The sequence below is a fragment of the Enterococcus sp. CSURQ0835 genome (assembly GCF_902706605.1).
Lineage (GTDB): Bacteria > Bacillota > Bacilli > Lactobacillales > Enterococcaceae > Enterococcus_A.
In genome coordinates this window covers 1-48201 of sequence record NZ_CACSLH010000024.1, presented here as the reverse complement: position 1 = coordinate 48201, position 48201 = coordinate 1, and the positions used below count along the sequence as shown (strand labels likewise).

48 protein-coding genes and 3 pseudogenes are annotated in these 48201 nt (G+C 41.2%); 12 read left to right on the top strand and 39 right to left on the bottom strand.

Translation table 11 applies throughout. From position 1 onward, the window contains the following. Nucleotides 1-114 precede the first annotated feature (114 nt). The 3 genes and pseudogenes from GVJ38_RS10180 to GVJ38_RS10170 form a co-directional block, all read right to left on the bottom strand. Nucleotides 115-918 (bottom strand): annotated as a pseudogene (locus GVJ38_RS10180) (aldo/keto reductase); the annotation flags it as partial. Nucleotides 919-1013: 95 nt separating this feature from the next. Continuing rightward, nucleotides 1014-2483 carry a 6-phospho-beta-glucosidase gene (locus GVJ38_RS10175; RefSeq protein ID WP_159723049.1) on the bottom strand — a complete coding sequence of 490 codons (1470 nt, stop codon included), beginning with the start codon at nucleotides 2481-2483 and terminating at the stop codon, nucleotides 1014-1016. Between the two features lie 7 nt (nucleotides 2484-2490). Then, nucleotides 2491-4347, bottom strand: coding sequence for a beta-glucoside-specific PTS transporter subunit IIABC (locus GVJ38_RS10170; RefSeq protein ID WP_159723048.1), 1857 nt, complete (start codon nucleotides 4345-4347; stop codon nucleotides 2491-2493). Between the two features lie 143 nt (nucleotides 4348-4490). Here GVJ38_RS10170 and GVJ38_RS10165 point away from each other — a divergent pair, with 143 nt between their 5' ends. Beyond that, nucleotides 4491-5201 carry a GntR family transcriptional regulator gene (locus GVJ38_RS10165; RefSeq protein WP_200849487.1) on the top strand — a complete coding sequence of 237 codons (711 nt, stop codon included), beginning with the start codon at nucleotides 4491-4493 and terminating at the stop codon, nucleotides 5199-5201. Nucleotides 5202-5258: 57 nt separating this feature from the next. On the opposite strand, the gene GVJ38_RS10160 is transcribed toward GVJ38_RS10165, so the two are convergent. From GVJ38_RS10160 to GVJ38_RS10085, 16 genes are all read right to left on the bottom strand, one after another. Further along, nucleotides 5259-5900 (bottom strand): DUF998 domain-containing protein, encoded by a 642-nt coding sequence (locus GVJ38_RS10160; RefSeq protein WP_159723047.1) that lies wholly within the window; start codon nucleotides 5898-5900, stop codon nucleotides 5259-5261. Between the two features lie 104 nt (nucleotides 5901-6004). Beyond that, entirely contained in the window at nucleotides 6005-6694 is a 690-nt protein-coding gene (gene alsE / locus GVJ38_RS10155) for a D-allulose 6-phosphate 3-epimerase (RefSeq protein WP_159723046.1), read from the bottom strand. Nucleotides 6695-6725: 31 nt separating this feature from the next. Beyond that, a complete protein-coding gene (locus GVJ38_RS10150; RefSeq protein ID WP_159723045.1) occupies nucleotides 6726-7826 on the bottom strand; it encodes a PTS fructose transporter subunit IIC in 1101 nt (366 codons plus the stop codon). 11 nt (nucleotides 7827-7837) lie between these two features. Continuing rightward, entirely contained in the window at nucleotides 7838-8155 is a 318-nt protein-coding gene (locus tag GVJ38_RS10145; protein ID WP_159723044.1) for a PTS fructose transporter subunit IIB, read from the bottom strand. Nucleotides 8156-8204: 49 nt separating this feature from the next. After that, on the bottom strand, nucleotides 8205-8654 hold the full coding sequence (locus GVJ38_RS10140) for a PTS sugar transporter subunit IIA (protein WP_159723053.1): 450 nt from the start codon (nucleotides 8652-8654) through the stop codon (nucleotides 8205-8207). A 15-nt stretch (nucleotides 8655-8669) separates the two neighbouring features. Continuing rightward, nucleotides 8670-8993 (bottom strand): PTS fructose transporter subunit IIB, encoded by a 324-nt coding sequence (locus tag GVJ38_RS10135; RefSeq protein ID WP_159723043.1) that lies wholly within the window; start codon nucleotides 8991-8993, stop codon nucleotides 8670-8672. 12 nt (nucleotides 8994-9005) lie between these two features. Further along, complete coding sequence (locus GVJ38_RS10130) at nucleotides 9006-9443, bottom strand: PTS sugar transporter subunit IIA (protein WP_159723042.1); 438 nt, start codon at nucleotides 9441-9443, stop codon at nucleotides 9006-9008. Then, nucleotides 9433-10926: a BglG family transcription antiterminator gene (locus GVJ38_RS10125; protein WP_159723041.1), complete on the bottom strand. Its 1494-nt coding sequence runs from the start codon at nucleotides 10924-10926 to the stop codon at nucleotides 9433-9435. Before GVJ38_RS10125 ends, GVJ38_RS10130 begins: the two co-directional genes overlap by 11 nt. 240 nt (nucleotides 10927-11166) lie before the next feature. Then, nucleotides 11167-12198: an alpha-L-fucosidase gene (locus GVJ38_RS10120; protein ID WP_159723040.1), complete on the bottom strand. Its 1032-nt coding sequence runs from the start codon at nucleotides 12196-12198 to the stop codon at nucleotides 11167-11169. A 26-nt stretch (nucleotides 12199-12224) separates the two neighbouring features. Continuing rightward, on the bottom strand, nucleotides 12225-13415 hold the full coding sequence (locus tag GVJ38_RS10115) for an MFS transporter (RefSeq protein ID WP_159723039.1): 1191 nt from the start codon (nucleotides 13413-13415) through the stop codon (nucleotides 12225-12227). A gap of 9 nt (nucleotides 13416-13424) precedes the next feature. Beyond that, nucleotides 13425-14300, bottom strand: a complete 876-nt coding sequence (locus GVJ38_RS10110) for an ROK family protein (RefSeq protein ID WP_159723038.1) — start codon at nucleotides 14298-14300, stop codon at nucleotides 13425-13427. A 19-nt stretch (nucleotides 14301-14319) separates the two neighbouring features. Continuing rightward, nucleotides 14320-15273, bottom strand: coding sequence for a N(4)-(beta-N-acetylglucosaminyl)-L-asparaginase (locus GVJ38_RS10105; RefSeq protein ID WP_200849486.1), 954 nt, complete (start codon nucleotides 15271-15273; stop codon nucleotides 14320-14322). A 118-nt stretch (nucleotides 15274-15391) separates the two neighbouring features. Then, nucleotides 15392-16681 carry a Sapep family Mn(2+)-dependent dipeptidase gene (locus tag GVJ38_RS10100; RefSeq protein WP_159723037.1) on the bottom strand — a complete coding sequence of 430 codons (1290 nt, stop codon included), beginning with the start codon at nucleotides 16679-16681 and terminating at the stop codon, nucleotides 15392-15394. Nucleotides 16682-16692: 11 nt separating this feature from the next. Then, nucleotides 16693-17418, bottom strand: a complete 726-nt coding sequence (locus tag GVJ38_RS10095; protein WP_159723036.1) for a GntR family transcriptional regulator, LSA1692 subfamily — start codon at nucleotides 17416-17418, stop codon at nucleotides 16693-16695. A 156-nt stretch (nucleotides 17419-17574) separates the two neighbouring features. Beyond that, a complete protein-coding gene (locus GVJ38_RS10090) occupies nucleotides 17575-18651 on the bottom strand; it encodes an NlpC/P60 family protein (RefSeq protein WP_159723035.1) in 1077 nt (358 codons plus the stop codon). A gap of 265 nt (nucleotides 18652-18916) precedes the next feature. Then, the gene (locus tag GVJ38_RS10085; protein ID WP_159723034.1) at nucleotides 18917-19405 is read right to left on the bottom strand and encodes an RrF2 family transcriptional regulator; all 489 of its coding nucleotides are present in this window, start codon (nucleotides 19403-19405) and stop codon (nucleotides 18917-18919) included. A 128-nt stretch (nucleotides 19406-19533) separates the two neighbouring features. On the opposite strand from GVJ38_RS10085, the gene GVJ38_RS10080 reads away from it, so the two are divergent. Beyond that, nucleotides 19534-19722: a hypothetical protein gene (locus GVJ38_RS10080; protein ID WP_159723033.1), complete on the top strand. Its 189-nt coding sequence runs from the start codon at nucleotides 19534-19536 to the stop codon at nucleotides 19720-19722. A gap of 52 nt (nucleotides 19723-19774) precedes the next feature. Here GVJ38_RS10080 and dagF read toward each other — a convergent pair whose 3' ends face one another. Genes dagF through GVJ38_RS10035 form a run of 9 tightly spaced genes read right to left on the bottom strand, consistent with a single transcriptional unit; the run spans nucleotide 19775 to nucleotide 27190 of the window. Then, nucleotides 19775-20536: a 2-dehydro-3-deoxy-phosphogluconate aldolase gene (gene dagF / locus GVJ38_RS10075; protein ID WP_159723032.1), complete on the bottom strand. Its 762-nt coding sequence runs from the start codon at nucleotides 20534-20536 to the stop codon at nucleotides 19775-19777. A 14-nt stretch (nucleotides 20537-20550) separates the two neighbouring features. Next, a complete protein-coding gene (locus GVJ38_RS10070) occupies nucleotides 20551-21642 on the bottom strand; it encodes a DgaE family pyridoxal phosphate-dependent ammonia lyase (RefSeq protein ID WP_159723031.1) in 1092 nt (363 codons plus the stop codon). Continuing rightward, nucleotides 21632-22738 (bottom strand): amidohydrolase/deacetylase family metallohydrolase, encoded by a 1107-nt coding sequence (locus tag GVJ38_RS10065; protein ID WP_159723030.1) that lies wholly within the window; start codon nucleotides 22736-22738, stop codon nucleotides 21632-21634. Before GVJ38_RS10065 ends, GVJ38_RS10070 begins: the two co-directional genes overlap by 11 nt. Nucleotides 22739-22754: 16 nt before the next feature. Continuing rightward, on the bottom strand, nucleotides 22755-23447 hold the full coding sequence (locus GVJ38_RS10060) for a DUF4310 family protein (RefSeq protein ID WP_159723029.1): 693 nt from the start codon (nucleotides 23445-23447) through the stop codon (nucleotides 22755-22757). 15 nt (nucleotides 23448-23462) lie between these two features. Next, entirely contained in the window at nucleotides 23463-24242 is a 780-nt protein-coding gene (locus GVJ38_RS10055) for a DUF4311 domain-containing protein (protein ID WP_159723028.1), read from the bottom strand. A 27-nt stretch (nucleotides 24243-24269) separates the two neighbouring features. Next, nucleotides 24270-24620 carry a DUF4312 family protein gene (locus GVJ38_RS10050; protein ID WP_159723027.1) on the bottom strand — a complete coding sequence of 117 codons (351 nt, stop codon included), beginning with the start codon at nucleotides 24618-24620 and terminating at the stop codon, nucleotides 24270-24272. 11 nt (nucleotides 24621-24631) lie between these two features. Then, nucleotides 24632-24985, bottom strand: a complete 354-nt coding sequence (locus GVJ38_RS10045) for a glycine-rich SFCGS family protein (protein WP_159723026.1) — start codon at nucleotides 24983-24985, stop codon at nucleotides 24632-24634. A 16-nt stretch (nucleotides 24986-25001) separates the two neighbouring features. Beyond that, nucleotides 25002-25337: a PRD domain-containing protein gene (locus GVJ38_RS10040; protein ID WP_159723025.1), complete on the bottom strand. Its 336-nt coding sequence runs from the start codon at nucleotides 25335-25337 to the stop codon at nucleotides 25002-25004. Then, on the bottom strand, nucleotides 25334-27190 hold the full coding sequence (locus tag GVJ38_RS10035; protein WP_159723024.1) for a BglG family transcription antiterminator: 1857 nt from the start codon (nucleotides 27188-27190) through the stop codon (nucleotides 25334-25336). The genes GVJ38_RS10040 and GVJ38_RS10035 overlap by 4 nt, the downstream gene beginning before the upstream one ends. A gap of 433 nt (nucleotides 27191-27623) precedes the next feature. On the opposite strand from GVJ38_RS10035, the pseudogene GVJ38_RS14475 reads away from it, so the two are divergent. From GVJ38_RS14475 to GVJ38_RS10015, 4 genes and pseudogenes are all read left to right on the top strand, one after another. After that, nucleotides 27624-27872 (top strand): annotated as a pseudogene (locus GVJ38_RS14475) (hypothetical protein); the annotation flags it as partial. Nucleotides 27873-27966: 94 nt separating this feature from the next. Continuing rightward, entirely contained in the window at nucleotides 27967-28404 is a 438-nt protein-coding gene (locus GVJ38_RS10025; protein WP_159723023.1) for a MarR family winged helix-turn-helix transcriptional regulator, read from the top strand. Beyond that, nucleotides 28401-30140, top strand: a complete 1740-nt coding sequence (locus tag GVJ38_RS10020; RefSeq protein WP_159723022.1) for an ABC transporter ATP-binding protein — start codon at nucleotides 28401-28403, stop codon at nucleotides 30138-30140. Before GVJ38_RS10025 ends, GVJ38_RS10020 begins: the two co-directional genes overlap by 4 nt. Beyond that, nucleotides 30124-31884 carry an ABC transporter ATP-binding protein gene (locus GVJ38_RS10015; protein ID WP_159723021.1) on the top strand — a complete coding sequence of 587 codons (1761 nt, stop codon included), beginning with the start codon at nucleotides 30124-30126 and terminating at the stop codon, nucleotides 31882-31884. The genes GVJ38_RS10020 and GVJ38_RS10015 overlap by 17 nt, the downstream gene beginning before the upstream one ends. A 78-nt stretch (nucleotides 31885-31962) precedes the next feature. On the opposite strand, the gene GVJ38_RS10010 is transcribed toward GVJ38_RS10015, so the two are convergent. After that, nucleotides 31963-33597 (bottom strand): SulP family inorganic anion transporter, encoded by a 1635-nt coding sequence (locus GVJ38_RS10010; RefSeq protein ID WP_159723020.1) that lies wholly within the window; start codon nucleotides 33595-33597, stop codon nucleotides 31963-31965. 204 nt (nucleotides 33598-33801) lie between these two features. Further along, nucleotides 33802-34542: a tRNA pseudouridine(38-40) synthase TruA gene (gene truA / locus GVJ38_RS10005; RefSeq protein WP_159723019.1), complete on the bottom strand. Its 741-nt coding sequence runs from the start codon at nucleotides 34540-34542 to the stop codon at nucleotides 33802-33804. Between the two features lie 143 nt (nucleotides 34543-34685). Between truA and GVJ38_RS10000 the strand changes: the two genes are divergently transcribed. After that, nucleotides 34686-35594, top strand: coding sequence for an EamA family transporter (locus GVJ38_RS10000; RefSeq protein WP_159723018.1), 909 nt, complete (start codon nucleotides 34686-34688; stop codon nucleotides 35592-35594). A 22-nt stretch (nucleotides 35595-35616) separates the two neighbouring features. Here the strand turns inward: GVJ38_RS10000 and GVJ38_RS09995 are convergent, their stop codons facing one another. Both GVJ38_RS09995 and GVJ38_RS09990 read right to left on the bottom strand, forming a co-directional pair. Further along, nucleotides 35617-36126, bottom strand: coding sequence for a DinB family protein (locus GVJ38_RS09995; protein ID WP_159723017.1), 510 nt, complete (start codon nucleotides 36124-36126; stop codon nucleotides 35617-35619). Nucleotides 36127-36238: 112 nt separating this feature from the next. Continuing rightward, entirely contained in the window at nucleotides 36239-37402 is a 1164-nt protein-coding gene (locus tag GVJ38_RS09990) for an MFS transporter (RefSeq protein WP_159723016.1), read from the bottom strand. A 188-nt stretch (nucleotides 37403-37590) separates the two neighbouring features. On the opposite strand from GVJ38_RS09990, the gene GVJ38_RS09985 reads away from it, so the two are divergent. Further along, nucleotides 37591-37881, top strand: coding sequence for an ArsR/SmtB family transcription factor (locus tag GVJ38_RS09985; protein ID WP_159723015.1), 291 nt, complete (start codon nucleotides 37591-37593; stop codon nucleotides 37879-37881). A 112-nt stretch (nucleotides 37882-37993) separates the two neighbouring features. Here the strand turns inward: GVJ38_RS09985 and GVJ38_RS09980 are convergent, their stop codons facing one another. The 3 genes from GVJ38_RS09980 to garR are packed head-to-tail and all read right to left on the bottom strand — an operon-like array spanning nucleotide 37994 to nucleotide 41738. Further along, nucleotides 37994-39316 (bottom strand): gluconate:H+ symporter, encoded by a 1323-nt coding sequence (locus GVJ38_RS09980; protein WP_159723014.1) that lies wholly within the window; start codon nucleotides 39314-39316, stop codon nucleotides 37994-37996. Between the two features lie 29 nt (nucleotides 39317-39345). Next, on the bottom strand, nucleotides 39346-40770 hold the full coding sequence (locus GVJ38_RS09975) for a four-carbon acid sugar kinase family protein (RefSeq protein ID WP_159723013.1): 1425 nt from the start codon (nucleotides 40768-40770) through the stop codon (nucleotides 39346-39348). Next, nucleotides 40770-41738, bottom strand: a complete 969-nt coding sequence (gene garR / locus GVJ38_RS09970) for a 2-hydroxy-3-oxopropionate reductase (protein WP_268839987.1) — start codon at nucleotides 41736-41738, stop codon at nucleotides 40770-40772. Before garR ends, GVJ38_RS09975 begins: the two co-directional genes overlap by 1 nt. 119 nt (nucleotides 41739-41857) lie before the next feature. Here garR and GVJ38_RS09965 point away from each other — a divergent pair, with 119 nt between their 5' ends. Continuing rightward, nucleotides 41858-42487, top strand: coding sequence for a GntR family transcriptional regulator (locus GVJ38_RS09965; RefSeq protein WP_159723011.1), 630 nt, complete (start codon nucleotides 41858-41860; stop codon nucleotides 42485-42487). Between the two features lie 233 nt (nucleotides 42488-42720). Here GVJ38_RS09965 and GVJ38_RS09960 read toward each other — a convergent pair whose 3' ends face one another. Both GVJ38_RS09960 and GVJ38_RS09955 read right to left on the bottom strand, forming a co-directional pair. Next, entirely contained in the window at nucleotides 42721-43230 is a 510-nt protein-coding gene (locus GVJ38_RS09960; RefSeq protein ID WP_159723010.1) for a DUF1456 family protein, read from the bottom strand. 99 nt (nucleotides 43231-43329) lie between these two features. Beyond that, nucleotides 43330-43917 carry a TetR/AcrR family transcriptional regulator gene (locus tag GVJ38_RS09955; protein WP_159723009.1) on the bottom strand — a complete coding sequence of 196 codons (588 nt, stop codon included), beginning with the start codon at nucleotides 43915-43917 and terminating at the stop codon, nucleotides 43330-43332. Nucleotides 43918-44036: 119 nt separating this feature from the next. On the opposite strand from GVJ38_RS09955, the pseudogene GVJ38_RS09950 reads away from it, so the two are divergent. The 3 genes and pseudogenes from GVJ38_RS09950 to GVJ38_RS14305 form a co-directional block, all read left to right on the top strand. Then, nucleotides 44037-44261: pseudogene (locus GVJ38_RS09950) on the top strand (ATP-binding cassette domain-containing protein); the annotation flags it as partial. Nucleotides 44262-44378: 117 nt separating this feature from the next. Further along, nucleotides 44379-44948 carry an ABC transporter permease gene (locus tag GVJ38_RS14310; protein WP_235032865.1) on the top strand — a complete coding sequence of 190 codons (570 nt, stop codon included), beginning with the start codon at nucleotides 44379-44381 and terminating at the stop codon, nucleotides 44946-44948. An 86-nt stretch (nucleotides 44949-45034) separates the two neighbouring features. Further along, entirely contained in the window at nucleotides 45035-46123 is a 1089-nt protein-coding gene (locus tag GVJ38_RS14305; RefSeq protein WP_235032864.1) for an ABC transporter permease, read from the top strand. Nucleotides 46124-46204: 81 nt separating this feature from the next. On the opposite strand, the gene GVJ38_RS09940 is transcribed toward GVJ38_RS14305, so the two are convergent. Continuing rightward, on the bottom strand, nucleotides 46205-47314 hold the full coding sequence (locus GVJ38_RS09940) for an ABC transporter ATP-binding protein (RefSeq protein WP_159723007.1): 1110 nt from the start codon (nucleotides 47312-47314) through the stop codon (nucleotides 46205-46207). Nucleotides 47315-47441: 127 nt separating this feature from the next. Beyond that, on the bottom strand, nucleotides 47442-48101 hold the full coding sequence (locus GVJ38_RS09935; RefSeq protein WP_159723006.1) for a Gfo/Idh/MocA family protein: 660 nt from the start codon (nucleotides 48099-48101) through the stop codon (nucleotides 47442-47444). Between the last annotated feature and the right edge of the window lie 100 nt (nucleotides 48102-48201).

Sequence of the window (48201 nt, the reverse complement as noted above, 5' to 3'; positions counted from 1 at the left end):
AGGGTTATGAAACACTGACTTTCGAAGAAAAGCGTAAATTAATCGAGAAAGTAGTAGATCGAATAGAAGTAGATGGTGATAATATAGAAGTTTATTTTTTTATGTGACCATTTAAGCAATCACTTGCATCTTAGCTGGATGGGTCAAGATCCAAGCACTTGCTAAGCCAGTTGGCGTCGTGTGATATTTTTCTGCTAACTCAGTTAACGTTTGATTCAATTCAGGAAATTTTTCATTTCCGATAAAGACCCCTTCAAAAAATCCGTATTGGTAAGGCGACCATGCTTGAATCGTCATCTCATGGAGTCGTGAATATTCCAAGATCCCACCATCGTGATCCACGCTGCGGGGATCAGTCATATTGACATGGATCCCATGATCGATCATTCCCGTATGCATGATCCCAAATTGTAATTGGTTCACTACAAGCGGCTGTTTGACATACTTTTTCAATAATTCGATCTGCCCCGGATTTTGATTACTGACTCCAAAATATTTAACTTTCCCAGCTTGGTGCATCTGATTAAATACTTCAGCCACCTCTGCTGGATCAAATAAAGTATCTGGCCGATGCAGTAAAAAGGCATCTACATAATCGACACCTAAACGTTTCAAACTGCCATCGATTGCTTCAGTTAAATGCTCTTTTGAAAAGTCAAACATCTTTCCGGGCACGATCCCGCCTTTAGTTTGTAAGAAGATATCTTCGCGTTTGATCGAAGTTTTTTTCAACGCTTCAGCAAAAATCGTTTCACATTCTCCTTGACCATAAATATCTGCATGATCAAAAAAGTTGATACCATGATCATACGCCGTTTCGATCGCAGCAACTGGATCAGCGGCTGAATTGATCCGCATGCAACCTAAGACGACTGCTGGAACTTTTTGATCCGTTGTCCCAAAATTGATAGTTTTCATCGTTTTACCTCCAATGTTTTCTTCTATCATACCATATTGGAAAATACTACAGCCGCGAACACAAAATAGTCGCGGCTGTAAATTTAGTTACTTATTTAGTTAATGAATGAAGGAATCGTTGGATCACTCAATTTTTCCCCGTTTGTTTCAATCACTTGTTTAAACCAAGCAAACGAATCCTTTTTGTAACGTTTCATCGTTCCATGACCCTCGTTATCTCGATCAACATAAATCATACCGTACCGTTTTTTCATTTCACCGGTCGTAAATGACACGACATCAATGATTCCCCATGGTGTGTACCCCATCAATTCGACACCATCATAATCGACAGCTTTTTCGATCGCCTCGATGTGTTTGCGTAAATAATCGATTCGTTCAGCGTCATGGATCGAACCATCAGCTTCTAGTTCATCAATCGCGCCAAAACCATTTTCAACGATGAAAAGAGGTAATTGGTAGCGATCATACAACCGATTCAAAGTATAGCGCAAGCCTTCTGGGTCAATCGCCCAGCCCCAATCGCTACTTTCGATAAATGGATTTTCGACTCCGTTTGGCAAACCGCCATTTACGACATTCCCAAGATTATCGTTTTCAACATCCGCTTTGACTACTGTTGACATATAGTAACTAAACGCGACATAATCAACGGTCCCTTTTGCTAAGATGTTTAGATCTTCTGATCGAATATCTAACTGATAAGCTTCCCGCTCAAATTCTTTCAACGCATAATTTGGATAATATCCTCGAACTTGAACATCTGGGAAAAAGAAACGCTGATGCATCGCTTCTTCAGCTGCCATGATGTCAGCCGGATCACAAGAATAAGGATAGATTGGAACGTGTGAGACCATGCAACCGATTTGGAATTCAGGATTGATTTTTTTTCCGATCATCACGGCTTTTGCACTAGCGACTAGCTCATTATGGGCGACTTGATACATCACTTCTTTTGCTCGCTCACCTGGTTTAACGATCACGCCGGAGTTCGTCCATAAAAAGATCGGATTGTTCGTATCCATTTGATTGTTGATTTCATTAAAGGTCATCCAATATTTGACTTTAGTTTGGTAACGCTCAAAACATACTTCTGCAAATTTCGCAAAAAAGTCGATCACTTTCCGATTACGAAATCCACCATATTCCCGCGCTAAGTGCAACGGCATCTCAAAATGTGACAATGTGATCACTGGTTCGATACCATACTTTAATAATTCATCAAACAGGTCGTCGTAAAATTTCAAACCGGCTTCATTTGGTTGTGCTTCATCACCGTTCGGGAAGATCCGCGTCCAAGCGATCGAAGTCCGTAAACATTTCAAGCCCATTTCCGCAAACAAGGCCACGTCTTCTTTATAGTGATGGTAAAAGTCGATTGCTTCGTGGTTCGGATAAAATTTATCTGCTTCGATCGTCTCGGTGATCTCCCGAGGCACACCGTGAGCCCCAGCAGTCATCACATCGATCACGCTAGGTCCTTTACCGGCTGCATCCCAACCGCCTTCAAATTGATGTGCAGCTAAAGCGCCGCCCCATAAAAAATCTTTTTTCATTTTCGTCATCCTCCGATTAATTTTCTAAAATCATGTCATCCATCGTTGCGGCTTTTGTAGGCGTCACGATTTTTTCCGGTGCATTCGTAATGATGACCGGTGTAATAGTCGACAGTCCTGCGTCTTCGATTTGCTTCAGATCGACCGTTAATAGTTGGTCCCCTGCTTTCACACTTTGACCGACTTGGACTTCATAATGGAATGGTTTGCCTTTTAACGTTACGGTATCTAAACCAATATGGATTAAAAGCTCGATCCCTTCAGTTGAAGTCAATCCCAACGCATGTTTTGTTTCAGTGATCATCGTGACCGTCCCATCAAATGGCGCATACACGTTTCCGTCAGTTGGGATGATTCCTATACCTGCTCCCATCGCACCACTAGCAAATACTTCATCTGGTACTTGTGCTAAAGAAATCACCTCGCCTTGAAGTGGTTCCGTGATTCCGTGATCAGTTAAAACATTGACTGTCTGCTCAGAATTGATTTCTGCAGTCAGTTGCTCATCTTCTGTAATCGTTTCGCCAAAACCAAATAATTGAATCAAAAGAACGGCGCCACCAATCGCGATACTGCAACCAATCACAAGACCGATAAAAGAAGTTGGCACTTTGTCGCTGATTCCATTGACGATCGTCAGTAAACTGGGTAAGCCCGCATAGGCAAAATAATAAGGTGTGAAGAAGCTAGCTACGATTGCCCCTACTGCTCCTGAGATACACCCGAAAATAAAAGGTTTTTTAAATCGTAACGTTACCCCATAGATCGCAGGCTCAGTGATCCCAAAGATCCCAGTAATAAAAGCCGACAGTGAGACCCCTTTTAATTCTTTGTTGCGCGTTTTTAAAAAGACACCTAACACTGCACCAACTTGAGCGACGACTGCAATCGTTTGGAACGCTTGAAACGAGTCGCGACCATACATATCAAAATTCGCTAGCACAACTGGTGTGATTCCCCAATGGACACCGAAAATCACGAATACTTGCCAAAATCCTCCGATGATCGCCCCTGCTAAAGCTGGCGCGTAGTTCACTAAAAAGTTATACCCATTTGCTACGCCATTTGCGGCAATCGATGAAGCAGGACCTAAAACTAAAATCGTCACTGGCACCATCACGACTAAACAAATAAAAGGAGTCAGCAATGGTTTGATCACACCTGGCAACCATTTTTCCACAAATTTTTCTAAATAAGATAAGAGCCAAACTAAAATCAATGGTGGTAAAACAGAAGAAGTGTAGACGGTTTGAGTTAACGGAATCCCCATAAAGTCCAGTGCTTGACCACTGGCGATCTCACTTGCCATCTTTGCCCAGTCAGGCGAGACTAAAGCTGAACAACATGCTACTGCAATGTAAGTATTCGCTTTAAAATGTTTCGAAGCTGTAATCGCTATCAAAATCGGTAAAAAAGTAAATGGTGCCCAAGAGATAAAACTAAAGACTTGGTACGTCGAAGTCGCTGCAAATTTCGGATAAACTAAATTGATCAAGATCAATGTTCCTTGCAAGATCCCTGCAGCGGCTAAAATATAGACAAACGGTGCAAAGACCGCAGACATCGTCGCAATGATCCGGTTCATGATCCCACTTTTTGGTTCTTCGATCGTTTGGTCGACCTTCACTAATTGAGTGAAAGCATCGTAGACCTCTCCCACATGTGGTCCGATCACGATTTGAAATTGGCCATTGCTTTCAACTACTGTGATCACACCTGGTAAAGCGGCAATCGCTTCTTTGGCATTTTTTGGTTCTGTTTTTAACACTAATCGTAAACGTGTCGCACAGCGTGCAGCGTTTACAATGTTGTCCTCCCCTAGAATCGTTACGATGTCTTGGGCAAGTTTTTTATAATCTCTAACTTTGCTCATTTTTATTCACCCCAGTGCTTTTTTAGTACCAACTCGAATTGTACATTCACAATTATATTTGTGAATGTACAATAAGTCAATAGCGCTTTCATAAAAAATAAAATATGGTAAAATAAGTCTGGAAAACTTAAAGGAGAATCAACATGCTGAAATACAACGAAATCGCGTTAAATATCGAAAAAAAAATCGTCCAGCAAGATTTAAAACAAGGGACGAAACTACCAAACTTCAATGAAATGATCCAAGAATACGGTGTCAGCAAAAGTACCATCGTGAAAGCGTTGACGATTTTAGAACAACGCGGCGTCATCTATCAAGTGCAAGGTAGTGGCGTCTTCGTTCGGCGCAAAAGAAAATACGGTTATATCAATGTGATTGAAAACCAAGGCTTCACGACTGACTTGGATGATTTTACTATTACCAGTCAAGTGTTAACCGTCGAAAAAATACTTCCGCCAAAAAATGTCCAAGAAAATTTGGCCTTAAAAACTGAGGAGCAAGTCTTTCATGTCAAACGGATTCGCTTCATCAATGAACAGATCTTGTGCTTAGAAGAGTCTTATTTTTGTGAAAGTGTCGTACCTTATTTAAATGAAGAGATCGCAGGTGGTTCGATTTTTCATTATTTGCGCGACGCATTGAAGTTAAATATCGGTTTTTCCGATAAGTATTTAAAAGTTAAAAAGCTAAATGCGGAACATGCTCAGACTTTAAAATTGCAATTAGATGATCCGGCGATGTACAGCGAAGAATTATTTTATCTGACTTCTGGCAAGCCATTTGATTATTCAAAAACGGTTTATCATTACCAGCACTCACAATTCTTTTTGCAAAGCAGCAATTTAAATAATTAAGTAGCTGGAAGACAAAAAAAGAACTTCCTAGATGTCAAATCTATCTAAGAAGTTTTTTTAAGTCCCGCTTTTTATTTTTTGTAGTGCCAAAACTGCTAAGGGTAAATAATTAAAGAAAAAGCTCAGTCGCTGCCAAAAGCCTAACAAATTAAACAGCGGTCGGTGACTAAGAGCTGGAATACGAGCCAAACCATAAATACCGGCAACCAAGATACTCAATCCAAATAAAAAACTGTATAACTGAACCTGACTTAATGCGCCTTGTTTTTGATACAGTAAGATCAGAAATAAAGGAAACAATAAAAAGCCGGCATAGCCTAAACCTGAACCGATATTATGGACCCAAGTCGAGAAATTCCAGGTGGCTTCTCCAGTCTCGACACTGAACAGTCCAGTAAAGATACAATCACCCAATCCATAAAGTCCGACAGCGGCCGAAAGTAAAATTGCTAATGGTCGCGAAGTTGCAGTAAATTGCTGATACAATGCTGGAACTGCCAAGACAAAAAAAGTCCCCGAGACAACGGACCAAAGTAAAAAACTCTGGCGAACCGGACTACCTACTTCTCCAAACAGGCTGATCACCATTTTTAGTTGATTCAGCTTAGGAAAGAAAAATCCTAAAACATACGGCGTCAAAAAGTCACTCAACACGCCAAAAAGCAAAAAATAAAAGCCATACTTTCGTAATAAGAACATCCCCTCAGCTCCTTTACTTTTATTATACGGGAAAATGAACGAGAAGGGTTGTTCGAACGATTTAAAAACGACTTTCCGAGCTGATCTCAGAAAGTCGTTTTATTTTAGGCTAAGACTTTACCCGTCATTTCTTCATAATCTTTTTTCATGATCGACCAAGAAGTGGCAATGTCTTCTGACAGACCGAATAATCCACTGCGACCGATGATATAAATATCCGGACCAGCCGCATCGATTCGTTTGAACGATTTGCGATTTGATGAGCCATCCATCTCGATCACGTACTGATAGCCTTTTTCTGCTCGTAATTGACGAAGTGCAACGATCTTATCTAATGTCCCTTCAATGAACCGTTGACCAGCAAATCCTGGATCGACTGTCATGATGGTGATTTTATCTAGTTGGTCGATATAAGGGAAAATCGTATCGATGGGAGTCTCAGGATTTAAAACGACGCCTGCTTGTAACCCAGCCGCATGGATCTGATCGATCAACCGAAAAGCTAGTCCGTCTAATACTTCAGCATGCATACAGATGACATCACATTTTAAATCGATCAATTGTTGCACCCAAAAACTTGGATCTGTTACCATCAAATGAGCGGACATCGGTAAATCACTGATCTTTCGAACTTCTTCAATAAACCAAGGTGACAATGTAATATTGGGAACATAATGACCATCCATAATATCGATATGATACGAATCAGCATGATCGTTTAAAAAGGTGATCTGTTCTTTAAATTTATCTAGATCCATCGTCATTAATGAAGGTGAGAATTCAACTTTTTCCATTTTTTTCACAACTTTCTATTGAATAGATTTTTTAGAAGATTTGGATATCACCTAAATCGATATCTTCTTCTTCCGCTTCATTTTCTACTTGCATTTCATGTTCTGGCACATCTTTTTTGATTACGGCTAAGACGATCGCCGTCACTAAAATATTGACGACTAAAGCGGCTACCCCAGCCCAAGGACGCGACATTGTTGGTAACATCAATACGCCGCCAAATGGAACCGTGGCATCTGCACCTAAGACCATTGAAACTGCCCCGCCAGCCGCACCGCCAATTGCGGTCGCGACAATACTGCGTACGATGTCATTCATTACAAGCGGAATAACTCCTTCGACGATATTAATGACACCCATCGGTACAGCAGACTTCAACGTTTCGACTTCAACACTCGTATAAATATTTTTCTTAAATAATTTAGCGATGAAAAAGGCCAGTCCAAATCCGATCGGGGTTGCAGTATTGACTAGTTGCAATGCAGTGACCGGACCATTGATGCCTTCTGCTTGCATCGTTAAAACAAACGCGAAAACAGTCTTGTTGATCGGTCCGCCATAATCGACCCCACTTAAAACACCAATGACTGCACCAAACACTAATAATGATGACGAACCTAAGCCATGTAAAAAGTGAGTTAACATTCCGGTAAAAGCGGCAATCGGCGTTCCGATGATATACACCATCGTCAAACCGCCAAGTAAAGAAGCTAAAAACGGAATAATCAAAGTTGGCAGCAACCCTTTAGCCCAGTTAGGTACTTTGACGTATTTTAAAATACCTAGAACTAAAAAGCCGGCTAAGTAACCACCTAAGATCCCACCGATGAATCCGGCCCCGATGGATTTAGCTGTTAAACCAACTACAAATCCAGGTGCGATCCCAGGTTTTGCGGCGATCGAGTAAGCAAGTCCCGTTGAGATAACGACTGGCAATAAACCTAAACCAGCACCACCCATCGTAGCCAATGCATCCCATAATGAGAATTTTCCTTGAACCAATGCATCTTTACTAGCGCCGCCAAATGCCATCCCGATCGCGATCAGAAAGCCAGCACCACAGACGATCGGAATCAAATAGGAGATCGCAGTCAATAAATGACCTTTTAAATTCAATTTTTTAATCGTATCCATGTCAGTTCCTCCTATGCTTGTTGCGCGACAACTTCAGCCGCTTTTTCAATCAATTTATTCGGTGATTTGATCGCTACTTCAGTTGGGACTTGGATGATTCGTTTGCCATCAAATCGTTCACGACCAGAAATTTTCACATCAACTGCTAAAATGACGATATCCGCGGCTGCCACTTCGGCTGGTGTTAATTCATTTTCGACTCCGATCGTTCCTTGGGTTTCCATATGCATGTCATAGCCTGCTTTTTTAGCAGCATTTTCTAATTTTTCTTGCGCGATATACGTGTGGGCGATCCCCACCGTACAAGCTGCGACTCCGACGATTTTCATCTTAAGTTCCTCCTTGATTTACTCGATATTTTTTATCCATTTCTAGCTTTTAAGCAAAAGCTGCTACGACTTCGGCTGAGGTTTTGGCAGCAAGCAGATTCCCCACCACCTCGTCATTGCCTAGTTTACGAGCGAATAATGATAATAATTTCAAATGTTCTTTAGCACTTTCGGTATCATTGCCAACTGCAAATAAAATAATGACTTTCGCACCATGATCGTCTAAACTTTCCCAGGGGATCTCAGTTTCATTGATCCCAATCGCCACACCTACACGATTGACAAATTCACTTTTTCCATGGGGGATCGCGACATAATTTCCGATTCCCGTTTGCCCTTCTGCTTCCCGGGCATAGACATCTTTGACATACCCGTCGACATTTGAGAGATAACCATTTTTTTGTAATAATTCAGCTAGTTCAGTGATCGCCTCACGCTTTGTTTTCGCTTTCATTTGTGTTCTGACGACATTCACGTCGACGATATCTTTGACTTCCATCATGTTCTACTCCTCCTAGTTGGCGCTATTTTCTGCCACGACTTCTTTGGCTTTTTCTAATAGTTTATTCGGTGATTTGATCGCAACATCCGTGGGAACTTGGATGATCCGTTTGCCGTCAAACCGTTCACGGCCAGAAATTTTCACATCGATCGCTAAAATGACGATATCGGCGTCCTCGATCTGAGCTTGAGTCAATTCATTTTCGACTCCAATCGTTCCTTGCGTTTCGATCTGGATCTCATAACCTGCTTTTTTAGCAGCATTTTCTAATTTTTCTTGCGCGATATACGTGTGGGCGATCCCCACCGTACAAGCTGCAACTCCGACGATTTTCATTCTGATCTCCTCCTAATTTTCAATCTTCAGTAATTGAGTGAATGTTGTTTCTTCTGTAGCGGCTGAAAGTTGTGCCAACCACGCTTCATCGGCTAATTGACGTGTGAAACGAATCATCGTTTGTTTCGTCTCAGCTGATTCGTTAGTCTTCAATAAAAATACGATGATCAATTTGATCGCTTTGATTTGCGGATTCCATTGCGCGACAGCTTCTTTTAGATGCATTATGATGATTTTACTGTCCACTAACTGAGCATTCTCAAAATGAGGCATGATGACTGCCGGCGCGATCTGTAAGTCTCCTACCGCTTCCCGCTCTAGGAAAGCTGCTTTGATTTCGGCTGATGACAATTGTTGCGTTTTGATCTTTTGGGCAATGAAGTCGTAGACTGCTTCCCGGGAAGTAAATGGACAATTGAAATAAGACTCGATTAAGTTATTATTTTCCATGGTTGATCGCCTCAATTTTTTGTTGGATGCGCTTTTGATCATCAACAGTCAGCATCGCACTGACCAGTAAACTTTGGACCGGTAAATCTGCTGGCAGCTGAACTGTCGTCAAAATCAGATCTGCATCTGGATGAACAGCTAACTTTTCTTGTGAATATCGACTCGCTGTAACATCGATGATCTCCAATTCAGGAAATTTCTTTTCGACTTTCGTTTTTAATAGTTCAGACGTTCCTACTCCAGTCGTACACATGATGATCGTTTTGATTGGGCGTTGATTCGTCTCTAACATCCGAGCAAAGTAAAGAGTCAAAAAACCATTTTCATCTTGATTGATCGCAGGCAGTGCATATGTTTGACTGATTTGTTTGGAAACTCCCGTCACCTCGCGAAAAATATCTTCATATGTGAGCCGAATCTGATCCAACAAACCATTTTTCACGCGAATTTTATGTTCTAAGCGATTGACCATTGGCTTGATGTGACTAGCTAAGTCTAAAAAATTCACTTCATTTTGGGTCGCGATCTGCAAGCGACGACCCATCTCAGTCAAATACGCTTGTGTGATCTGGACGACTTTAGCCGAAAAATTTGCCGCACTGCCGGCTGGCTTACCTTGCATCCGTGAAGAAAGTAAGTACTGATACAAATAGTAGACTTCAATTTCTGGCAGCGGTTGATGTAAATAATTCTCAACATTTTCGATGACTTTTTTTGAAACTTGTTGCAACTGAGTATTATGTTGCAACTCAGCGGTCTCTTTAGCCGTCAACTCATTCATCGTTTGATTTTTCAACGCGCCCACTTTACGGAAACGAGAGATTAAGATGTATAAATGAGAAAAAATATTGATGTTATACGGATACGGAATCGTAATGCTCAATGCTTTTTCGATCCCGCGCAATTCCCGGATCACAAACAAGACATCATAATTATTTAAATTAGACGCTTTGACACTTTCCAATTCATCTAGATCGATGGTATTAAAAGTCGGGATCAGATCAGCTAATGCTCGGCGAATATCATTTTCAGCTCCCGTAACCGCTAATGTTCGATTTTTGCGTTCCAAGGTCAAATCATATTCTTTCAATTGTTTAGCAATCAGTTGTTCATCTGAAGTGATCACTGAATCCCCGACATAATAATCTTCAAACAAATCATACAAGTTACGAGCTTTCGGCGAACTAAGCAGCAGTTCTTCTAGCACCCGCATGCGGCGTTCGTTGGGTGAATACGCATCGTCTTCTTCGACCGTCCAATTTTTTTGCGAAATATATTTTTCATAATTTAATTGGTAGCCACGCCCCTTTTCCGATAAAATCAATGGACTTTCTTTGACTCCCTGGTTGATCTTTTTGATCAAACGATAGATCGTTTTAGTGGAAGTTTGCAATTGTTCAGCCAATTCTTCGGCCGTGACATAATCTTGTTTTTTCGAAAGAGTCAGTAACAGACGTTGTTCACGGTTATTTTTCTTCGTCATTTAGCTGCCCTCCTTTGATAGTTTTATCATATAGCAAATTTTAGAAAACGCTTTACTGAGAATTGTCCTTTGCAAAGGACAATTCTAGTTTAATAGCTTTTACACACTTAAGTAAAACACAAAAAAACCGCATCCCACTAACAGATACGGTTTTTGCTATCAGTTTAAAATCTTTTTATAGCTTTAGCCTGCACGCTACTCCACTTAAAGGCCATTCGTTTGTTTTCCGTTATGCTTACGTTAAACGTTGGCCACTTGCTCCATTGCGCGTACTTGTTGCAACGTTTGGATCGAAGCCATCGGAATACGACCTAGTCCATCTAATCCAACATTTAACAAGTAATTAATTCCCAGCTCATTCAAATGTTTTTTGTAGTGGTAAATCGTTTCTGGTGTTTTCCAATTTTGATCGTGATAAGAAAAGCCCCACGAATCATTCATCGTTCCGGCTGTTTCATATAAATCATAGGGTGACGGCTTGAATCCCTCAATTGAATTGTAATCGACTTGGTCTACTTGTTCAGCGCCACCTTCAGGAATTTCATTATCCCCTAATGAAACATAATCGTATTTGCCATTTCCTAGCCGTGAGTTGACTAAACAATTTGGTTGCAAGGCTTTGACTGTATCATAAATCTGTTGGCTTTGCGCATCCGACAATGTCATAGGCATATCAAACCAAGCGGTGACGATCTCGCCGTAGTTGGTCATGATCTCTTTGATTTGCGGGATGATCTTTTGCTCAAAACACTGAGTAAAATCTTTTTCGGCTTCATTAGGAAAATCCCAACTATTGTCCCAAGTGGTGCCCGCCGTTTCAATGTCATTGGATAAATAGCCACCGCCATTTGGTTCGTGCCAATCTAAATCTTGTGAATAATAAATCCCTAGCTTTAATCCGAATTTTTGACACGCAGCCGCCAATTCTTTTAAAATATCACGTTTGAATGGCGTCGCATCATAAATATTATATGGATCTACTTGCGAATGATACATTGCAAAGCCATCGTGGTGTTTGGTAGTGATCACTAAATAGCGCATACCACACGCTTTAGCCAATTCCACGATTTTTTCAGCATCAAAATAGAGTGGATTAAATGCCGTTGCCAAATTACCGTATTCTGCATTGGAGATCTGAAATTTTGATTGGATCCATTCCGCATAAGCACTCGACGACTTTCCTTCATATTCTCCAGCTAGTAGGGAATACAGACCCCAGTGGATCATCATGCCATATTTAGCTTCTTTGAACCATTTGATATTTTCGTTCATCTTTTTTCCTCATCTCATTTAAGTTGTTATAAGCTCAGTTGATCTTTTTTAATGACGACTAAATCGTAAAGGGATAACGCGATATAAAATAAACCGGAGAAGAAAATAATGCTACCGGGATTATGATTGTGGATTAAGTTCCCGAAAAATTGGAAGAAGTAAGGTGCGCAGAGAAAACCGATGTTGATCCCGATGATGATGATTGATGTTGTAAAGTTCATCGAATCTTTTGGCGAATAAGCGACCATGCGCGCAGTCAAAGCTGGGTTGATCACCCCATTACAAAAACCGCAGATCAAGACTAGTGCTAAGAGCATCGTCAGCGAATGGGCAAACGGGATGATCATCATAGCAATCGCCGTGATGACCTCAAAAATCGTCACCGTATATTTTCCTAGCACTTTGACAAATTTTTCAAAGGCGATCCCGGAAAAAATCGAACACAACACGAGAAAGCCAAAGATATGCGTGACTTGGGTGGCAGTCCCGATCCCACTGTCTACCACTAACGTCGGCAATTTTAATGAGATCGCTGAATAAAATAAACAAATGAACAGGAACAGGCCTGCCAACTTGATTACACCAAAGTTCGTCGTCGGTTTTGTTTTACTAACTTCAACATCTAATGCCACATCTCCCGCTGTAGCTTGATCCAGCTCTTTTGGTACGAACACCGTGACTAAAATGATCGGCACGATCAAAAACAAGAAAACTAAATAAGTCGTATGCCAACTAATGGAGATCAAAAAGCCTGCAATAAACAACATGATCGCGTCTCCAATGGCACCGATCGAATTTCGCCAGCCTAATAACTTGTTACGTTTTTCTTCAGAAAAGGTATCAGTGATATAAGACACACTCAAAGGCGTAAAGATCCCCATCCCGACCCCAAATAAAGCTCGTGACAATAAAATACTGAAATAGTTAAAGAAAAATGTCGGAATGATCCCAAACAACAATGAGATCGTCAATCCTAGTAAGACCGTATTCTTTTTACCTAATGCATTGGAGATCAAGCCGCTGATGACGGTTCCTAATAACACACCTGCTGTCGGGATCACGATCAACAATTCAACATTTGCAAGTGACATATTCGAAAAATATTTTTCCATCGACGGAATCGTCCCGGAAACAGCATTACTGACAGACATCAAAAATGAAATCGATAAAATTCCGATCGTTAAGGCTGTTGAATTTTGGGTTGGTTTCTTTTCCATGGTTTCACCTCAATTAATTTTTTCAGTTTGAGCCACTAAGCCGGCTCCGATCAAATTCGCTTGACTGCCAAAAGTAGCTACCCGAAGTTGTGGAACGATCGGGCAACGCTGACCGTATCCCATGATCACTTGCAATTTACGCGAAATATTGGCAAGTAGTTCCGGCTGATTAACGATCCCGCCACTCAAAACAAATGCTTGCGGGTCAAAGCTGTATTGCAGATTGTAAATGCCTAACGCCAAATAATGATAAAGTTCTTCACATAAAGTTTGGGCTCGTTCATCTCCTACAGCTGCGAGTTCAAAAACGTCTGTGCCTTGATACGTTTTGCCTTTTAGCTGTGAAAATTTACGCCCCATATGGACCGCTGAACCTAATTCGCTCCACTCTTTAAATTGTCCATCGTGTTCCATCAACATCATGCCAAATTCGCCACCAAAGCGATGCGCTCCTGGCAAAATCTTTTTATCGACGACGAGTGCGCCCCCGATCCCCGTGCCAATCACCAAAAACAGAACAGATTGTAAGTCTTTAGCCGCTCCAGCTTGTAGTTCAGCAATACAACCACAATTTGCATCATTTTCAAAAAAGATCGGCAACGGATAATGCGCTTGGAAATAGCCTCTAAAATCAAATCCATGCAAATAACGTAGTGAACTAGCACCTTCGATCTCACCTGTTGCTTGATTTGGGATGCCTGGCACACTAAAAGAAATCGCAGCGACTTCAGCTTGCCGCAAATAAGATTGGATCAATTGATCTAATTTTTGACGCATCGTCTCCCAATCAGCTGGCGAATCAAATCTTCGAATGTCACTTAAAGTTTGATCAAATAGCGCGCTTTTAACACTGGAGCCTCCGATATCGATCGTTAAAATTTTCATCTCACTTTTTCCCCCATCATTAGTCGATCGGCGCCTTGATCCGTTTTTCATAAGCTACCAACCAATCTTCGGTGATCGGTTCGATCGTTGTTGTCTGATTTTTTCCTGGTTGCGCGATGAAAATTTGTGGACTTAACGTTTCATTTCCAACACTAAATGTAAATTCCACATTGGTCGCAACACCCCACTCGCCATTTTTAGCTAGTGCGATCAACGAAAACGCTCCCGCTTTGCCATACCGTTTCGTCAACTTATCATGAAACTGATAAACGGCTTGATCACAAGCTGCTTGCGGTGTCAAACCTTCTCCCATCAGCCGAACGATCTCATAAGACAAGCAACCCTTCATCAAATCTTCTCCTAAGCCAGTCGCAGCTGCTCCGCCGATCTCACTGTCAACGTAAAAGCCAGATCCAGATAGTGGTGAGTCTCCCACTCGACCAGGTTTTTTCATGAATAAACCAGAGCTTGAAGTCCCAGCAGTCATTGAACCTGTCTGATCTAATGTGATTGCGCCAACTGTATCGTGACCATCATATGGATTTAATTGATGTTCGTGGATCTCTCGCAACCGTTTTTCCCAAATCTTATAGGCCCGTTCCGTCAACATATTCGTTCGCTCAAAACCGTTTAACATCGCATACTTGACCGCACCTTCTCCGATTCGAAAACTATTGAACTTTTCATCGCTTAGTTTTCGAGCAACTGCGATTGGATTTTTGACATCTGTGATTCCTGCCACCGCACCGATCTTAAATGTATCACCATCCATGTATGCGGCATCCATCTCCAAAATTCCTTCAGCATTTGGCAATCCACCATAACCGACTGATTTATAGTAAGGATAGTCTTCTACTGTTTTGATCAATGTCTCTACCGCATCACCTGCTGTCCCTTGATTTTCCAATAACCGCAACGCTTCCGTTACGCCATCGTGGGCCATTCGCCAAGTTGCAATTGCTCCCCAAGTCATATTATTCTCCTTTCGATAACGCTTTCATTTGATGAGTTCATTATACCTAGTATATACTATATTGTATATACCTTAAACGAAATTTCTAAAAAAAATCCCCCAAACTGGAGGATTGTATTTAACACGCTAGTACAGTCAGTGCTCGCAAATAAATTTCTAAGTTTTTCAACAGATCTACTTCCGTCATAAATTCATCTTCTTTATGAGCGATCCCTTTTTGTCCCGGAAACGATGGACCAAAAGCAACGAGATTTGGCATAAACCGCGCATACGTCGCACCCGTTGTTGTAACCGGTTCAGCTACCCCACCCATCACTTGTTCATAAACAGTCGTCAGCTGTTTGACATGCGCATCAGTTTTAGGAAAGTAACTACTTTTTAACCGGCGAGTCACTTGAAGCTGACTATTTGGCAACCAATTTTTCTTGATAGTGGTGGTAAGCTGTTCTTCATTTACTGAGATCGGATACCGAATAGCTAGCTTAACTGTTATCCCATTAGACTCTTTGACTAATCGGTAAGGCGTCAACAGCAAGCGACCGCTTTCTTCATCTGAAAAGTCAAGGCCTAAACGTTGACCATGGTGTTGTTCGTCAAACATATCTGCTAACCAACTAAAATATTCACCTAACTGCTCTGGCAAAAGCGAACCTAACCTATTCGCTAGAAGCGATATAGCATTGATTCCTAATTCCGGCGCATTAGATGGTGCGCGTTTTCCTGCTACCTCGATTACTTTTTCATCTACAGTCGTCCGTAATAGATCTGGTACATGATCGCTAGCTTGATCCCCGATAATTTCACCGAGCCGCTGTAGTTGTGTTTGAGAAAATGGCATCGTAATAGCATAGTGGACAATGCCTCGCTCACCATAGACGACTGGGTATTTGCAATCAGGTGTAAAACCAAACAAAGGTGGAGCTTCTTGTTTTAAATACAGTGGTAGGTCATGACTTCCGCTTTCTTCATCCGTTCCAAAAATAATTCTGATGGGGCGTTTCAATGGTAAGTGTTGTTCCTTCAATAACTTTAATGCAAACAAGCAAGCCATGATGGGACCCTTATTATCCAAAATCCCTCGACCATAAAAGGTACCATTTTTATTTGTCAACTGAAATGGCGGGTAAGTCCATTTACCTCTAGCTGCTACTACATCTAAATGCCCGACGACACCGATATACTCTGACCCTTGACCAAGTTGCGCATAGCCGACTGCATCTGCGATCATTTTAGTTTCAAAGCCATAACTTTTAGCAATTTCAAGAACTGTCAACAAGGCTTCTTTTGGCCCTATCCCAAATGGTGCTTGAGAGGCTTTGGGACCTTTGACACTTTTGACCGCCATCACTTTTGCTAACGCTTGATAAAATTCGGCTTTATTGGTCTCGATCAACTGAGTTAGATTCATGTTTTGTCCTCCTAATGAGCATAACGAGTCAACGTATTTTTAAAAGTGTAACGATCAGCGCGATAATAGGAAACATCATATAAGATCGGTGTTGCGTCAATCGCATAAGTCACTGAATGAACGCGAAATAAAGGACTACCAATTGGCACCTTCAACAGCTCAGCTAGTTCTGGCTCGACTAAAATCGCTTCGACTTCTTGATGTGAATAAGCGATTTCATTTTTTCGTTCAATCAAGTCAAACAGCGAACCTTCAAAATCTTTAATGGATAAATCCGCCACGTACATTTCACTTAAGTAAATTTTTTCTACTGTCATCGGTTCATCTTCCAATAAACGTCGCCGAACTAATTCATAAATTGGCTGTTTAGTTTCTAGAGCTAAAATAGAATAGATTTTTTCACTTGGTTCAGTTAATTTTTTAAATGAGATCACTTCCGTTTTACTCGTCTTGCCTTGTGCTTTAGCAACTTCACTAAAGCCTTGCAAACCGGCACGTCCACTTTGGATTTTAGACATCACATAACTTCCCTTGCCTGGACGTTTGACGAGAACATTTTTTTGGATCAATGCATCGATCGCTTTTCGCACCGTTAGTCGACTGCAATCAAATTCTTTAGCTAAATCATATTCAGAAGGTAATTTTTGAGCACTGACATAAATTCCAGCTTGAATCCGTTGCTCAATTTCCTCAGCGACTTGCTCAAACTTTGCTTTGGTATTTTTTTTTGTTTCCATCTTGTCACCTCACCTGATTTTTAATAGTATATACCGCAAGTCTTATACTACTACTAGCCAAACTAGCAAGCAACTCTTAAACCAATTTTCAATAACGAAAAAACAAAGCAAAAAGTCGACTAACCAACTTTTTGCTTTGTTTTTCCTGTTATAAAATTAATTTGCTTTTTCGGCGTACCAACCGATCCCTTCATTGCGCCAGCCAACTTTTACCAAGCTATCGCGCTCACCTTTGCTAGTAGTATAATGATGGCTATCTTCTGTAGCCGGAGCATACGGATTGTAGACGCGGTAAACGGGAACCGTTCCGCCTGACAGCCAGCCGATTCCTTCAAATTCCCAACCGACTTTCACTAAACTATCCTTTTCACCTGCACTAACGGTGTAGTGATGACGACCATTATTAGGATTATACACGCGGTAAACTGAGTCGCCCGATGTCGGCGTGATCCAGCCAATCCCTTCATTGCGCCACCCTAAACGGATCAAGTTGTCTGCTTCGGCTTTACTCAACGTAAAATGGTGATTCCCACCATTAGGATTGTAAATACGATACACGGCGTTACTAACTTCAGGTTCTTCTTCTCCTGGAGTCGTGCCTGGATCAGCAGTATCTTTGATCATTCGACGAGCAAAAGAAGGTTTCCAATATTGCATCCCCGTCACTTTCACTACATCTCCTGGCTCTGGTGAATAAACCATCTGACCGTTACCAATATAAATCGTCACACTATATGTCTGACCACGGTTTCCATAAAAAAGTAGATCACCTGGTTTTAAAGCTGATAAACTGACTTCTTCCCCTTCTTTTTCCTGCAAAACAGTTGAACGTGGTAAATTGATCTGTACAGCAGTTTTATAAACATATTGGATCAAACCAGAACTATCAAAACCCGTTGCTGGTGTATTACCACCCCAAGCAAATGGTATACCTTTTTGTTTCAACGCTTCAGCTACGACCGCATTTCGTTTATCATCTGCGCTTGACGAGCGGGGACGAATCCGCTCCTGAGCCGTCGAAGCTGGAGCAGCTTCTTCACTAACTAATGTTGGCTGATTCATGATTGCTTGAAATTGTTCCGTAGTGTAGCCAGCTGCTAACGCTTTTTCTTGTTCGCTAACTAAAACTTGTTGTGTCCCTGTTTGCGTTTCAGCTTGTGCTAATTCACCACCTGCAAAAAATAGACTTGCGACCACCAAACTTCCAAATGCGACTTTTTTTAAATCCATCATCTTCCATACCCTCGTTTTCGATTTCAATTTTTACTACTCTGTTATTATACAAATGTTTCTATAATATTACAATAACATTTCAATATATTTCTTAAATATTTCTGATTCATAACGAAATGATGTCTAACCCTATCCTATAGACAAAAAAAAGCCGGACCTTGATCCTGCTTTTAGTTTGAGTATTTACCGAATTTATAAGCAATCCGCGATTTACGACCTAGCTATGAAAAAAATGTTCGTCAATCCAATCTTTTCTACGCTGATATCAAGAAGAACGATTTTTTTCGATGATCGACTTCCAATCGAGTTGTAAAACTTGGCCCGCTTTATCACGTGGCACGATCTCTGAAATCTTATGATCCGCCAGTGCCTGTCGATAGCGCTGTTCAGCTTCTGATAAAATCTCATTGACCAGCTGACTTTTTGCTTTCACTAACTGATCACTGATGAACATCGTATGGATTGGACTTAGATCTACTCCAGCAGTAAACGGTTCCGTTCCTTCGACTGCTTCAAAAACTGTCAAAAAGCTGATTTCATCAATTGGCTTTTTCAACGTGTAGCCACCTTTTTTTGAAGCATTTGAATCAATCAATCCCGCGTCTTTCAACTTCTTGGCTACTTTTAACAAGTAACTATGAGACACATTCATTTGTTGGCTGACTTCAGATGATTTCAACGCGACGCCCGCCGGCAATTCCGCTAACATCACTAGCAAACCAATCGATTGGATGAATGGATTATTTAGTTTCACGATCTGGCTCCTTTCCAAGTAAAGATCATTGACAAAATTGAATCCACGGAGTATTTTTATCCATAGATAGAAAAAGGATTCAATTTCAATCTTAGTCTATCACATTTTGGATTAAAGGAGTGATCAAGATGTCATTTGAAGACAAGATCAATGAACTCAAACACAAAGCAGATGCTTTAAAAGACAGTGGCAAAGAATTAGGCGACATGTACAGTACAGAAGGTAAGAAAGTTGGCGAAGAATATAAAGAGTTAGGCAAATCGGTAGGCGAAGAATTTAAGAAAAAAGGTCACGATCTTGCGAAACGATTCAAATAACTCAAAAACTCCCAACTACTTAGTTAGGAGTTTTTTTTCAAATGTGCGCCACTTAGACTAACACATTTTCTTTTGCTGGACTAATTTTTTTAACGATCGCAAGTAATGTCGCTACGTCTTCTGGTCGGGTATCTCCTGTTACAGGATCAATAATCGAGCTATAGATATGGGGAAGGATTTTCTTAACTCCAGCATCTAATGCGATTTGCAAAATTTCCTCAAAATTTTCTAAGTCGATCCCACCAGTGGGTTCCAGATAAAAATCATACTCCGCACACGCTTTGGCAACCGCTTGAAATTCTTCTTTATGAGCTAACCCTTTCATTGGGAAATACTTAATGGAGCTGCCCCCCATGTCTTGCAACATTTTGATCGCCGTTTCGATCGGGACACTAGCTGCCGGCGCTTGTGAACTTAAAGGACCGGTGGCAATATTGACCCAGCCAACTTTTCCCGTTGGTGAAACTAAACCATTGATCACCGTGTCCCCTTGGCCTAGCAAAGCCCGTGAAGTTCCCACACCGGTAAAGACTTGATTTACGTGTTGTGGTTGTAATTTTGCCGATAACCGTGAGACCATCTGGCTTTGATTGGGATCACCAGCACCTAAGCCGACTGATAGTGCGTTATTCGTTGCGGCTTGGTATTTTTCCATATCAGTGATGGCGGCTTCATCAGTGGCATAATTTTTGGATAAAACACCTAAGACCACATGACCTTCTGCCGCTTCGTAACACGCTTTGGCATTTTCAACTGAGTTAGCTAACACGTTTAAACAAACCCGGTCTTCGTAATAGTTTGGAATGACTGACATAATTTAACTTCCCCTTACATGATTTCTTTTAATCGTTGGACGATCTGGTCCATTTCCGCTGTGTCGACGGAGCGAATATCAAATTCAATGATGCCATTATTCGCTTGGTACTCCCGAGTATAAACCGCGGGGGATTCAGCTTTTAATTCTGTGATCACTTCTTTTGCCGTTTTTGCGCCTTGAACGGTCACACTAGCACGATAAATTTCTCGGCCCGCACCATCTTGAACGATTTTTGCGGATAGACCAGAAATTTGATCGAGCGCTTCGACAAATGGAACTAATCGTTTTTTCATCGCAGAGCCAGACTCACTGCCTTCAGCCAAATAGTCTTCAACGGCTTGAGTAAAACCTAAAATATTATCTTTTCCGATCTTCATCGCCCGACCGATCCCTTTACTTTGCAAACGCAGCCAGTCGATGTATTCTTTTTTACCGATCACCAGGCCAGCACTTGGACCTTCAATTGCTTTAGCCCCTGAATAAATGACTAGATCCGCACCAGCTTGAATATATTTGAATAAATCTTCTTCTGCTGCAGCATCCACGATCAACGGTAAGTCATGCTGATTAGCTACTTCAACTGCCTCGGCGACACTCAACATACTTTTTTGAACGGTATGATGACTTTTGATGTATAAAAGTGCCGCTGTTTGTTCAGTGATCGCTAGCGCTAAGTGTTCGGGTGAACACATATTAGCATAACCAGCTTCTACGACTTTCCCGCCACCTTGCGCTACCATGACTTCCACAGGTGTGCCATAATCCACATTGTGTCCTTTAGGCAACACGATCTCTCGCCGTTGGATTTTTTCCGTATAAGGATGATAGACGTGATATAGATCACCTTGTCCGATCAATGCCGCAACCGATTGTGCGATTCCAGCTGAAGCTGAAGCCACGATCTGGGCAGCTTCGACTTGAAGTAATCCTGCTAAAAATTTACCGGTCTGTAACGAAAGCTCACTCATTTCAAAAAAATGTTCGCCCCCGAAACGTTGGGCGGCTAATACATGTTGAGAAACTTTTGAGACTCCTAAAATCGTCATTTTTCCAGAAGCATTGATCACTTCTTTTAAACCAAATTTTTCATAACTAATTGTCATATAAGACGCCTCCAATAATTGTCTTCACTGGCTTGATCTGCTCAGTGGCGATTCGGGTGGCGCCATTAGAATCAGTCAGTTCTTTTTGAGCTTCGATCAGCTCAAAAATCGTAATATCTGCATCAAAGCCGGGCTTCAGTTGGCCTTTAGTTGTCAATTGAAAATTTTTAGCCGGCACTTCGGTGATCATCGCAATGATTTCTTCCCAAGAATAGCCGACGATCCGCATTTTTTCTAATGTCGTAGCTAAATCAAATACGGGGCCATTCGTCCGATTTCGAATATAAATATCCGTGCTGATCGATGTCGCTTTCATGCCCGCTTTGAACGCTGTCTCAGCCACGTGGAAATTAAAACTATCCGTCCCGTGTCCAATATCAAATACAACGCCTTTGCGGTACGCTTCCCAAACAAACGCTTTGATCTGTTCCGTTGCTTGATCTAAAATCCCATTTGGCTTGCCATTGAAACAATGGGTCAAAATATCACCGGCTTCTAAATGAGCCAGTACTTCAGCTAATTCTGGTGGCGCCGAACCGATGTGGACCATCAGCGGCAAGTGCTGATTAGCCGCTTGGATCTCTTTGGCCAATTCAAGTGGTGTAATGCCGTTGTCTCCTACGACCGTTTTACTCATCCGTGCTTTGATCCCAATGATGAAATCTGGCAGATCCGCGAGTGCTTCATGAACGAGATCCGCTTGTACTTTTGAAAGATCCGCTAGTTCATCTTGTTCTACGATGCCCCATTTCGAAATATTCAGTAGTGCGTAAACATTTGTTTTAGCGGCTGCAGCTAATTGCTGAAAATCACGGACGTTCTCAGCGCCAGTCGTCCCAGCATCGATCACAGTCGTAACGCCTTTTTCAACTCCGATTTGATCTGGATAGTCATAATAAAGTTTCATTTTTTCATAACAATGGACATGATCATCGATCCAACCGGCTGAAAGATATCCTTCACCGGCTAGATCTAAAACGGTGTCAGCTGTCAGCTCTAACTTTTCTGCCACAGCTTCGATCTTACCTGCTGTGATGGCGATCTCGATCGGACTGCCATCGATCAAGCGACCATTTTTGATTAATGTCTCAACCATTTTGACTGCCTTCTTTCTACTTGATCGCGACTGGGAAAACCGCACCTAAGATCATCGCACCTAAGATCGCACCACCGGCAATCGGTTTTTTCCAAATATAAAAGCCTAATGCCCCTAATGTTGCGCCGATCCCGATTGGAATAGAAGCTAAACAAGCACTTAAAATGATCAGCGGGCCTAAGAAACGACCAGAAGAATTTCCGGCTCCCATCATCACATCCGCACCAAAAGTTGAATTGGATTGATTGATCGTAAATTTACGGATCAAGACGATGATCCCGCCAACTGCTACGCCTAACAGCAAACCTGTGATCAAAGACAACGTAAAGTTTTCGATCGGTGCTGTGATTTTCATACTCAAGAAAATCGCTGGGATTCCGATCCCGATCCCAGTCAAGATCGAACCACCTAAATCTAAAATCCCAACAAGTGACCCTTCCAAGATCCGAGCAAATAAGAAACTAGCACCAAACGCTGCAGCTGCTCCATAAGAGCCACCATCCAATCCTGCTTTCAACATCGCAACGATCGACACTTCATTAAATGCACCGACGCCATACACGACATACATATGCGTTCCTGAAAAAACTGCCGCGGACATCAACCCAACAATAATCGGAAATGACCAATCCGCAAACCAAAAACTTTTTTCGCGTTTTTCTTCTAATACTCGGGCTTGTTCTTTTTCCCACTCTTCTGTTATTTCCATCTCTCTTCCTCCTGACTATTTCACATTGAAGACATTGTGCAGATCATTGAGCCAATTGGGACTTTGTAGCTGAAAGCTCTTGATCATTTCTAAATCAAAGCCGCGGAAGAAACCGCTTAAAATGAAGAGCAAAATGATCGCAGCCAGCATACTTTTCGTCACGCGATTCCAGCCGATCTCATCCACGCCTTTTCCGATCAAGATCCCTAAAACTACACCGGGTACGGCATTTCCCATGATGAGTTGCGCGATCCCGCCAAATAAAGTGCCCCAAAAACCAGTTCGTTTACCCGCATCTAATGCTGCTAGCCAAAAGATGACTGGCATCACAGTATTAATCAAGATCGTTGCGGCTGGAACTAAGACAGCCACAGCAGTGACTTGCAACGATTTAGGGATCGCAGCGGCAGTTGAATTTAGAAATGCCACGACAACTGCCCCAATGATCGCGCCGATCATTCCCATTTTTTTCGGTTCATGCATGGTCTCAGCTAAATTTTTATTTTTAGCCAGGAGAGTTGCCGCTGCCCAGTTAGGAATGATGCGGTGCGTCACATCTTGCGTGAAAGCTCCGGCACCGACTGCTGAAGCCCAAGCGTTGAAAAAAAAGCCTAAGCCAAATGAAAAATGTGAAGCCGCATCGCCCATACAAGCGTTCATCTCACCTAAAGTCCGAAATGCCCCTAAGCCTTGAGTACTGGGAGCATGAAACATTCGCGCCGCGCCAACTGAAGCTGAAAAACCCAGTAAGCCGCCGATCACGATCGATTTGATCAAGATAATAGTAAATTCCACTTGATTCCGTCCTTTCTTTCGTCAGAATTAAATTTTTTTCGTAGTAAATGGAAGTCGAATCCCTTCTGGATCTTCCGTTTGCAACTTCGTAAACGGAATTGCTGCCAAATCTAACTGGGTAATCGCTACGGTAACTGCCAACTCGACTTGATAACTGATTTTTTTGCGAGGAAAGAAGAAGAATAAAAAGTGCTCAGTATATGTTTGCTCAACGGCTTTTAAAACTTCGACCTCCAGTGGTTCGACCCGTAATAATACTTCGGTTTGTTGCATCAATTGCTTTTGGATCTCGTTTAACGCACTGGCAAAGGCGTGCTGTTTGCTGTCCCCTTTGCCAGTTACGATCACTTTTTTGTGGTGCGTCTGTTGATTGCTCATGGCTTGCTCCTTTAAGCTTGCTTTTTGACAAACGCTTCAGTCAATCGTTTCCCTAACTCTTCTTGATCCATGAAACCAAACCCTAAAACTGTTTTGCCATCATTGATCGCGGTGATCCCTTCTTCAATCGAACGCATCCCATGGCGTTCTGGATAACCGTATTTCGTTGAAGCCGTCAACGCACCAGCGCCACCACTACCACAAAAAGAAATACCAAGATCAGCTTGTTCTTGCTGCATCACATCACCTAAACGCATGTCTGCTCCCATGCCAGGAACAACGACGGCTTTTCCTCCTGCTGCTTCTACTCCTTTTGCAACATTTTGCCCTTTGCCCATCCGATCTGCGATAACTACTTTAATCATGTTTGTTTCCTCCTATTTAATCATTATTTTTTGCGGCTTCAAAGTGGATCGATAATACATATAATTCGGCTTCGGTTAAATTTCCGATCGTCTCGACGACTTCTGCAGCGATCGTCAGCGCTTCTTTTGAAACTTCTGTAAACATCGCCGGATCAACGTCTGGAATCGTTTCAGCACTAGTTGAACGTTTCAACATCTCATTTAAATGATTGATCAAGATGGTCCATTGCAATTCAGTCGGCACGATTTCATGTTCAGCTAATCGGGTCTCCAGTAACGTGATCACCGCTTCTAATTTTTCTTTGGATTGACTTTCATTTACAATTTCTAATGTCTTCGTTGACAAATTCACGATTTTACTTCTCCTTTGAGGTATGCAAATAATGCACTTATTTCTGATTGATTGATAACTAGATCATATTCGGCAAACAGCGCTTTGATCTGCTCGACACTTGCCACGTGAGCACATAATAACGGCTCAGATGAATTGCCTTCCATTACATACTGCTGATCAAAATGGATGCGATGGACCATTAGAAAGACATGGAGTAAAAATGCTTCACGGTATTCAGTCAAGAGCTGCTCTTGTAATAAGACTTGCAATCTTTCATAGACTGTATAGGCTTGTAAGATCAATTCTTTACTAAAATCCGCTAATGTCGTTTTGGTGGCCGGCTTTGGTTGTACTTTTAAATGGGTCTTTTGAGGTGAATCAGAACCTAATAATTTTTTGACGAGTTGTTGGATCTTTTGCAAATCTGGTTTAGTCGGAAGCGGATGGACTTTGACGAACGGTCGATCGATCCCACTGACCGGAAAAATGCTGATCACTAAATCTGGATCACACCGTTCGATCACTTCAGTTGCATTTAAAACCGACGTAAAAGCTGTGATCTCGATATTCTCCAATTCTTCTGCAACTTTTTTCTTGATCAGACTCGTAACACCCAACCCAGTCGAACAAATATAAACGGCTCTCACACTTCGCAAGTCAGTCCCTTTCTCAAAGGAAACTAAAAAATGAAGCGCGATATACGCGATGAAAGACTCGTTACAAATAAAATCAGGACTGATCGCTATTTGTTGGCTCGCCGTCTGGATCGCAGTAAACAACTGCGCGTGCTTTTGTTTGATCTCGTCTTTGAAAGGATTATATTCGTTGACAAATTTTTGTTTGCGCGATAAACGCAGTGAAAGGTGGGCATAGAGATTCGTCAACAGTTGAGGATCTTGTTCGAATGGATAGTCTAATAAGTCACTAACACGTTGGATCAATTCTTGTGTTAGTTGCAAGATATCTTGCTGATGGACCGGGTCAAACGCATCGCTATAAATATAGTCATATTCCGCTTCAAACAACGGCAAGTGATAGTTGGCAAAAACTTTTTCCATCAATTGATAAGACAAGGCTCCAGCTAAAGTTTGCCGCTTTAACAAGCGATAGCTCCCAATCGTAAATTCATTTTGTAACCGAACAGTCGCAATCGTGACGCGGATCAATAGATTCAACAGTTCTGAATAATTCAGTTCTGCCAAATTTTCACCAGCCAACAGATGGCGCAGCTGGACGATGGCTTGATTGAAAACGGTTTGTAAGGGGGTATCTAGTGCAGCGTAAAGTTCGTAGGGTTCACTTGACCCTTTCTTTAACAACAATGTCATGATTTTATAAATGTCATAGTCTGTAAACTCTTTTTGTAAAATCTCTTCGATCAATAAACGGCTAGCTCGTTCAGGACCCGTTAGCAAAAAGCCTTTCCCAGCTTGGCGCTTCAACTGCAACTCATTTTTTTCAAGTCGCTTTTCTAATGCTGCTAAATCATTTACGATCGTATCTTTGCTGACACCTAACCTTTCTGCTAACTTACTAGCGGTGATCATCTGATCGGTAAGTAACAATTGAATCACTAATCGATCAAATCGCAACTGCTGATCTGCGAATAGTTCTAAACGACCGACTTCCATCAATTCGCTTTTTAGTTTGAGTCGTTCAGAGTCTGTCACAGTCAACCAAATCCCGCGATTGCGTTGACTGTTCAGCGATTGCTTGTGTTCTGACAACCACTCACGAATATCCGTCAGATCATATTTGATCGTTCGAACACTGACCTGATGACTCTCGGCTAATTCTTTAGTCGTGACTGGCTCGCTTGCTTCTAATAAATAAAGTAAAACGTCGATCTCTCGTTTCGTTAACTGCTGCATCTCTCGTTCTCCTTACTCTTGTAATATAAGCGTTTTCTTTTTTAGCTACAACATGAAATCTTTGCACTTACACTAGTGCAAAAAAACTACCCTTAACGCTAAAAAATAAATTTATTTAGGGAAATCCGCTCATTTTACTATAACAAGCTCAAATGACAAGCTCCTGAATTGCACTAATTATTGTTATTAAAATAATCTATTTTTACTTTTTTATTTAACTAAAAAAGGCCATTCATCAAAAAAATGAATCGCCTTCCAAAACGCCATTATTTAGTTTACTTGATCCCTTCAGCTAAATCAGCCAGCATCAATCGAAGTACCTTTTGTCAGTACTATATTGATAAACCACAATTAGTTGAAGCACTAACTTCTGACTTTTTAGAGCAACTGGAACAGATTCAAACAAAATGGCAGCAACAAGAAACATGGAGATCTTGCTTTTGAACATCTGCTTCAACAACAAACGATTGAATTTACTCGCAACGCCTTGCTTCAAAGTGCTGAACTAGCAACCAGCAGTGACTCGCGCCAAGAAATGATCGTACAATTTCAGGCTTCAGCTATTTTTAGCTTGACTCGCTACTGGTTACAAAATCAAGAAATGACTGTAATTGAACTAGCAAAATTGCTCTTTACTTTAAAAGCCAATAGACTCCAGCTAACAACAAATGAGCCACTTTGATTTGGAATAAGCCAAAACCGTTGCACTCGCAACGGTTTTCTTTTATACTGAAATGCGGTTTTTAATCCTGAATTAGTTAGCGGAGGCGAAAAATATGGAATCTTTGATGCGGACGATCAATCGGATCGCTCGACTATCTGAACTGTATCGAGAACGTGAATTCAAACAATTAGGTCTTGGCAGTATGCATCATTTATATTTGTTAGCGATCTGCCGGCAACCTGGAATTACGCAAGAAACACTAGCACAAGATATTTTTGTCAATAAAAGTAATGTCGCTCGTCAGCTTGCGGTTTTAGAAACAAAAGGCTTTATCTTCCGAGAAAAAAGCCCTCATGACGGTCGCTGTTTGATGATCTACCCAACTAAAAAAGCAGAAGCCGCCACAAAAAAAATCCATCAACTTTTACAAGCGTGGAACACCGAAATTTTAGCGGAAGTTCCCAAAACAGAGCAAGAGCAACTGTTAGCAAATCTAAATCAGATCTTGTTAACTTCAGAAACGACACTTGCTAGAAAGGAGCCGTCATGAATCTCGTCAAAAAATATTTATTCCCTTACCAGCTACGTTTGATCGCCGAGATCGTCATTAAATTTTTAGGAACGATCATGGAATTATTGCTGCCTTGGATCTTGGCGTATATTTTAGATCATGTCATCCCGAGAGAAAGTTTGCCCCAGATTTTTTTGTGGGGTGGTGTCATGTTAGTCTGTTCAGCCCTTGGATTATGGGGAAATATCATCGCCAATCGGTTAGCCTCGCGATTAGCCAAAGATGCCACTCAAAATATCCGCGATGATCTTTTTCAAAAAGTCACTTATTTAGACACTGCCCAAATCGAAACAGTCGGCATCCCCTCATTAGTTGCTCGAACGACTACCGATACTTACAACATCCATTTTACTTTAGGTGTGATGTTGCGCATGGGGATTCGAGCACCGATCTTATTACTCGGCGGCATCTTGATCACCTTGACACTTGATCCGATTTTAACGCTCGTCATGGTGGCGACATTACCGTTCACCTTTGTCGTTGTCCGCTATATTTCTAATCGAGGAGTGCCTTTATTTACCAAGCTCCAAACGACGATCGACCAATTAGTCTTGACTGTCCGTGAAAATGTCACGGGTGCTCGCGTGATCAAAGCTTTTTCCAAAGAACATTATGAAGAAGAACGTTTTAGTAAGATCAATCGTTCTTTAGTTGCGGCCGAAACGAAAGCAAATGTCACGATGGCTGCTTCTCCACCGTTGATCGACTTGTTTTTGAATCTAGGATTAACCCTAGTTGTTTTAGTCAGCGCGTTTCGGGTCAATGATAATCTAACGCAACCTGGCGTGATCGTTGCCTTTTTATCTTACTTTACGATTATTTTAAATGCCATGCTGTCGATTACGCGGATCTTTGTCTTGTTTTCTCGCGGACTAGCTTCGGCTGGCCGAATCTCTGATGTCTTAGAGCAGAAACCTTCGCTAAAACCAGAGCTGGAAGAACAGCCAGCACCTCCGACTGAAAAAGAGCAACACTTAGTTTTTGACGATGTCAGTTTTAGTTATCCCCACAGTACAGCTCCTGCGATCCAGCATATCAGCTTCACTTTAGCAAAAGGCGAAACCCTTGGGATCATCGGTGCAACCGGTAGCGGAAAATCCACGATCGCTCGCTTGATCTTAAGACTTTACGACCGAACAAGCGGCAAGATTTTTTTAAACGGTCAAGATATCAAACGCTTTTCATTAAGTGAATTGCACAAAGGTATGAGTGCTGTCTTACAAAAAGACTTATTATTTGCGGATACGATTCGCGAAAATATTTTATTCGGTCGCTCTTTCAGTGAAATAGAACTCCAACAAGCGATCGAGGATGCCCAAGCAAAAGAATTTATCGATACTTTACCTGATGGTTTGGACTATCCGTTAGAAGCTAAAGGTAGTAATTTGAGTGGTGGACAAAAGCAACGGATCTTGCTAGCTCGGGCATTGATCGGCAATCCCCAACTATTATTGTTAGATGATTCTTCCAGTGCCTTAGATTATAAAACAGATGCTCGTTTACGCCGAGCTTTGACGACACATTTCAATCAGACAACTAAAATCTTGATCGCACAACGAATCAGTTCAGTCCAACATGCCGATAAGATCTTAGTGTTAGAAAATGGTCAAATGAATGGCTATGGTACACACGCTGAGCTATTAACAACCAATAAAACCTATCAAGCGATTTACCAAGGACAAACTGGAGGTGACCAACTTGAAATCAAAAACTAAAAACAACTCCCGTAAACACACCTTTATCCGCTTATGGGGCTACTTATATCATTTTAAATGGTTGTTAGTTTTAGCCGTTATCGCTACCATCGCCAGTAATCTATTTGCTTTAGTCGGCCCACTATTGTCTGGGTACGCCATTGATGCGATCCAACTAGGTCCGGGTAAAGTCGACTTTGATAAAGTATTTTTCTATTGTGGATTGATGGTCTTTTTCTATATCTTATCGGCCATTTTAAGTTACGGGATCGCCCGTTTGATGATCGTCTTAAGTCAAAGGATCGCCTATAATTTACGCCGTGATCTTTTTAATAAAATTAGCTCGTTACCAGTCGGGTATTTCGATCAGCACCAAACAGGTGATATCATCAGCCGCATGAGCTTTGATATCGATACGATCAATACGTCATTAGCCAGTGATTCCGTCCAAGTTTTAAGCAGTATCGTAACGATCGTCGGTTCCTTTATTATGATGCTGATCTTATCCCCAGTCATGGTGACGGTCTTTTTGGTCACTGTTCCAGCGTCCTTGCTCCTAACTCGTTTTTTGATGAAAAAGTTTCAGCCATTATTTAAAAAACGAACTCGTTACTTAGGTGAACTGAATGGTCTGGCAGAAGAAAGTCTGTCCGGGGAGCAAACGACAAAAGTCTACCATCAAGAACAGACGATGATCGATCGCTTTGCAGCTAAGAATAAGACCGCGATGGATGCTTACTACAATGCTGAATATTATGGCAGTATGACCGGTCCTTCTGTCAGCTTTATCAACAATGTTTCATTATCTCTGATCAGTATTTTAGGGGCTTTGCTGTTTTTATATGGTCACATGTCACTAGGGAAAGTGTCTTCTTTTGTTTTATATTCGCGAAAATTTTCTGGCCCTATCAACGAATTGGCTAATATTTTTAGTGATCTGCAAGCTTCACTAGCAGCAGCTGAACGAATCTTTACTTTATTAGATGAACCGACTGAAGTTCAAGATGATACTAGTGCGTTTGAGTTTGAAAAAGTTAAAGGTGATGTAACCTTTGAACAAGTAAAATTCGGCTATGACCCAAAACACGTGATCATCCCTGATCTTTCATTACAGGTAAATGCTGGTAATCTAGTTGCAATCGTTGGCCCAACTGGAGCCGGAAAAACGACAATCGTAAATCTTTTGATGCGTTTTTACGATCCTGACAGCGGTAAAATCTTACTAGATGGCAAAAATATCGCGGAAGCAACTCGTGCTAGTTTACGAAAACAATATGCGATGGTTTTACAAGACACGTGGCTGTTCACCGGAACCGTCTTCGAAAATCTGACTTATGGTAATCCTGCTACAACGCTAGAAGAAGTCGTAGCAGCAGCTAAAGCAGCTCATATCCATGAGTTCATTACGCATCTGCCCCAAGGATACGACACCGTAATCTCTGAAGACGGCGTTGCAATCTCCCAAGGCCAAAAGCAACTTTTGACGATTGCTCGTGCGATGTTGTTAAATGCGCAATTGTTGATTTTAGATGAAGCCACGTCAAATGTAGATACCCAAACAGAACTGCAGATCCAAGAAGCGATGGGAAGGTTGATGGAAGGCAAGACCTCCTTTGTGATCGCCCACCGATTATCAACAATTCGAAACGCTGATTTGATTTTAGTCGTAGAGCAAGGAAACATCGTAGAACAAGGGACCCATGCACAATTGTTGAAAGCCAAAGGAGCTTATTATAAGTTGTACCAAGCACAATTCGAAGCTTAACCAGTATTGTGCCAAATTAGATCTAAAAAAGGATCAGAACTTAAACGCTCTGATCCTTTCAGACTGTAGCTTTAGTGGCTACAGTCTTTTTTCTAATCCATATTGTTGATGCAACTCGGATAGCGCATGCGCTACTGTTTGATGCTGCGTCATTCGCGTTTGTTTCCATAGATGATCCATGTACTTTTCAACTTCTGGCTGCATCGAAGTATAAACGACTTGCTGACCACTAGCTTCAGCCTGCTCTTGAAACTCATCGAACAAAGCTAAGGCTGTCAGGTCGATGCTAGGAACACCGCGCATTGAAAAGATCACACCTTCTTTTGCTTTCAGCTGTTCTAACACAGCTTTTAATTTTTCGGCAGACATGAAAAAGAGTGGTCCGCTGATATAGACAACTGTCCAATCATCTAACTTAGAAGTGGAAGGTAAGTTCATCCGCTGCCAATCGATCGTCTCCAATGAAATCGTGATTGCTGCACTTTTTGCAACAAAAAAGATACACCCGCTGATAATACCGATCACGATTGCGATACTCAGATCAAAGACGACTGTTGAGACCATCGTTACGAAAAATAGTAAGAGCGACGCCCAATACTTTTTGGCAACTAATTCTTTGATCGTCGCCCACTCATTCATCCGCCACGCGGTGATGATCAAGACCCCAGCTAAAGCCGGCATCGGGATTTGGGACATGATCGGACCAAAAGCCAACATCGATAAAAATAAAATCACCGCATGGATCACACCAGCTAGACGTGTCTTAGCCCCTGATTTGATAGCGACACTCGTTCGTGCGATGGCCGCCGTTGCAGGGATCCCGCCAAAAAATGGTAAAATCAAATTTCCCACACCTTGAGCGATCAATTCTTGATTACTGTCTAACGGTTTATTGACCATTCGCCCCGCTGAAGCGCCACACAATAAGCTTTCTACCATTCCTAACAACGCGATACTGATAGCAGATACCAAAACTTTTTGAAATGCAGTGAAGCTAAAATCACCTAACAACAACCGATGTTCACTGATCAAAGTTCGCGGAATCTCACCGACTGTTGCCACGGGTACTTGAAAAGCTATCATCACGATCGTTGCCAAAATGATCACAAACAGTGAACTAGGTAATTTTTGTGCCCACTTTTTAGGATAAAATATCATCGTGAGCATCACTAAAAGACCCATGATCAATGCTGGAGGATTAACGGAAAATCCCGATTCATGATAGCTCATTAATTTTTCCAACACATTTTCGCCATGAGAGGTACTGCCAAATAAATTATCAACTTGTCCTAAAGCGATAATGATCGCAATCCCCGATGTAAAACCTGTAATTACTGGAGCTGGAATAAATGAAGTCAACGTACCTAGCTTCAAAATACCCGCCAGCAATAAAAAAATACCTGCTAAAAAAGTAGCCAGTAGTACCCCTTGGATCCCTTGGGTTGCCGCAATCGACATCAAAATCGCGGCCATCGCACCCGTGGGCCCAGAAATCTGGTAAAACCCGCCAGATAAGCCACCGATCACCGCCCCGGCGATAATTGCTGTGATCAATCCAGCAGAAGCATCAACTCCGCTGGAAACACCAAAAGCGATCGCCAGTGGAAGTGCAACTGCAGCTACGGTCATTCCTGCTAAAATATCTTTTTGAAAATCTTTACGCTCGTAACCGAAAAACTCCGAACGTAATAATCTAAAATAATTTTTGAACAATAGCCAAACTCCTTTTATGAAAATTTTCAACTCCTTTAACCCTAGCATAAATCTCCAGATAAAAGAACAACTATTCTAACAAAATTGTTAAAAACACGTGTTTTAAAACGAAAAAAATACCATTTGCTCCGATCACTTCGCTGAGATCAGACAAAACGGTATTTTCATAATCAACTTTTTTGAAGCCCACAATAAAAAACAATTCTAACTATAATAAACTTCATCTAAAAATAGACCTTGTGCTGGGACGGTTTCTCCTGCATTTTGTCGTACTTGACTAGCGAAGATTTCATCGATCGCTGAAACAGCTAGCTTCCCTGAACCGATATCTAACAATGTCCCCATCATGATCCGCACCATTTTGTATAAGAAACCATTTCCGCTAAAAGTAAAGTGCAACATGCCACCTACTCGTTCGATCGTAATCGAATCAATCGTCCGAACCGTTGACTTTTTAGTCTTCTTTAATGCCGAAAAACTAATGAAATCATGCGTGCCAATCAACTTCTCACTAGCTGCTTGCATCTTTTCCAAATCAAGCTTTTGCGGTTGATTAAAACTATGATGACGATAAAAAGCAGTTGGGATTGGATCATTCCAAACGTAATAACTATATTGTTTGCCTTTTACATTGTAACGAGCATGGAACCGTTCAGCTGCTTCAGTCGCCTCTTTGATCACGATATCACCCGGTAAATAGCGATTTAAAAAGCTCACCATTTCTAGCGTGGTCAGAGTGGATTCTGTTTTAAAGTTCGCGACTTGTCCTCTCGCGTGAGCACCGGCATCCGTTCGGCCTGAGCCGATGATTTCGATTTTTTCACCGGTCATTTGGGACAGAACACTTTCGATTTTTCCTTGAATCGTTTTATCTGAATCGCCTAACCGTTGCCAACCTTGGTAGCGCCGTCCGTCGTATTCGATTGTTAATTTGATGTTTCGCATGTTCCAACTCCTCAGTTTTTCTTCATTGTAACAAAAAAGTTCTACAAACTTTTAGTTAATTTGATTTTCTTTTTTCGTAACCTCTTACAAAGCGACAATGTAACCGTTATAATGACTACAGTTATCTAAAAGGAGTTGACACTGTGACCCAAACACAAAAAGGTTTAGCTTCAGTCATCATCGGTTCGATTTTATGGGGGACATCGGGAACCGTCGCCCAATCTTTTTTTGCCACCAACACCATTAGTACCCAGTGGATCGTAGCGGTGCGGTTACTTTTTGCTGGCACACTTTTGATTGGCTGGTGTCTAGTAACAGAGCCTCACCAATTGACCGTCTTACTACAACAGCCCAAACAAATCTTACAAGTGATCTTGTTTGGTTTTTTTGGTGTGCTTCCATCGCAATTCACTTATTTTATGGCCATTCGCACCGGCAACGCGCCCACTGCTACTATCTTGCAATTTTTAAGTCCGCTTTTCATCTTAGCTTATTTTGCAATTCACAATTGGCAACTACCGCGGCGACTCGATTTAATTTCCGTTTCATTAGCACTTTTAGGCACTTATCTCTTGGTGACTCATGGACAGCTCACACAACTGAGTTTATCACCTGCGGCTTTGATGTGGGGGATTTTTTCGGCGATTGCTGCAGCTTTGTACACCCTGCTCCCTGGAAAATTATTACAAACCTTTGATGCAAAATTAGTCACGGGGCTTGCGATGTTTGTGGCTGGCTTAGCAACACTCCCGATCTTAGTAAGGACACCGCTGCCAACACTTTCTTTCAAAAGTTGGGGAGAGCTGGCTTTTATCGTCATCGGCGGTACGATGTTTTCTTATTTGTTTTATATCCAAAGCCTCCACTACATTTCACCGAGCCTCACTAGTATGTTGAGTTCCTTTGAACCATTGACCGCTACCGTCTTATCCGTTTTATTGTTGCACACATTGTTTGGTCTACCGGAAATCATCGGCTCCATCTTAATCTTATCTACCACTTTTTTACAAGGTTGGGTGAGCCAACAACTCGAACGAAAGCAAAAAGTCTGAGACACACTGTCCCAGACTTTTGCTATTTTCCAATCATTAAACGTCTTGTGTAAACACCTTGACCCGAATGCATCACTGCGTCATCAATCGCTGAGATGATTCGTACTTGCCGCGTGACCGGTGGTGTCCAATTTTTATCGATCACTTCAGCCAAACTTTTTTCGTCAACCGTTGCCAAATAATCACGGACGAACGCGATACTTGCACTCAAGTAATCGCGCAACAATTGTTTGTCTGCTACCACGACTTTGGCGGCTTCTTCTGGTGTATGATGCCAATCTTCCGTATCATCAGGTAGCGCCAAAGCAAATTTTTCGGTCCATCCAGCTGAAAGCCACAATGGTTGGCTATGATTTAATTCCGAGATTTGAAAATCTAACTCGCGGGCCGTGTGCCACATCAACCACGTAACAGATTTGATCAAAGGTGCCGGCATCGTGTTCGCTTCTGCGACACTCATTTGAGCGAGACTTTCTTCAAGCCGCTCTTGTGCGCGCTGTAATAAATCATCCAAGACTTTCATTCCATCCATTTGCAAATTTCCTCCTTGAGTTTACGTTCTTCATTCAGTCTAGCACATTTCCCAGCAACTAAACGCCCACACGATTTGAAAGCCGGATTTGATCAGTAGTGCGATTAGTTTGTCAGTTTGCAAATACCTTTTTAAATAGCCCGGTCTTAGCATAGAGTCCCACGGCCAGTAACACTAGTACCGCCGTAAAAAGCGCGATCCCCGTAAAACCAGCAAAATGATGGAACAAACTGCCTCCGACTAAGCCCGCGATCGTTTCGCCAAAATACATCGCGGCATTTGAAAAAGATGAAATCGTGCTGCGGGCATTTTGCGTCGTCGTTTGAAAAGTCGTCATAAACAACGGGAAAATAAATCCGTTAAACAAAAAAATGATCGTAAGTAACACTTCTGCTTGCCAAAGTGTTTGAGCAAATGGTAAGCCTAAATATAAAGCGACCAAAATCAACAACTCTAGTAAAAACGTTTTTTCCAAACCAAGCCAATCGACTAGCTTGCGGCCAAGCAATGATCCGATCAGATTCCCAGCTCCAATCGCAATCATCGCCGTGCCTACACCAGCAAGTGTCAAACCAAAACTTTGCGTAAACCAAGTAGAAATAAACGTGATCACCGTGAACGATCCCATTTGAAAAACGAAGTAAGCAACTAAATAGTAAACCGCTCGTTTATTTTTTAACACCGCTTGATACGTTTTAAAGATAGAAAAATGTTCTCGTTGTCCAACCTCTAATTCAGGCAGTACGAACAATAATAATAAAAGTAATAACACGGAAGCACCTGAGATCACTAGAAAAGGCGCGCGCCAAGAAAACACAGCCAAATAACTGCCGATCGGAATGCCGACCAATTGCGAAACAGACAAGCCCGCTGTTGCATAACCCATTACTTTGACGATTTCTTTTTTAGCAACTACAACGGGGATCGAAGCCCAAACTTGTGGAGTCACAAAGGAAGCACTGATCCCGGCACATAAACGAAATGCTAGCATCAAACGAAAATCTACGGCAAACGCACATAAAAAGGTTGATAGCGCAAAAAATACCAAGCCCCAGATCATGACTTTTTTCCGATCTCGTTTATCCGAAAAAGGTCCTGAGATCAAAGCAAAAACAGCATAACCGATCGCATATGCACTTACCATCCAGCCGGAAGCTTCAGTTGAAACATGATACAACTTACTCAATGTCGGAAGTAATGGTGAGATCAAAAGCGTATCTGTTCCAATCAGAAATAGCGTTAAGAAAAAAATCAGTGAATATTTTTTTGTTGTCAATGTCTTGCATCTTCTCTCTTTGTTTTTCAAAAGTTGAGTGATCAAGTCAAACTTTTGCTGCTCATCCGACTCGGAATAAAATGATAAAATCGGATTACTTATAAAAAAGATAGTTTTAAAACCATCGAACTATAATTCGTTTAGAGCATAGCATTGACCAATTTTTTTGTCAATGGTATCATACATTTATGATTATCGAACAATTATCCCAAAACGAGATCCGAGTTCAAATCTTCAAAGCATTAGCCGATGAAGCCCGACTTGCGATCATTAAAATGCTGTACGAAAACCATCATGAAATGAGCTGTGGAGAGATAGGTGAACAACTAGACATTAACAAATCAACAGTTTCTTATCATTTCAAAACATTGCGCGAAGCTGGCTTGACTTTTACTCGAAAAGCCGGTAAGAATAAATTTGTCACCTTGAACTATGACATGTTTGAACAATTTTTGCCTGGCTTCTTAGAAACACTTTAAAAAAATCAGCTGCTTTGCCCGTCATCGACGAGTACAAGCAGCTGATTTTTTTACGTAGAACTATTCAATTGTTTTTCTTTCACTCGTTCTTCAACCAATGATTGAAAACCTATCAATGAATGAAAAAGTTGATCACTAAAATACCAAGTAGACCAAAGATACTGATAATTGAAGTAATGATCGTCCAAGTCTTAAATGTTTTACCGATCGACATGTTGAAGTATTCTTTAACGATCCAAAAACCGGCATCATTGACATGAGAAAAGCCAACACTGCCAGCACCAGCAGCCAAAGTCATTAGTTCAGGACTGACACCGGCAGCTTTGGCAACGGGAGCTACGATCCCTGCAGCCGTCATTCCAGCAACCGTCGCTGAACCTAACGAAACTCTGAGAACTGCGGCAATCAACCAAGTTAAGATCAAAGGTGAGATCGAAGAATGGATCATAAGACCCGCAATGTATTTATCGATGTGACTGTCTACTAAAACTTGCTTAAAAGCGCCCCCACCGGCAATGATCAATAAAATCATCGCGATCCCCGCGACAGCTTCACTAAACGTATTCATGACTTCTTTGATACTTTTTCCTCGTCTAACGCCCAAAGTAAAAGCGGAAACAATGAATGTGATCATTAATGCCGTACCAGCATTTCCAATAAAATCAGTCAGAATTTTCCACTTTGTATCAGGTGCAACTAAGTCGACGATCGTTTTGATCGAGATAAAAATGATTGGCAATACCGCCGTCAACATGCTCCAAAAAAAGCTCGGCAGTTCCTCTTCTTTAAAAATCGTATCGATTGCTAGTCCTTCCGGTGCGGTTACTTCTAACGATTCTTTTTTAAACAGTTTCGTATATAGCGGTCCAGCGATCACGATTGCTGGCACTGCGATCAGTAACCCATATAACATCGTTTTTCCGATACTCGCATTGAAAATTTGTGCGACTGCGGTTGGACCGGGATGCGGCGGAACAAAGCCATGCATCGTGATCAAAGCCGCGATCACTGGCAATCCAATATACAAGATCGGAACGTCAGCGACTAATGCGATCGAAAAAACTAATGGAATCAAGACTACGACTCCTGTTTCAAAAAACATCGCAATCCCCACGATAATCGCCGTGATTACCGATGCGGTTTGAACATGTTTTTTCCCAAAAGTATTGACCATCGTCGTTGCGATTCTTTGCGCTGCACCTGAGTCAGTCAGTAACTTCCCGATTGCCGCTCCAAAAATAATGACGAGCATCAGGCTACCAGTCGAAGCACCCAACCCATTTTGAATGGAAGTCATCGTTTTTAACGGACTCATGCCTTCTAATAATCCAACTGAAAGAGAAGATAGGAGCAACGCGATAAAAGCATTCACTTTTAGCACCATCATTAAAACAAGTAACAAAACAACACCAATAGTGACGGATACGAATGGCATCTAGTTCACCTCCTCCATTTTTCCCCGAATCAATCGAGTAGCTCAACAACTTCTTTTAAAGTTTCTTTCGTTCCAACATTTCCAGGAAAAATGATATAGGGTAAATTAGAAAACTTTGCTTCTTTACCGGTATACCAAACAGGAATCCCCGGTTTGATCTGCCCAGCAACGATTGCGTGTTTGACCCCTAAGCCATTTGTTCCGACATCACTTGAAGTGATCCCACCTTTTGCTACGATGAACTTAGGAGCCGCGGCTAAACGTTTGACGACATTGGTAAGAGCTTTTGAGATCGAAACTGCTAATTTTAACTCTTCCTCTTTTTTCCCTTCACCTAGATCAATTCGTTTTCGCGATGTATAGACGACCACAGTTTTTCCCTGTACGATTTGTTGATTGACTAAATCTACAACTCGGTCTTCTTCTTTTTGTAAAGCGGTCGGTTGTAAGGCTTGCGTCACATCAAATTCAATAAACAATAAATTTTTCAGCGTCATCAATGCTTGAAGTTGTTCCGTCGTTTTTTTGACGTGAGAGCCGATGACAACTAAACCACCATTCGTCTGATTGGGCGCTACCAGTTGCGCTTTTGTTAATAAAGGTGCGTCACTGATCCCGCCTAAAACTTTCGTCAAGGCAGCAGCACTTCGATACAAAAATTGTTTTCCTGCTCGCAGCGCTCTAATTAAAGCGATTACAAAAACTTCCACATCACGATAATCCGTTGCATTGACGATCACCTTATTGAAATTTTTGACTGCTAGCAGTTGCTCCGTGATTTTAGTTACGTTTACTGCGCGCAAATCAGCCAGTGAAATCGCAACGACATCTTTTGCCAAGTACCGTCCATCAGTTTTTTCTTCGACCCACTCCGTTAGATCTGATGCATGATACCCAAACGTTCGATCTTTGGCAAATTCAGTCAGACCTGCAGGAATTAACTGTTGATCCAATTCGACATAATGGACATTTCCGATCGTAAAGCGACCGCCTTCTTTGAAAAACGGTAAAATAATCTCGCCATCGTATTGGATCTCAGAATTAGCTTGGATCGTATCTTTCAAGACTTCTGTTTCCAGTGGATAATGTCCCCGCAAAGTCGAATCACTCCGACTAATGATCAAAAACTTTTGCTGTTTTTCTTTGGCTACTTGAACGATCGTTTTAGCGATCGCTTGATGGACTTGTTTTGTCTCTTGGGCGGTAAAGCCACGAGAATTAGTCAAAATAAAAAACATCGAATTTTGCTCAGCAAAACCTTGTTCAATACTTTCTTTCGTCCAATCAGTGTAAACCGAGACATCATGAACTGTTTGAACGCCTGTTGGATCATCGTCTAAAACAATAATTTTAGTCGCAAATTGTGCTAGTTCCGCTTTTAACAGCGGCTCTACTTGCTGAGGATCAGGTAAAGGCGGTAAGGTTGCAAAAACTGCTTTAGTTGATTGTGTCATCAGTCTTCACTCCGCTTCGCTACGACATTGGCAATTTTTTCATAATATTGAACGATCCCGCCATGATCGAGGGTTTGTTTCCCATCAGCTTTCAAAGCGTGGAAAATTTCAAGTAATTGACTAGATAAAGGCAACGGCACATCAAGATCATGAGCAGTTTGCATCACATTCGTCAAATCTTTCAAATTGATCGAGATAGCTCCACCAGCTTTAAAATTGCGATCTAAAATCATCGGGATTTTGGCATCCATCACGGTACTGCCTGCTAAACCACCACGGATTGCTTGATACATTTTTTCTAGGTCGATCCCCGCTTTAGCTGCTAAAACTAAAGCTTCCGAGACAGCGGCGATATTCAAATTGACAATGATTTGATTAGCTAACTTAGCCGTAACGCCACTCCCGTGATCTCCAATCAAGACGATGTCTTTCCCCATTCCTTGAAAGACGGGTAAATATTTTTCAAACGTTTCAGCTTTCCCACCAACCATGATTGACAGCGTGCCATCTTTTGCTTTTGGTTCGCCCCCGCTAACTGGTGCATCTAACGTTTCGATCCCAAAATCAGCCGCTGCTTGCGCAATTTCTCTAGCATCAGTTGGACCAATCGAACTCATATCGATCACTGCTAACCCTGGATGCGCGTTAGCAAAAATACCTTCTGGCTTTTGTAACACGTCCCAAACATGTTCAGCTTTTGGCAGCATCGTGATCACGACATCACTTTTTTGTGCCATTTCTTTCAACGTACCGGCTTTTGCACCAACTTCAACTAAGCGTTGGATCGCTTCTTTATTCAAATCAAATACCGTTACTTCAAAGTCTGATTGCAATAAATTTTTCACCATCGGATTTCCCATGATCCCTAATCCAATAAAACCGATTTTCATAAGTCTTCTCTCCTTTTTGTAAAACGCTTTCTTTTCTACACAAAAAGTATAAGACTCTCTTTCGAAATTGTATACAATTAAATATTTACAGTATACATTTTAAAAAGAATGTGTATAACTTAACTTATTTTTTCTGTTTTTTACAATCGAAGTGATTCGTGTATACTAGACTTATCTAATCATTAGGGGACTTACTCATGAAAAAAAAGATGACGAATTATGATTATGCTTACGCCACGTTGCGTGACCAAATCTTAAATGGTGAAATAGCCGCCGACACAAAATTGACCGAAACAATGTTAGCAGAAAAATTAAATATTAGTCGGACACCGATTCGAGCCTCAATCGCTAAGTTAGAAGAAGAAGGACTGATCAAAGATAAACATGTCAACATCCCCACTGAAAGTGATATCCGCCATATTTTTCAAGTCCGTTCGATCTTAGAAGGTTTTTCAGCCAACTATTGTGCTGATTTTATTTCCGAAGAATCTTTAGCAAAGCTCAAACAATGCATCGAAACTGCACGGACTGGAAATAAAGAAGAACAGCTGGATGCTAACTTTCTTTTTCATCAGACGATCGTGGAAGAAACCCACAATCCCGAGATCGTGCGCATCATTGATCGCATGCAATCAATCATTTACTTGATGCGTAAAACCGTCACCTTACAGCATCGACCACATCTAATCGATGAGCACGAGAAAATCTATCAAGCGATCAAAGCTGGTGACGGCGCATTAGCTGAAAAATTGCTGCAACAACATTTAGAAAAAGATCTCGCTTTCAGCTTGGACAAAATTAGTTATTTTAGAGAAAATTCCCAGTAAGTTTGTTCACTAAAGAGCTTTACTTTTTCTTAACATTTGATTTGGTATAGTCGAAAAAATAAGTTCAATCAGCAGTAGCGCTCATTAAAAAAATCCCAACTAACTCATTTGGTTAGTTGGGATTTTTCTGTTTCTAATTGATTGGTCCAGCCTAACAACAGTTGATAATTGGAAATAGTCTCGGGTGTTTATTACGGTTGGGATTGGTAGCTGTTTCCTTAATTCACTCAGCTCTACTTATTCTCCTCACTCCGATAACACAGGCCCAAACCTTTTAGAAAATTGCGGATGTATTTATCCCCACATGGTTTAAAATTGCGATGCCCTTCTTTTCGTAAGATCGCACCCAGTTCACTTTTTGAAGGATAGATTCCCGCTTCGGCAAAAATCGCCAGCAGATCATCACTTGTTAAAAACAAGGCGATCTTCAATTTTTTCAAAAAAATATTATTGATATGCTTGATCTCTTTACTCTTAGGTTGGTCTATTTCAGCGGCTTTTTTAGTAGGTTGCCCACGCTTTAAAATAATAAAACCATTTAAAAATGCATCCAATACTTGATTGTTGATTGGCTTGACATAGACATTATTTTCATTCGGCTCGGATTCTTTTGCTCTAGTCAGCATCGCTCGGACCTCTTCTTTAGTGACAGTCATCCCACCAAAGTCAAATGCTTTCACCAAGTCAGTGTCCTTGATATCGATCGCATAACGCAAGCGCAGTAATCGGTCATTATTGTTCATTTCATACCTCCAGATTTTTCATTATATGTTTAAACTCAAGTTGAAGCTAATTGTAAGAGCTTCTATGCTGAATAAATTTAGGATCACTCTAACAAATTTTTATAATAACAATTTGTAAGGTGAGATTTGTTTGGCTTTTGTAATCATCGTGGCAATTTCTTCAGGTGTTTCAAGCGCTCCTTTTTTGATCCACAGTAAAATGATCGCCACGATACTTGATAGTAAAATTTCTTGCGCGTAATCTTCTGGTAAATTTTCTTTTTTAAATTGCAACTCAGATGTATGAGCAAGTTTGGAAGTGATCAATTCCGATAAAATATCTTTGATCATTGCAATAAATTGCGGATCACCGCCCTTCCCCGCTAGTGCACTGATAAAATCAAAATCATTTTTTACATAAACTAGTGCTTCTAAAATCAACGGGTATGGAACTAGTTCAACTGGATCATTCAAATTTGATTCATCCTTTCGTAAAAGAATCTGTTTCAAATCATAAATGATCTCCATCTCTAGTTTCTCCATCAAATCATATTTATCCACGTAATGTGCGTAGAACGTTCCACGATTGATTTCGGCTTTTCGCGCAATCTCCATCACCGTTAAATTTTCAATTCCTTTTTCCTTCAACAATTCAGTAAATGCGATTTTTATGTACGTTTTTGTTGCTGTTTTTCTTTTTTTGACCACCTTGATCCTCCTTAAATCAACAGCTCGTTCCATTGTGTTCATTGCGTCTTCATTGAATCAATCTTATACTAATCACGAAATTAAAGCAACACGTTGTTCATTTAAGGAGGAACAGTACGATGAGTTATATTGAGATGCAACATAACTATAAACGCTATCAAATGGGAGACACTGAGATTTTAGCCAATAACGATGTGAGCTTTGCCGTGGAAAAAGGTGAGTTAGCGATCATTTTAGGACCATCCGGAGCGGGAAAATCGACGGTCTTAAATATTTTAGGCGGCATGGATAAAAATAGTGACGGGCAAGTGCTGATCGATGGAAAAAATATTGCTAACTACACCGCCTCAAATGCAAGCCCAACTCGAACAAGCGGAACAACAATTGGCTGTCAAAAAAGCAGATTACCAAAAACAAGCTGAACGATTCAACCAAAAAAAGCCCCGGCTGAAAAGAAAATCATGGAAAATGAAGCTAAGCTCCGTACAGCTCAAACAACTTTAGACAACCTCAGCCAACCAAATTATAGTGTCATGACCCGCAGAGAGACACCGGGTTCAGAAGGGTATAAAGTCTACGCGAATATTTCTCAAATCGTAGATGCGTTAGCCAGCGTCTTCCCGATTTTTCTCTTTTTTGTGGCTGCCTTAGTTACCTTTACAACGATGGGGCGATTCGTCGATGAAGAACGAACAAATTCAGGTACCTTAAAAGCATTAGGCTATCGTGACCAAGATATTTTGAAAAAATTCACAGTTTATGGACTCACTTCTAGCTTAGCAGGTGCTATTCTAGGAATTCTTTTGGGGCATCTCGTATTGCCTTTAGTCGTCTATAATGCCTACAATGCTGACTTTGATGTTCCACCGATCGAACTCCGCTTTCATTGGAAAATTTCGGTATTAGCGTTAATTCTTGCTTTTATCAGTGCGGTCATTCCCGCGTTTATTGCAGCAAAAAAGAATTACGTGAGCAACCAGCTGCGCTCCTTTTACCAAAAGCACCAGCTGCCGGTTCGAAAATCTTTTTAGAATCCATTCCGTTTATTTGGAATCAATTGAGCTTCACTCATAAAGTAACGGCACGAAATATTTTCCGCTACAAAAAACGAATGTTCATGACGATTTTCGGTGTAGCCGGCGCGGTCGCGTTATTATTTGCTGGTTTTAGTGTCCAACATTCGATTGGTGGCATCAATGAACGACAGTTTGGTGAATTAATCCGTTACAATCTAATCGTTGCCGAAAGTAGTTCCGCTACGAATCAACAAAAAAAAGAAATCACCCAACAGTTAAAAAATTCAGCAGTCAAAGAATACGCTCCCGTCCACTACGAAGAAGTTACAAAAATCGCTGGTGACAATCATGACATGCAATCGATCAAATTAATCGTACCTCAAAAAAGCCAAGACTTCAGTCACTACATTCATTTAGATCAGCGTAAGTCGGGCAAAAAAATCGCGCTAACTGATCATGGAGCTGTTATCTCTGAACGTTTAGCTGGACTATTAAACGTAAAAGTCGGGGATCAGATTACAATCAAGGATAGTAATAACCAACCGCAAACAATAAAAATAGCTGGCATTACTGAAATGTACACGGGACACTTTATCTTTATGAATCAAGCTGTTTATCAAAAAACATTCCATACTACATTTCAAGCGAATGCTTCATTAGTCAATTTAAAAAATCCGACTAGTAAAAATACGAATCAACAAGCCGCTAATTTTATCGACTTAACTGGAGTTGCTGGTGTAGTTCAAAATACAACTATGACCAATCAAATCCAAACTATCGTCCGTTCGTTAAATAAAATCACGAAAGTTTTGATTCTCATTGCGGCATTACTCGCAATCGTCATTTTATACAATCTCACAAATATCAACGTCTCAGAACGAATGCGTGAACTATCAACCATCAAAGTTTTAGGTTTTTACGATCGAGAAGTTACCATGTACATTTATCGTGAAACGATCTTACTGACAATCATCGGGATCTTAGCCGGCTTCGGAATCGACAAATGGTTACACCATTATATTTTAACCGCAGTACCGCCAGATGATGTGATGTTCAATCCTGCGCTAGCTGCTACAAGTTTCATCATTCCGACTAGTATAATTGCAGTCGTTACAATCGGATTAGGTTTAGTCATCAACCATCGCTTAAAACATGCTGATATGTTAGAAGCGTTAAAATCAGTTGATTGACCTCAAATGTTAAAAATCAGTCACAGCAACGAGTTGATAAAAAACGACTCGGCTCTGACTGATTTTTTTGATTACATTTTTCTAAGCCAAGGTTATTACCTCTTCTGTTTCCAAATCAAAAAAGTGGGCTTTATTAATGTTAAAAGCAAGATTGATTAGTTCACCTGGCACATGGTAGTCTCGCGCATCTACTTTTGAAATGAATTCTGTATTATCAATTCTTGTATAAAGCATAGTTTCTGCACCTAACAGTTCTGAAACAACGACCTCTGCTGTCACGGTCGATCCTTTAGCTGAGTCCAGCACCACTTGTTCACTATGAATATCTTCGGGACGAATTCCAAAAATTAATTCTTTGCCGATATAACCTTTTTGCATGAGAACTCTATTCATGCCTTCTGGAATTCGCAGTTTAAGCCCCGAAGTGTTAGCTATAAAACCATCTTTTAGCATAACCTTGAAAAAGTTCATTGCAGGTGAGCCAATAAATCCAGCAACGAATACATTTTTGGGTTTATTATAAACTTCTTTTGGTGAACCGATCTGTTGAACAAATCCATCTTTCATGATTACGATCCGATCAGCCAACGTCATCGCTTCTGTTTGATCATGGGTAACATAAATCGTAGTCGTTTCCAATCGCCGATGTAATTTAGCGATCTCCGCGCGCATTGCAACCCGAAGCTTCGCATCTAAATTTGAAAGTGGTTCATCCATCAAGAATACTTTAGCATCTCTAACAATTGCTCGTCCCAACGCTACACGTTGTCGTTGTCCACCTGACAACGCAGCTGGTTTTCTTCTCAAATACTCAGTTAGTCCCAAAATTTTAGCGGCATTTTCTACGCGTTCATTTATTTTTTCTTTACTGTATTTGCGAAGTTTTAACCCAAAAGCCATATTGTCAAAAACTGTCATGTGCGGATACAACGCATAATTCTGAAATACCATCGCGATATCCCGCTCTTTAGGGACTACATCATTCATGATTTTTCCGTCGATCGTAAACTCCCCTTGAGAAATTTCTTCTAATCCAGCAATCATGCGTAACGTCGTTGATTTACCACAACCAGATGGTCCTACAAAAACGATAAATTCTTTATCTGCAATATTTAAATTAAAATCAGTTACTGCATTATTTGAATTGTTATTATATTTTTTATAAACACTTTTTAATTGCATCTCTACCATTCATTTTCCTTCTCTCTTATTGTCTTTCGTTCAAGAACTGCTGTTTTATTTCTGTTTTTATTACCTAGACTTCAACTAATGAACTACCATTTCAGCCAGCCTCTGAATGTGCGTCTCATTGTTTAATTCAAAGTGAATTCAGCTTTATTTGGTCCATCAGCTCGGCAACCTTTAAGACTTCACTGGTTTGAACGAGTGGTTGTTGCTCTTGGGTAAGAACGTTATAGAAGTTCTCGTAAAAACTTTCTTCCATAACAGCACCTGCTGGTAAAAGTCTTTTTTCCGTTGTTTCTTCAGAAGGTGGTGCCATTGTTTTCGTCAGCCCTGCACCTGCTTTTATCGGCGTGGGTTCTTTTGCGTTTCCATCCCTAGCAACGACTACTTCTCCTTTAAGATCCCAGTCTATAATTTTAGCAGTTCCTTTCGTCCCCTTGATGTACCAGCGTGGTAGTTTTGTATAATTTGTCGTACCAACTTCAACGACCACTTTTAACCCATTTGCAAAAGTCAAAAAGGTCGTGAACCCATCGTCAACTTCATTACCTAAAACATAACTTAGCTCTGTATAAACATTTTTTATCGGACTATTAACTAGCCATAAGATTTGATCGAATAAATGAACACCCCAATCCAACAACATCCCACCGCCATACTTCTGTTCATGTCGCCAATCTCCAGGAATCCCATTCGCTCCTTGGACACGTGACTCGATCTGGAAAACATCCCCGATTGCTCCGGTATCGTACAATTCTTTTACAATCGCCGATTGTAAAATTAAGCTAGACAACTAAAAAAGTCACTTGTGCTACACTCAAAATAGTTCCGACCAAAGAATTATAAGGAGTGAGTACAAATGACCTATACCCATCTTACAACAGACGAACTTG

Coding starts and splice junctions, on each gene's coding strand:
- GVJ38_RS10160 (WP_159723047.1), bottom strand. CDS start 5,900: ATGTTCTTATTACGAAAGTATGGCTTTTATTTTTTGCTTTTTGGCGTG.
- GVJ38_RS10035 (WP_159723024.1), bottom strand. CDS start 27,190: ATGCAGCAGTTAACGAAACGAGAGATCGACGTTTTACTTTATTTATTA.
- GVJ38_RS10060 (WP_159723029.1), bottom strand. CDS start 23,447: ATGGAAATAACAGAAGAGTGGGAAAAAGAACAAGCCCGAGTATTAGAA.
- GVJ38_RS10115 (WP_159723039.1), bottom strand. CDS start 13,415: ATGGAAAAGAAACCAACCCAAAATTCAACAGCCTTAACGATCGGAATT.
- GVJ38_RS10025 (WP_159723023.1), top strand. CDS start 27,967: ATGGAATCTTTGATGCGGACGATCAATCGGATCGCTCGACTATCTGAA.
- GVJ38_RS10135 (WP_159723043.1), bottom strand. CDS start 8,993: ATGAAAATCGTCGGAGTTGCAGCTTGTACGGTGGGGATCGCCCACACG.
- GVJ38_RS10140 (WP_159723053.1), bottom strand. CDS start 8,654: ATGGAAGTCAAAGATATCGTCGACGTGAATGTCGTCAGAACACAAATG.
- GVJ38_RS10050 (WP_159723027.1), bottom strand. CDS start 24,620: ATGAGCAATCAACAGACGCACCACAAAAAAGTGATCGTAACTGGCAAA.
- GVJ38_RS10120 (WP_159723040.1), bottom strand. CDS start 12,198: ATGAACGAAAATATCAAATGGTTCAAAGAAGCTAAATATGGCATGATG.
- GVJ38_RS10150 (WP_159723045.1), bottom strand. CDS start 7,826: ATGGATACGATTAAAAAATTGAATTTAAAAGGTCATTTATTGACTGCG.
- GVJ38_RS10070 (WP_159723031.1), bottom strand. CDS start 21,642: ATGACAATTAGTTATGAAAAATTTGGTTTAAAAGAAGTGATCAATGCT.
- GVJ38_RS10095 (WP_159723036.1), bottom strand. CDS start 17,418: ATGGAAACAAAAAAAAATACCAAAGCAAAGTTTGAGCAAGTCGCTGAG.
- GVJ38_RS10045 (WP_159723026.1), bottom strand. CDS start 24,985: ATGATTAAAGTAGTTATCGCAGATCGGATGGGCAAAGGGCAAAATGTT.
- GVJ38_RS09975 (WP_159723013.1), bottom strand. CDS start 40,770: ATGACACAATCAACTAAAGCAGTTTTTGCAACCTTACCGCCTTTACCT.
- GVJ38_RS10105 (WP_200849486.1), bottom strand. CDS start 15,273: ATGACTTGGGGAGCAATTGCAACTTGGCGAATGGCCCACGATGGCGTA.
- truA (WP_159723019.1), bottom strand. CDS start 34,542: ATGCGAAACATCAAATTAACAATCGAATACGACGGACGGCGCTACCAA.
- alsE (WP_159723046.1), bottom strand. CDS start 6,694: ATGGAAAAAGTTGAATTCTCACCTTCATTAATGACGATGGATCTAGAT.
- GVJ38_RS10165 (WP_200849487.1), top strand. CDS start 4,491: ATGCTGAAATACAACGAAATCGCGTTAAATATCGAAAAAAAAATCGTC.
- GVJ38_RS10020 (WP_159723022.1), top strand. CDS start 28,401: ATGAATCTCGTCAAAAAATATTTATTCCCTTACCAGCTACGTTTGATC.
- GVJ38_RS10090 (WP_159723035.1), bottom strand. CDS start 18,651: ATGATGGATTTAAAAAAAGTCGCATTTGGAAGTTTGGTGGTCGCAAGT.
- GVJ38_RS10125 (WP_159723041.1), bottom strand. CDS start 10,926: ATGACGAAGAAAAATAACCGTGAACAACGTCTGTTACTGACTCTTTCG.
- GVJ38_RS09995 (WP_159723017.1), bottom strand. CDS start 36,126: ATGGATGGAATGAAAGTCTTGGATGATTTATTACAGCGCGCACAAGAG.
- GVJ38_RS14305 (WP_235032864.1), top strand. CDS start 45,035: ATGACGATTTTCGGTGTAGCCGGCGCGGTCGCGTTATTATTTGCTGGT.
- GVJ38_RS10145 (WP_159723044.1), bottom strand. CDS start 8,155: ATGAAAATCGTCGGAGTCGCAGCTTGTACGGTGGGGATCGCCCACACG.
- GVJ38_RS10130 (WP_159723042.1), bottom strand. CDS start 9,443: ATGGAAAATAATAACTTAATCGAGTCTTATTTCAATTGTCCATTTACT.
- GVJ38_RS10170 (WP_159723048.1), bottom strand. CDS start 4,347: ATGAGCAAAGTTAGAGATTATAAAAAACTTGCCCAAGACATCGTAACG.
- GVJ38_RS10110 (WP_159723038.1), bottom strand. CDS start 14,300: ATGAAAATTTTAACGATCGATATCGGAGGCTCCAGTGTTAAAAGCGCG.
- GVJ38_RS09985 (WP_159723015.1), top strand. CDS start 37,591: ATGATTATCGAACAATTATCCCAAAACGAGATCCGAGTTCAAATCTTC.
- GVJ38_RS09960 (WP_159723010.1), bottom strand. CDS start 43,230: ATGAACAATAATGACCGATTACTGCGCTTGCGTTATGCGATCGATATC.
- GVJ38_RS09980 (WP_159723014.1), bottom strand. CDS start 39,316: ATGCCATTCGTATCCGTCACTATTGGTGTTGTTTTGTTACTTGTTTTA.
- GVJ38_RS10100 (WP_159723037.1), bottom strand. CDS start 16,681: ATGAATCTAACTCAGTTGATCGAGACCAATAAAGCCGAATTTTATCAA.
- GVJ38_RS09965 (WP_159723011.1), top strand. CDS start 41,858: ATGAAAAAAAAGATGACGAATTATGATTATGCTTACGCCACGTTGCGT.
- GVJ38_RS10080 (WP_159723033.1), top strand. CDS start 19,534: ATGTCATTTGAAGACAAGATCAATGAACTCAAACACAAAGCAGATGCT.
- GVJ38_RS14310 (WP_235032865.1), top strand. CDS start 44,379: ATGGAAAATGAAGCTAAGCTCCGTACAGCTCAAACAACTTTAGACAAC.
- GVJ38_RS09940 (WP_159723007.1), bottom strand. CDS start 47,314: ATGGTAGAGATGCAATTAAAAAGTGTTTATAAAAAATATAATAACAAT.
- GVJ38_RS10065 (WP_159723030.1), bottom strand. CDS start 22,738: ATGGTTGAGACATTAATCAAAAATGGTCGCTTGATCGATGGCAGTCCG.
- GVJ38_RS10175 (WP_159723049.1), bottom strand. CDS start 2,483: ATGACGAAAATGAAAAAAGATTTTTTATGGGGCGGCGCTTTAGCTGCA.
- dagF (WP_159723032.1), bottom strand. CDS start 20,536: ATGTCAGTCATTCCAAACTATTACGAAGACCGGGTTTGTTTAAACGTG.